The 56,481-nt window shown below is 64.4% G+C and carries 57 protein-coding genes and 1 pseudogene (2 of these 58 only partly in view); 14 read left to right on the top strand and 44 right to left on the bottom strand.

Translation table 11 applies throughout. The annotated features are described in order from the left end of the window. Both GA0061099_RS30470 and GA0061099_RS30475 read left to right on the top strand, forming a co-directional pair. A protein-coding gene (locus GA0061099_RS30470) for an ABC transporter substrate-binding protein (RefSeq protein ID WP_036023477.1) crosses the window boundary here: on the top strand, positions 1-97 show its 3' portion. Its footprint begins 938 nt before the window's first position; only the last 97 of its 1,035 coding nucleotides appear in the window; its start codon lies off the left edge, out of view; its stop codon occupies positions 95-97. After that, the gene (locus tag GA0061099_RS30475) at positions 94-2,787 is read left to right on the top strand and encodes a hybrid sensor histidine kinase/response regulator (RefSeq protein WP_036023475.1); all 2,694 of its coding nucleotides are present in this window, start codon (positions 94-96) and stop codon (positions 2,785-2,787) included. The genes GA0061099_RS30470 and GA0061099_RS30475 overlap by 4 nt, the downstream gene beginning before the upstream one ends. Before the next feature lie 188 nt (positions 2,788-2,975). Here the strand turns inward: GA0061099_RS30475 and GA0061099_RS30480 are convergent, their stop codons facing one another. Both GA0061099_RS30480 and GA0061099_RS30485 read right to left on the bottom strand, forming a co-directional pair. Then, entirely contained in the window at positions 2,976-3,452 is a 477-nt protein-coding gene (locus GA0061099_RS30480) for a hypothetical protein (protein WP_036005431.1), read from the bottom strand. Between the two features lie 409 nt (positions 3,453-3,861). Next, entirely contained in the window at positions 3,862-4,791 is a 930-nt protein-coding gene (locus tag GA0061099_RS30485) for a LysR family transcriptional regulator (RefSeq protein ID WP_036023472.1), read from the bottom strand. Between the two features lie 128 nt (positions 4,792-4,919). Between GA0061099_RS30485 and GA0061099_RS30490 the strand changes: the two genes are divergently transcribed. Together GA0061099_RS30490 and GA0061099_RS30495 are read left to right on the top strand one after the other, a co-directional pair. Then, complete coding sequence (locus GA0061099_RS30490; protein ID WP_036023469.1) at positions 4,920-5,858, top strand: ring-cleaving dioxygenase; 939 nt, start codon at positions 4,920-4,922, stop codon at positions 5,856-5,858. Next, complete coding sequence (locus GA0061099_RS30495; RefSeq protein ID WP_036023466.1) at positions 5,855-6,481, top strand: alpha/beta hydrolase; 627 nt, start codon at positions 5,855-5,857, stop codon at positions 6,479-6,481. The genes GA0061099_RS30490 and GA0061099_RS30495 overlap by 4 nt, the downstream gene beginning before the upstream one ends. 40 nt (positions 6,482-6,521) lie before the next feature. Here GA0061099_RS30495 and GA0061099_RS30500 read toward each other — a convergent pair whose 3' ends face one another. Next, on the bottom strand, positions 6,522-7,496 hold the full coding sequence (locus GA0061099_RS30500; protein WP_036005440.1) for a magnesium transporter CorA family protein: 975 nt from the start codon (positions 7,494-7,496) through the stop codon (positions 6,522-6,524). Positions 7,497-7,677: 181 nt separating this feature from the next. On the opposite strand from GA0061099_RS30500, the gene GA0061099_RS30505 reads away from it, so the two are divergent. Next, a complete protein-coding gene (locus tag GA0061099_RS30505; RefSeq protein ID WP_245311232.1) occupies positions 7,678-8,601 on the top strand; it encodes an arginase family protein in 924 nt (307 codons plus the stop codon). A gap of 27 nt (positions 8,602-8,628) precedes the next feature. Here GA0061099_RS30505 and GA0061099_RS30510 read toward each other — a convergent pair whose 3' ends face one another. The 3 genes from GA0061099_RS30510 to styA all read right to left on the bottom strand — a co-directional run bounded on the left by GA0061099_RS30510 (position 8,629) and on the right by styA (position 10,778). Continuing rightward, positions 8,629-9,156, bottom strand: coding sequence for a flavin reductase family protein (locus tag GA0061099_RS30510; protein WP_036023460.1), 528 nt, complete (start codon positions 9,154-9,156; stop codon positions 8,629-8,631). Further along, positions 9,156-9,458, bottom strand: coding sequence for an EthD family reductase (locus GA0061099_RS30515; RefSeq protein WP_036023458.1), 303 nt, complete (start codon positions 9,456-9,458; stop codon positions 9,156-9,158). The genes GA0061099_RS30510 and GA0061099_RS30515 overlap by 1 nt, the downstream gene beginning before the upstream one ends. Before the next feature lie 69 nt (positions 9,459-9,527). Continuing rightward, complete coding sequence (gene styA, locus GA0061099_RS30520; protein WP_036023456.1) at positions 9,528-10,778, bottom strand: styrene monooxygenase subunit StyA; 1,251 nt, start codon at positions 10,776-10,778, stop codon at positions 9,528-9,530. Positions 10,779-10,871: 93 nt separating this feature from the next. On the opposite strand from styA, the gene GA0061099_RS30525 reads away from it, so the two are divergent. Further along, positions 10,872-11,768 (top strand): LysR family transcriptional regulator, encoded by an 897-nt coding sequence (locus GA0061099_RS30525; RefSeq protein WP_036023453.1) that lies wholly within the window; start codon positions 10,872-10,874, stop codon positions 11,766-11,768. 462 nt (positions 11,769-12,230) lie between these two features. After that, positions 12,231-12,473 carry a hypothetical protein gene (locus GA0061099_RS30530; RefSeq protein ID WP_050995896.1) on the top strand — a complete coding sequence of 81 codons (243 nt, stop codon included), beginning with the start codon at positions 12,231-12,233 and terminating at the stop codon, positions 12,471-12,473. A gap of 136 nt (positions 12,474-12,609) precedes the next feature. On the opposite strand, the gene GA0061099_RS30535 is transcribed toward GA0061099_RS30530, so the two are convergent. The 9 genes from GA0061099_RS30535 to GA0061099_RS30570 form a co-directional block, all read right to left on the bottom strand. Beyond that, entirely contained in the window at positions 12,610-12,996 is a 387-nt protein-coding gene (locus GA0061099_RS30535) for a nuclear transport factor 2 family protein (RefSeq protein WP_036023492.1), read from the bottom strand. A 208-nt stretch (positions 12,997-13,204) separates the two neighbouring features. Then, positions 13,205-14,614 carry an amidase family protein gene (locus GA0061099_RS30540; protein ID WP_244620995.1) on the bottom strand — a complete coding sequence of 470 codons (1,410 nt, stop codon included), beginning with the start codon at positions 14,612-14,614 and terminating at the stop codon, positions 13,205-13,207. Beyond that, positions 14,611-14,859 carry a hypothetical protein gene (locus GA0061099_RS42190; protein ID WP_244429318.1) on the bottom strand — a complete coding sequence of 83 codons (249 nt, stop codon included), beginning with the start codon at positions 14,857-14,859 and terminating at the stop codon, positions 14,611-14,613. Before GA0061099_RS42190 ends, GA0061099_RS30540 begins: the two co-directional genes overlap by 4 nt. A gap of 228 nt (positions 14,860-15,087) precedes the next feature. After that, positions 15,088-16,581: an ABC transporter substrate-binding protein gene (locus GA0061099_RS30545; protein ID WP_036023429.1), complete on the bottom strand. Its 1,494-nt coding sequence runs from the start codon at positions 16,579-16,581 to the stop codon at positions 15,088-15,090. A gap of 56 nt (positions 16,582-16,637) precedes the next feature. Further along, a complete protein-coding gene (locus tag GA0061099_RS30550) occupies positions 16,638-17,642 on the bottom strand; it encodes an ABC transporter ATP-binding protein (protein ID WP_036023427.1) in 1,005 nt (334 codons plus the stop codon). Next, entirely contained in the window at positions 17,639-18,652 is a 1,014-nt protein-coding gene (locus tag GA0061099_RS30555; RefSeq protein ID WP_036023440.1) for an ABC transporter ATP-binding protein, read from the bottom strand. Before GA0061099_RS30555 ends, GA0061099_RS30550 begins: the two co-directional genes overlap by 4 nt. 2 nt (positions 18,653-18,654) lie before the next feature. After that, on the bottom strand, positions 18,655-19,542 hold the full coding sequence (locus tag GA0061099_RS30560; protein WP_036005488.1) for an ABC transporter permease: 888 nt from the start codon (positions 19,540-19,542) through the stop codon (positions 18,655-18,657). Beyond that, positions 19,539-20,489 carry an ABC transporter permease gene (locus GA0061099_RS30565; protein ID WP_036005490.1) on the bottom strand — a complete coding sequence of 317 codons (951 nt, stop codon included), beginning with the start codon at positions 20,487-20,489 and terminating at the stop codon, positions 19,539-19,541. The genes GA0061099_RS30560 and GA0061099_RS30565 overlap by 4 nt, the downstream gene beginning before the upstream one ends. Positions 20,490-20,573: 84 nt before the next feature. Next, positions 20,574-21,995, bottom strand: coding sequence for an amidase (locus GA0061099_RS30570; RefSeq protein ID WP_036023425.1), 1,422 nt, complete (start codon positions 21,993-21,995; stop codon positions 20,574-20,576). 124 nt (positions 21,996-22,119) lie between these two features. Here GA0061099_RS30570 and GA0061099_RS30575 point away from each other — a divergent pair, with 124 nt between their 5' ends. After that, positions 22,120-23,007 (top strand): LysR family transcriptional regulator, encoded by an 888-nt coding sequence (locus tag GA0061099_RS30575; RefSeq protein WP_036023423.1) that lies wholly within the window; start codon positions 22,120-22,122, stop codon positions 23,005-23,007. 6 nt (positions 23,008-23,013) lie between these two features. On the opposite strand, the gene GA0061099_RS30580 is transcribed toward GA0061099_RS30575, so the two are convergent. The 15 genes from GA0061099_RS30580 to GA0061099_RS30650 form a co-directional block, all read right to left on the bottom strand. Further along, positions 23,014-23,949, bottom strand: coding sequence for a carbohydrate kinase family protein (locus GA0061099_RS30580; protein WP_036023438.1), 936 nt, complete (start codon positions 23,947-23,949; stop codon positions 23,014-23,016). Positions 23,950-23,954: 5 nt separating this feature from the next. Then, positions 23,955-25,601, bottom strand: a complete 1,647-nt coding sequence (locus tag GA0061099_RS30585; RefSeq protein ID WP_036023421.1) for an FGGY-family carbohydrate kinase — start codon at positions 25,599-25,601, stop codon at positions 23,955-23,957. Between the two features lie 34 nt (positions 25,602-25,635). Next, on the bottom strand, positions 25,636-26,409 hold the full coding sequence (locus GA0061099_RS30590) for an SDR family NAD(P)-dependent oxidoreductase (RefSeq protein WP_036023419.1): 774 nt from the start codon (positions 26,407-26,409) through the stop codon (positions 25,636-25,638). Positions 26,410-26,440: 31 nt separating this feature from the next. After that, positions 26,441-27,448 (bottom strand): ABC transporter ATP-binding protein, encoded by a 1,008-nt coding sequence (locus GA0061099_RS30595; RefSeq protein WP_036023416.1) that lies wholly within the window; start codon positions 27,446-27,448, stop codon positions 26,441-26,443. A gap of 14 nt (positions 27,449-27,462) precedes the next feature. After that, complete coding sequence (locus GA0061099_RS30600) at positions 27,463-28,293, bottom strand: carbohydrate ABC transporter permease (RefSeq protein ID WP_036005504.1); 831 nt, start codon at positions 28,291-28,293, stop codon at positions 27,463-27,465. A 1-nt stretch (position 28,294) separates the two neighbouring features. Then, the gene (locus GA0061099_RS30605) at positions 28,295-29,167 is read right to left on the bottom strand and encodes a carbohydrate ABC transporter permease (RefSeq protein ID WP_036023413.1); all 873 of its coding nucleotides are present in this window, start codon (positions 29,165-29,167) and stop codon (positions 28,295-28,297) included. An 84-nt stretch (positions 29,168-29,251) separates the two neighbouring features. Next, positions 29,252-30,565 carry an ABC transporter substrate-binding protein gene (locus GA0061099_RS30610; protein WP_036023411.1) on the bottom strand — a complete coding sequence of 438 codons (1,314 nt, stop codon included), beginning with the start codon at positions 30,563-30,565 and terminating at the stop codon, positions 29,252-29,254. A gap of 216 nt (positions 30,566-30,781) precedes the next feature. Next, positions 30,782-31,732, bottom strand: a complete 951-nt coding sequence (locus GA0061099_RS30615; protein ID WP_036023408.1) for a sugar-binding transcriptional regulator — start codon at positions 31,730-31,732, stop codon at positions 30,782-30,784. 6 nt (positions 31,733-31,738) lie between these two features. Then, positions 31,739-32,401: an HAD family hydrolase gene (locus GA0061099_RS30620; RefSeq protein WP_036023407.1), complete on the bottom strand. Its 663-nt coding sequence runs from the start codon at positions 32,399-32,401 to the stop codon at positions 31,739-31,741. 64 nt (positions 32,402-32,465) lie between these two features. Further along, entirely contained in the window at positions 32,466-34,382 is a 1,917-nt protein-coding gene (locus GA0061099_RS30625; protein ID WP_036023404.1) for a nitric oxide reductase activation protein NorD, read from the bottom strand. 10 nt (positions 34,383-34,392) lie between these two features. Beyond that, positions 34,393-35,205, bottom strand: a complete 813-nt coding sequence (locus GA0061099_RS30630; protein ID WP_036023401.1) for a CbbQ/NirQ/NorQ/GpvN family protein — start codon at positions 35,203-35,205, stop codon at positions 34,393-34,395. Between the two features lie 63 nt (positions 35,206-35,268). Next, on the bottom strand, positions 35,269-36,615 hold the full coding sequence (locus GA0061099_RS30635) for a cbb3-type cytochrome c oxidase subunit I (protein ID WP_074448203.1): 1,347 nt from the start codon (positions 36,613-36,615) through the stop codon (positions 35,269-35,271). Between the two features lie 41 nt (positions 36,616-36,656). Beyond that, positions 36,657-37,109 carry a c-type cytochrome gene (locus tag GA0061099_RS30640; RefSeq protein ID WP_036005521.1) on the bottom strand — a complete coding sequence of 151 codons (453 nt, stop codon included), beginning with the start codon at positions 37,107-37,109 and terminating at the stop codon, positions 36,657-36,659. A gap of 95 nt (positions 37,110-37,204) precedes the next feature. After that, complete coding sequence (locus GA0061099_RS30645) at positions 37,205-37,465, bottom strand: cytochrome C oxidase subunit IV family protein (RefSeq protein ID WP_036023432.1); 261 nt, start codon at positions 37,463-37,465, stop codon at positions 37,205-37,207. A 2-nt stretch (positions 37,466-37,467) separates the two neighbouring features. Beyond that, positions 37,468-38,043 (bottom strand): cytochrome c oxidase subunit 3 family protein, encoded by a 576-nt coding sequence (locus tag GA0061099_RS30650; protein ID WP_036005523.1) that lies wholly within the window; start codon positions 38,041-38,043, stop codon positions 37,468-37,470. A 170-nt stretch (positions 38,044-38,213) separates the two neighbouring features. On the opposite strand from GA0061099_RS30650, the gene GA0061099_RS41460 reads away from it, so the two are divergent. Next, a complete protein-coding gene (locus GA0061099_RS41460; RefSeq protein WP_085974376.1) occupies positions 38,214-38,381 on the top strand; it encodes a hypothetical protein in 168 nt (55 codons plus the stop codon). Positions 38,382-38,480: 99 nt separating this feature from the next. Here GA0061099_RS41460 and mmsB read toward each other — a convergent pair whose 3' ends face one another. From mmsB to GA0061099_RS30710, 14 genes and pseudogenes are all read right to left on the bottom strand, one after another. Continuing rightward, positions 38,481-39,671: a multiple monosaccharide ABC transporter permease gene (gene mmsB, locus GA0061099_RS30655; RefSeq protein WP_036005525.1), complete on the bottom strand. Its 1,191-nt coding sequence runs from the start codon at positions 39,669-39,671 to the stop codon at positions 38,481-38,483. Then, positions 39,668-41,245: a multiple monosaccharide ABC transporter ATP-binding protein gene (gene mmsA, locus GA0061099_RS30660; protein WP_036023397.1), complete on the bottom strand. Its 1,578-nt coding sequence runs from the start codon at positions 41,243-41,245 to the stop codon at positions 39,668-39,670. The genes mmsB and mmsA overlap by 4 nt, the downstream gene beginning before the upstream one ends. Positions 41,246-41,490: 245 nt before the next feature. Beyond that, a complete protein-coding gene (gene chvE, locus GA0061099_RS30665; RefSeq protein ID WP_036005529.1) occupies positions 41,491-42,561 on the bottom strand; it encodes a multiple monosaccharide ABC transporter substrate-binding protein in 1,071 nt (356 codons plus the stop codon). 71 nt (positions 42,562-42,632) lie between these two features. Then, positions 42,633-43,511 (bottom strand): SMP-30/gluconolactonase/LRE family protein, encoded by an 879-nt coding sequence (locus tag GA0061099_RS30670; RefSeq protein ID WP_074448204.1) that lies wholly within the window; start codon positions 43,509-43,511, stop codon positions 42,633-42,635. Beyond that, a complete protein-coding gene (locus GA0061099_RS30675) occupies positions 43,511-44,587 on the bottom strand; it encodes an aldose epimerase family protein (RefSeq protein ID WP_036023374.1) in 1,077 nt (358 codons plus the stop codon). The genes GA0061099_RS30670 and GA0061099_RS30675 overlap by 1 nt, the downstream gene beginning before the upstream one ends. A 2-nt stretch (positions 44,588-44,589) precedes the next feature. Beyond that, a complete protein-coding gene (locus GA0061099_RS30680) occupies positions 44,590-45,516 on the bottom strand; it encodes a Gfo/Idh/MocA family protein (protein WP_036023372.1) in 927 nt (308 codons plus the stop codon). Beyond that, complete coding sequence (locus GA0061099_RS30685; protein ID WP_036005559.1) at positions 45,513-46,289, bottom strand: FadR/GntR family transcriptional regulator; 777 nt, start codon at positions 46,287-46,289, stop codon at positions 45,513-45,515. Before GA0061099_RS30685 ends, GA0061099_RS30680 begins: the two co-directional genes overlap by 4 nt. Continuing rightward, a complete protein-coding gene (locus GA0061099_RS41465; protein ID WP_157784002.1) occupies positions 46,286-46,432 on the bottom strand; it encodes a hypothetical protein in 147 nt (48 codons plus the stop codon). Before GA0061099_RS41465 ends, GA0061099_RS30685 begins: the two co-directional genes overlap by 4 nt. 2 nt (positions 46,433-46,434) lie before the next feature. Then, positions 46,435-46,539, bottom strand: a pseudogene (locus GA0061099_RS40435) (sugar ABC transporter substrate-binding protein); the annotation flags it as partial. A 331-nt stretch (positions 46,540-46,870) separates the two neighbouring features. After that, positions 46,871-48,043: a fumarylacetoacetate hydrolase family protein gene (locus tag GA0061099_RS30690; protein ID WP_036023370.1), complete on the bottom strand. Its 1,173-nt coding sequence runs from the start codon at positions 48,041-48,043 to the stop codon at positions 46,871-46,873. Between the two features lie 112 nt (positions 48,044-48,155). Beyond that, positions 48,156-49,133 carry a HEAT repeat domain-containing protein gene (locus GA0061099_RS30695; RefSeq protein ID WP_036023369.1) on the bottom strand — a complete coding sequence of 326 codons (978 nt, stop codon included), beginning with the start codon at positions 49,131-49,133 and terminating at the stop codon, positions 48,156-48,158. 2 nt (positions 49,134-49,135) lie between these two features. Further along, positions 49,136-49,369 (bottom strand): 4Fe-4S dicluster domain-containing protein, encoded by a 234-nt coding sequence (locus tag GA0061099_RS30700; protein WP_036023367.1) that lies wholly within the window; start codon positions 49,367-49,369, stop codon positions 49,136-49,138. 32 nt (positions 49,370-49,401) lie between these two features. Then, positions 49,402-51,144: a fumarate reductase/succinate dehydrogenase flavoprotein subunit gene (locus GA0061099_RS30705; protein WP_036023365.1), complete on the bottom strand. Its 1,743-nt coding sequence runs from the start codon at positions 51,142-51,144 to the stop codon at positions 49,402-49,404. A gap of 101 nt (positions 51,145-51,245) precedes the next feature. Next, positions 51,246-52,019 (bottom strand): ferredoxin--NADP reductase, encoded by a 774-nt coding sequence (locus GA0061099_RS30710; RefSeq protein WP_036023387.1) that lies wholly within the window; start codon positions 52,017-52,019, stop codon positions 51,246-51,248. Positions 52,020-52,224: 205 nt separating this feature from the next. Between GA0061099_RS30710 and GA0061099_RS30715 the strand changes: the two genes are divergently transcribed. From GA0061099_RS30715 to GA0061099_RS30735, 5 genes are all read left to right on the top strand, one after another. Beyond that, positions 52,225-52,521, top strand: coding sequence for a gamma-butyrobetaine hydroxylase-like domain-containing protein (locus GA0061099_RS30715; protein ID WP_036023361.1), 297 nt, complete (start codon positions 52,225-52,227; stop codon positions 52,519-52,521). A gap of 99 nt (positions 52,522-52,620) precedes the next feature. Further along, the gene (locus GA0061099_RS30720) at positions 52,621-53,394 is read left to right on the top strand and encodes a Crp/Fnr family transcriptional regulator (RefSeq protein WP_036023359.1); all 774 of its coding nucleotides are present in this window, start codon (positions 52,621-52,623) and stop codon (positions 53,392-53,394) included. 182 nt (positions 53,395-53,576) lie between these two features. Further along, positions 53,577-54,998 (top strand): ABC transporter substrate-binding protein, encoded by a 1,422-nt coding sequence (locus GA0061099_RS30725; RefSeq protein WP_036023356.1) that lies wholly within the window; start codon positions 53,577-53,579, stop codon positions 54,996-54,998. Then, positions 54,995-55,906, top strand: a complete 912-nt coding sequence (locus GA0061099_RS30730; RefSeq protein ID WP_036005583.1) for an ABC transporter permease — start codon at positions 54,995-54,997, stop codon at positions 55,904-55,906. The genes GA0061099_RS30725 and GA0061099_RS30730 overlap by 4 nt, the downstream gene beginning before the upstream one ends. Next, positions 55,903-56,481 carry the 5' portion of an ABC transporter ATP-binding protein gene (locus GA0061099_RS30735; protein WP_036005639.1) on the top strand. The gene runs 294 nt beyond the window's last position, so the window shows 579 of its 873 coding nt (coding positions 1-579); the start codon lies at positions 55,903-55,905; its stop codon lies off the right edge, out of view. The genes GA0061099_RS30730 and GA0061099_RS30735 overlap by 4 nt, the downstream gene beginning before the upstream one ends.

Genomic DNA, 56,481 nt, shown 5'->3' on the forward strand with positions numbered 1-56,481 from the left:
CAAATACGAGCTGTTGATCAACCGCACGGTCGCCCGCTCGTTCGGCTTGACGATCCCGTTCACGCTGCTCGCGCGCGCCGACGAGATCCGCGAGTGAACGATCCCGGCGACCAGGAACCTTCGCGCACGCCTTCCGGCCGGCTGTTCAGGAAATATCTCTACTCGATCGTCGCCCTCGCCTTCGCCGCGCTCGCCATCAACACCAGCTTCGACGTCTGGTTCTCCTATCGCGAGCAGAAGCAGCTGCTGGCGGCGACCCAGCGCGAACAGGCCGCCTCCGCAGCGATTCAGATCGGCCAGTTCATCGGCCAGATCGAGAACCAGATCAGGTGGCTCGCGCGCCTGCCGCCGGAGCTGTCGACCCACGAGGACGAGCGGCTGAACGCCATCCGCCTCCTGCGCCTCTCGCCTGCGATCGCGGAGATCGCCCAGCTCAATTCGGAAGGCCGCGAGCAGCTGCGCGTATCGCGCCGGATCGCCGACAAGGTCGGCAGCAACGCCGATCTCTCCGCTTCAGCCGCCTTCCGCGGTGCCAATGACAGCCGGGCCTATTACGGTCCCGTCTATTTCTTCGGCGACACCGAGCCCTTCATGACGCTCGCCACGCGCGGCACCGGGCGCGCTCCCGATGTGATCGTCGCCGAGGTCAATCTGCGCTTCATCTGGGACCTCGTCACGGGAATCAGGGTCGGCAACACCGGCAAGGCCTATGTCGTCGACCGCATGGGCGTGTTGATCGCGCATCCCGATTTATGGCGGGCGCTCCAGCGCAGCGATCTCTCCGGCCATGCCGACGTCCGCGCCGCGCTCGACGGCATCGGGCCGCCTTCGGGCGGCCTCGTCAAGGAGGATCTGTCCGGCCAGCGCGTGCTGTCGACCTATGCGACGGTGCCCTCGCTCGGCTGGCTGGTGTTCGTCGAGCTGCCGCTTACCGAAGCCTACGCGCCGATCTATGCCTCGATCGGCCGCTCGACCTTGCTGCTCGTGATCCTGCTCGCCTGCGCGGTGCTGGTCTCGCTGGTTCTCAGCCGGCGCATGACCGTGCCGATCCAGCTGCTGACCCAAGGAGCCAGGCGGATCGGCAGCGGCGACCTCAACTCGCGGCTCGCGATCAAGACCGGCGACGAGCTGGAGGCGCTCGGCGAGCAGTTCAACCGCATGGCGGCGCATTTGCGCGAATCCTACGCCACGCTCGAGCGCAAGGTGATCGAGCGCACCTCCGAGCTGGAGAAGGCCCGCGACCACGCGCTCGCCGAGCACGACGCCGCCGAGCGCGCGCGCCGCGCGGCGGTCGCGGCCAATGAGACCAAGTCGCGCTTCCTCGCCGTCGTCAGCCATGAGTTGCGCACGCCGCTCAACGGCGTCATAGGCGTGCTGCAACTCTTGGACGACGGCAGCCTCAGCGAGGCCCAGCGCCGCCATCTTGCCACCGCGGCGGCGTCGGGCGAAACGCTGATCGCGCTGGTCGATGCGGTGCTGGAATATGCGCGTCTCGAGGCCAGCACGGAAATGCTGGAGACGTGCGACTTCCGTCTCGACCAGTTGATCGAAGCCGCCGGCGACCTGATGCGTCCGCAAGCCCTCGACAAGGGCCTGAGCTTCGATCTCGCCTGCGATGACACGGTCGACACCGCCGCGCATGGCGATCCCGTCAGGCTCAACCGCATCCTGCTCAACCTGATCGGCAACGCGATCAAGTTCACCCCGAGCGGCGGCATCGGCGTGAGCGCGGCAACCGAGCGGCGCGGCGATCACCTCCTGCTGTGCATCATCGTGCGCGACACCGGCATCGGCATCGCGCCCGGGCTGCACGAGCGGATTTTCGAGGATTTCGTCCAGGCCGACGACAGCATCGCGCGTCGCTTCGGCGGCACCGGCCTCGGCCTTGCGATCGCGCGCCGTCTCACCCGCCTGATGCGCGGCGAGCTCAAGGTCGAGAGCGCGCCCGGCGCGGGCAGCACGTTCACGCTCGAAGTGCCGCTCGGGCTTGCCGGAAGCAGCGTGGCGCAAGGCGCGCTTGCGCCGCCGTCGCGGCAGCTCCGCGTGCTTCTGGTCGACGATGACCCCGTCAATTGCGAGGTCGGCGCAGCGATCCTGCACCGGCTCGGCCACCACACGACGATCGCCAGGAACGGCGCCGCAGCCGTCGAGCTCGCCCGCGATCAGGCCTTCGACGTCATCCTGATGGATCTGCACATGCCCGACATGGACGGCGTGGAGGCGGCCTTCCGGATCGGCGAGCTCGGACTTGCCAAGATGCCGCGCCTCATCGCCGTGACCGCCGACGTCTCCGGCCGCGCCCGCGATCGGCTTGCCGGCGCCGGCATCGCCAAGGTCGTCAGCAAGCCGATCCTGGTCAACGCGCTGCGCGAGGCGATCGAGGATGATCTGGTGGCCGAGCCGGCAGCCGCGCAACGCCCGGCGACCGAACTGATCGATCGGCCTTTCCTCGACGACCAGCGGGAGCTGCTGGGCGCCGCGCAAATCGACAAGCTCCACCATCTGCTCCAGCAGACGGGAGAACGATTGATCCACGACATCGCCGACGCCGCGGCGGCGGGCGATCACAAGCACCTCGCACGATCCGCGCATCAACTTGGCAGCGCGGCAAGTGCGCTCGGCCTCGTCCGCCTGTTCGAGCGCAGCCGCGACGTCGAGCTGGCGGCACCCGCGATGTCACCTGCCGAACTCGACAGTGCCGCACGCGAACTCGCCGAGATTCGACAGGCGTCGATGCAAGCGCTGAATGATCTGCTTGAACCTGCCGGACAGCAATCTGTCAGCTAGATTTGCGCAGGTCGGAGCTCCCAAGCGTTCTCTCCTGCGGCACCAGCGGCTGGCCAAGCGGAAAGGTCAATCCCACGACTCCAGCCGGTTCTTCAGCAGGTCGCCCGGCCGGCGCTGTGTTTCCGGCCGGGGCAGCGCGCCCCCCAAGAGATCAACTACCTTCGTGCGGGACCTGTTAGCATTTGCTATCACGAGCCCGAAGTTTTAACGACCAGCTTTATGTTGAGCAGGTTGACACCCTTGAATGGGTTCGGCGCGCTTTCGATGGTTCCCGTACCCGTTGCATTCGCGTAGGCACCAGTGCCCGACAGAATCGTGTATTCGCCCGTCGATTTGCCGTCTTTGGCCGATCCGGTGTAGCGCGCCGTAATCGAGCCTTCCTCGAACGTGTAAGTGCTATAGCCGAAGAAGGGGCCAGACCCTTTGAGCTGGTCCGAACTATTGACGAACTCTTTCACGCCGATACGGCCATCGCTGAAGACGGCCACTCCGAAGAATTTCCCGGACACGACCGTCTGTCCTTCAACGTTTGCGGCCTCTATGACCTTGAGGTCGAGCGGCTTGGTGACGAGCTTGAACTCGAGCACCCGCTCACCGGCTACGGCGGTTGACGCCGCGACGGCCAATGCCACACCAGAAAGGAAAAAGGTGAGAGACTTCCGCATAGCTTCCTCCTGCGCTTGTTGAAACCAAGTCGAGAAGTGCGGGCGACTCATCGAGCCAGGCTCTTCGCGGTGGCACGGAAGAGAGCCCTCGGCAACGCCCGATAGCGGCTGAACTCTCTCTGTCCTGAGGCGAAGTCGGGACGCGAATATGAGTCCCAAGCCACGGGAAGAAAGTTCAAGTCTCCGTTGCGATATAATCTTATCCAGCCACTGCGCGGGACTCTCAGCAGAGGCACAATCATCATGGCCTCTGCTGGTTGCCGGACTTCATCTTATCATTCGCGCAAGAGTAATTCCGAGGAATCACTGTCAACAACGCTGACAATGGGAGAACCCATGCCACTCACAATTTCAGCGGCAGAGTCCCTAGACTGGCGCTGCGAGCCGTTGCCCCGGCAGATTCGTGGCTTCACGACCCAGCCTCCGCACGTCTGCGCCCGCCAACTTCCTCATCCTCCCGCCCGAACCGCTCGACCAGAAAATCGATGAACAGCCGCACCTTCACCGACAGATGCCGCGTCGGCGGATACACCGCATAGAGCGCAAGCGGCGGCGCAGAATAATCATCCAGCACTGTTCGCAGCTCGCCCTTCCGCAACGCATCGGCCGCAATGAACTCCGGCAGCAGCGCGAGCCCCCTGCCCTTGACTGCGACGTCGCGCAACACCTCGGCATTGTTGACGCAGAGCGACCATGCCGGCTGGATCCAGTGATCGCCGTCGCGGCCTGTGAGCTTCCATTGATTGCCCGTCAGCAGGAAGCCGTAGGTCAGCGAAGCATGCTCGCGCAGATCCTGCGGATGTTTTGGCGTGCCGTGCCGGGCGAGATAATCCGGCGACGCACAGATCATGCGCGCCACCGGCATGATCTTGCGCGCGATCAGGCTGGACGATTCCAGCTCCGCGATCCGCAAGGTCACGTCAAAGCCGTCCTGCACGGGATCGAGCAGATCGTCGCTGAGCACGATCTGGAGCTGCAGCTCCGGGAAGCGCGCCATGAAATCGGCCAGCACCGGCCCGAGCCGCATCGTGCCGAACGACATCGGCGCGTTGACGCGCAGCAGCCCCCGCGGTGCCGATTGCGCCTGCGTCACCGCCTGGTCGGCAGCCTCCACCTCCGAGAGGATCACGATCGCGCGCTCGAAATAGCGCTGGCCGTTCTCGGTCGGGCTGGCGTGCCTTGTGGTGCGGTTCAATAACTGGACCCCGAGGCTCTCCTCGAGGTCGGCGATGTACTTGCTGATCGCCGAGCGCGACAGCCGCAGCTGCCGACCGGCCTCGGCAAAGCTGCCGCTTTCCACCACCTTCACGAAGGCCCGGAGGCTGCCGAGCTTATCCAAGGGATCGCCCCGTCGACTGTTTCCAAATCGTAGACATAGTCGTCATATTTGCATGGATTGTCTCCAATCCAAAGCGGAACGATATTTCCGGCCAGAGCAAGACCGCTCCCCGAATTTGGAGGACGACAATGTCTGGACTGCACCATGTCACCGCGATTGCTGGCGATCCCATCCGCAATTTCGGCTTCTACACGCGGGATCTTGGCCTGCGCTTCGTCAAGAAGACGGTCAATTTCGACGATCCCGGCACCTACCACTTCTATTATGGCGACGAGACCGGCCGCCCCGGCACCATCTTGACCTTCTTTCCGTGGGCCGGCGTCTCGGCCGGCCGCCGCGGCGTCGGCGAGACCCATCAGACCGCCTTCCGCGTGCCGCAGCGCTCGCTCGGCTATTGGACGCAGCGCTTCACTGAGAAGGGCATCGCGTATGAGGCGCTGGAGAAGCGCTTCGGCGAGTCCGTGCTGCCGTTCACCGATCCCGATGGCATGGCGCTCGCGCTGGTCGGCATTCCCGGCGCCGAAAATGAGCCCGGCTGGAGCAATGGCGACGTGCCGGCCGAGCATGCGATCCGCGGCTTCCACGGCGTGACCCTGCTGCTCGACAGCGCGGCGAAGACGGCTTCCATCCTCACCGACGTGTTCGGCTTCAAGGAGACCGGGCGCGAGGGCTCGGTGATCCGTTTCAAGGCGCCAGGCGATGTCGAAGGCAGCGTCGTCGACGTCTACGAGGCGAAGGGCTTTCTGCGCGGGCATCAGGGCGGCGGGTCGGTGCACCACATCGCCTTCCGCGCGGCTGACGATGCCGAGCAGGGCCAGATGGCCGAGAGGCTCGTGAGCAATCACGGCCTGCACCCGACCGAGCAGCGCGACCGCAACTACTTCCGCTCGATCTACTTCCGCGAGCCCGACGGCGTGCTGTTCGAGATCGCGACCGACATCCCCGGCTTTGCCGTGGACGAGCCCGTGGCGAGCCTCGGGCGCGAGCTGAAGCTGCCTGCTTTCCTCGAACCGCACCGCAAGCAGATCGAGGGCGTTCTGCCGAATCTGGAAGAGACCGCGTCATGACGGAGACTGCATTCATCCATCGTTTCGAGCCCGCAGGCGACGCGGGCTCTCCACCTCTGCTGCTGCTGCACGGCACCGGCGGCGACGAGAACGACCTGCTCGGCCTCGGCCAGATGATCTCGCCCGGCTCTGCCCTGCTTTCGCCGCGCGGCCGCGTGCTCGAGCACGGCATGCCGCGCTTCTTCCGCCGTCTCGCCGAAGGCGTGTTCGACGAGGAGGACGTACGCCGCCGCGCGAACGAGCTCGGCGACTTCGTCGCGGAGGCGCGGCAACGCTACGGTATCGCCGCGCCGATCGCGGTCGGGTTCTCCAACGGCGCCAACATCGCCGCGGCGCTATTGCTGCTGCAGCCTGACGTGCTGGCCGGCGCGATCCTGCTGCGCGCGATGGTGCCGTTGTCGGATCCGCCAAAGGCTGCGCTCGACGGCAAGCCGGTGATGCTGTTGTCCAGCCAGGCCGACCCGATCGTGCCGGCGGGCAATTCGGCACGGCTCGCGGCGTTGTTGTCGGACGCCGGCGCGCGCGTCGATCACAAGGTGCTGCCAGCCGGCCACCAATTGTCGCAGGCCGATGTGACGCTGTCCCGCGACTGGATCAGCAAGGCGGACGCCAAGGCCGCATGATCGAGCAGCGGCGCATCGTTTGAACGATGCGCCGCTGCCATCACTCGAACCAGCCGCGCCGCTTGAACCAGATCAGCGGCAACAGGCCACTGGCGATGATTGCGAGCCAGGCCAGCGGATAGCCGAAGCTCCAGTCCAATTCGGGCATGTGCTTGAAGTTCATGCCCCAGACGCCGACCATGATGGTTGGCGGCACGCCGACGACTGAGACGATCGTCAGGATCTTGAACAGCTCGTTCTGCTGGATGTTGATGAAGCCGAGCACGGCATCGAGCAGCAGCTGGATCTTGTCCGACAATCGCGTCTCGTAATCGCTGAGCGAGACGACGTCCTTGGACACGGCTTCCAGACGCTTCTTCGAGGATGCCGTGATCCACTCGCTGCCGACGTCGCCGGCAAACGCGGCAACGCGGCCCACCCCGAGCAGGACATCGCGCGCCTTGGCGAGCCGGTCGGCCAGCTCGCCGACAGTCTCCAGGGCCTCCCGCATCCTGCGGCTGGAGCGCACCGGGCGCTGGGTGCGCACCAGGCCGCCCCTAAAGACACCCCGCGAAAGCTGATCGACCTTGCCGCCGAGATGCTCCAGGACATCGGCGCCGCGATCGATCATGGCCTCGAGCAGGCTGACGAACACGCACATGCCGTTCTCCAGGCTGTCATCGGAGCCGATGCGCTTGCCGATGTCGTCGAAGATCGGCAGCTCTGCGAAGCGCACCGTCACCAGCACATGCGGACCGATGACGAAGCCCACCGGCGTGATCTCGGCCTCGTCGGCCTCGGTGACCCGGACCGCGGGCGAACTGAGATAGAGCGTGCCGTGGTCGAAGATCAGGCGGCTCGACGCCTCGATCTCGCTGAGCGAGTCTTCCGAGGGAATGCGGATGCCGAGCAGCCGCTCGACGAACTGCTTTTCCTCGTCGGTACCGTTTAGAAGATCGGCCCAGATGACCTCCGTGGGCATTTCCGCGCCGATGCCGTGCCAGTCGTCGGACGGCCACCTGTAAAGTCTGAGCAAGAACCGAACTCCGTGGCCGCATCGTCATGCCGGATGGCGCCGCCGACTAACGCATGAGAGTTCCAGACGTTCAAGACCCTCCAAGTGACAGCGGCATTCCAGGGGACATCGAGATACCGACCCGGAACACGGTCGAGCGATGCACGTTGACGGACGCGCGGGTGATCCATGGATACGCGTAGTGCATCCCGACATGACGACATTCCTAGGTGTTGAGGCCTGCGACCTGACCGCCCCACCGCCGGCGGCTGACGCGATCCTGTTCGGCGCGTCGGATGCCACCCCGTACCTCGCAGGTCAGACCAGCCATGCCGCAAGAGCGCCCGACGTCATCCGTCGCGCGCTGCGTCACTATGAGAGCGATCTCACCCGCTGGGATTTCGATCAGGACGCCGAGCTGCTCGATCCGAGCAAAATGAGGGTCTTGGACGGTGGAAACGTCCCGACCGACCCAATGACGCCGGAGAGCAACCGTGATGCCATCAGAGCAGCCACGCAGGCCGTCCTTTCGGTCGGCGCCGTTCCGATCCTCCTGGGCGGTGATGATTCCGTCCCCATTCCTTTCTTCGAGGCGTTCCAGGACTGCAAGGGACTGACAGTCGTGCAGATCGACGCCCACCTTGATTGGCGGGATCAGCGAAACGGATCGGGCTATACCTTCTCCAGCACGATGCGGCGCGCCAGCGAATTGCCCTGGGTCAAGCGCATCGTGCAGGTCGGCTTGCGCGGCATCGGCGGCTCCGGTCGCGCCGAATTCGACGATGCAAAGGCGTGGGGCGCGAAGATCTTCACGGCAAGACATGTCCAGCATCACGGGATCGCAAGCGTGCTCGACGCGATCGAGGATGACGGCGAGTGCCTGATGACCATCGATTGCGACGGTCTCGATCCATCGGTCATCCCCGGCGTGCTCGTCCCACAGCCCGGCGGCCTGTCTTATTTCGACGTTATCGACCTCATACGGGGTGTCGCGGCAAAGTCCAGAATAGTCGGCCTGGACATCGTCGAATTCGTTCCCGAGCGCGATGTGCAGAATCTTGGAGCGATTGCGATCGCGCGGATCATATGCAATGCGCTGGGTTGCATTGGGAGACGGAAGGTATAGTGGTTCACCCTTCCGAGCACAGTCGTCTCAGGTCCACCATCCGTCACCGGGATAGGAAACACGATCCGCGGAAGAGATTTCCATCCCGACGCCCGTTCGAAGACGGCTGGCGTAGAATGCGAGAGGCGTTCCCTCATTGTGCCGGCACCAGCGCACCTCGCCGATGAAGAGCGTGTGGTCGGCGATATCGATCGATTGGACCACCTCGCAGGCGAACTGCGCCATCGCCTGCGGGAGCACGAAAAATCCTTGGCGAGCGACGAGCGGCGGAGCGTCGCGCAACAAGGGCCTTCCGGCAAAGTGCGCGCAGATCGCGGCGTCTTCCGCATGCAGCACATTGACCGAATAGACGCCGGACCTGGCCACAGCCTGCCACGTCCGCCCGTGCATGAGAGAGACAAGCACCGTCGGCGGGTTTGCCGAAACGGTCGTGAAGCTGTTGGCGGTCATGCCGAGCGGCGCGCCATCCTCATCGACGGTCGCGACGACGGTAATGCCCGTCGCGAACCGCGATGCGGCTGCCCGAAAACCGGCCGGTTCGGCATGATGGCCCATTACGCGCCTTCGATCTTGAAATGGCAGAGTGTCGCCCCCTTGGGCGAATAGTTTGGCACGTCGGCTGCGACCTTCCGGCCGATCTCCGAACCGAGCGCCGCGTCCATCGCAGCCGCATCGGAGAAGAATGCCTGGAAGATGCAGAACGGCGCCTCCCCCGGTCCGAGTCGTTGGGGGAAAGCGTAATGATGACGCACCAGACCAGGGAGCGTCGCTGCCAGGGGGGCATGCTTGTCGACGTAGTAGGCCCTGAAGGCCGATGGATCCTCGGGCGTCGGGTAAAGAACGGTCAGGCAATGCATTGGTGTTCCTCTCAGACATGGTTCAGCATCCGCCCAGGAGCGGAACTGAGTCCGTACGGCGGTTCGTCGTCAGGCGGCGATCCTGCCGCTTCTATCGATCCAGGCGTGGATGCGTTTGTCGCTCGCCAGACGATCCCACTGGCGCTCCGGATAATTGAAGTTCTCGGTGAACTCGTCGCAAAGCTCCCGGTCCTGCGACATGGCGAAGATCAGCCGGCCCATGGCGTCCGATGGCGGCTGCAGCATCATGTTGGTCCAGCGGGCAGCGGCAAGCACGCGGTTCTCGCGCGCACGGTCGACGTCCTCGACGAAGCGCGCATCGAATGCCACCGCATCGACGATCGCCTTGCCGAGCTCGAAGGCCGCATATGAGGCCATGTTGGCGCCCTGGCCCATCAAGGGATCGACGACGGAGTGAACGTCGCCCAAGGCAATGGCGAGCTTGTCGCCGTCGAAAGCCACCCAGGACTGCCGCACCGTTGGCACCACCGCGCCTTGCAGCAGGTCGAGAGGCTGGGCCAGCCCGAAGCGGTGCGTGTCGATGCGGTTGTAGGTGTGCGGATGATGCTTTTCCAGCTTGTCCAGAAGGGTCTGGCGGAATGCTGCCGGGTTGGCATCGTAGCTGAGCGAGACCAGGTCGGCCATGTCGCCGCCGGGAATGTTTTCCATCAACAGCGCCGTTTTCATGCCGCCGAAGCTCAGCGTGGGGATGACGATCATCTCGCCATGGCCGGGCGAGACGGAGAGGGTGACACCGCGTGGATCGTCACCATCGGGGCTGCCGTGATCGACGCCATCGTACAGGCCGACGCAAAGCAGGCGCTGCGGCCGCGTGTACGGAGAGAGTTCGGGCCGGTGAGCGAACATGCGCCCGAGGGCGCCCTTGCCGGTGGAGACGACGAGAAGGTCGAAGCGCGAGACCAGCGCGGGGATGTCGTCATCCTGAATGCTGGCATACTCGATCAGGCCGCCACGATCCTCGAAGTCCTTCATCAGGGCCGGCAGGTAGATTCGATAATCCACCGCGCGGCTCGGCCGCTGAAATGCACCGCGGAACAGGAGCCCGCCATCCGGGAAATTAAAGAAATGATCGTGGTGGTGATAGACCACTCGAGGATCGTCCCAGTGGTTCACTCCGAGCTCGTTCTCGCGCGCGATGGTGACGCTGTGATGCGCGACGGTATTCATCAGCCGTGTCGCCGCATACTGCTCCGGGGCGCGGTCCGTCAGCACGGTTGCCGCAATGCCCTGCTTCTGCAGGTAGAGCGCCAGATGCAGGCCGCCGATGCCGGCCCCGAGAATGCCGATCGATTTGCTCATTCGCGTTCCTCCCCTGAACGCAGGAAGGCTAGACCGGACCAGCCATGCCGTATATGGAATGGTCAGAATAATATAAATTCCGGCGAGGAATGAATGGACCGGATCGAGGCGCTGCAGACCTTCATCCGGGTGATGGAGGCAGGGAGTTTCACCCAGGCCGCCGACGACCTCGGTTTGGGGCAACCGGCGATCAGCAAGCGCATCGCGCTGCTGGAAGCCGAGTTTCGCTGCCGGCTGTTCGTGCGCACCACGCGCAAGCTGCGGCCGACCCCGGAAGCCGACCGCGTCTTGAAATACGCCAAGGACATCGTCGCGCTGCTCGAGAGCGCGGGCGCGCCGACGCAGAGCCGGATCGGCAATCCGTCAGGGACGTTGCGCATGACGGTGCCGACCTCGTTCGGCCGCTTCTTCTTCCGTGAGATCTTCGCCGAATACACCCGCCGCTATCCCGATGTCCGGCTGGACGTCAGCTTTACGGAACAGTTCGTCGACCTCATCGAAACCGGGACCGAGCTTGCGATCCGGATCGGCAGTCTCAATTCGAGTTCGTTGGTGGCGCGGCGGGTGGGCACCATCAAACGCCTGCTGGTGGCGGCGCCCGCGCTGCTTGCGCGTCATCAGGTGCCTTCGCTGCCGGACCATCTGCGCCGCATGCCCTGCGTCACCTACTCACGCCTGTCGCAGAAGAATCAGTGGACGTTCGAATCCGAAACCGGCCGTTACGTCGTGGACATCGCGCCGGCGATGACCTGTGACGATGCGGACGTGATGACGCTGGCTGCATTGGAGGGGATAGGCGTCGCCGTGCTGCCGAACTGGTGCACCGTCGAGCACATCGCGGCCGGCCGTCTCGTCCATGTGCTGCCCGACTTCGTCGTGCCGCCGCTGCCCATGCACATCGTCTATCCCGACCCGCAATGGATGTCACACCGGGCGCGACTGTTCCGCGATCTGATCATCGAACGTGCGGACGTCTTTGCGCTCGCGTGATCGCTTTCGAAACGTCGATCTCGCCCCTTCGGCAACCACGGAAACTGGCTCGTTCCGTTGAGTGTTCGGCGTCTGTAAAGGGTCACAACGCGAAGAACTCAGGTTGAGCAAACGCGGAAGTCGCGCTCATTCGATCAGCTCGTTGTGCAGATAAGTCCTTGGCTCAGATGTCATTTCGGCAGCCCGGGGGAATGTGCCAGCACGCCGGTTGATGGAAACGCGGTTCGGGGATGAGAAAAAAGGAGCTTCCGATTTCGGCGCAGCGGAGTTGATACCGCATGGGATCACCACAGTGGTGCTCTGACCTTCCGCCGCCACTGTGGGGCCAAGTCGCTCGGGCGGGGGTCGCATGGTGGTCGGCACGAGACGGAAAGTTCCACTCCGGCGGCCTGCCTGTGACTGCGTCCGTATAGGCAAATCGCGGAGCGACGCTCCGACATCGGCTTTCGGGGAGCACGCGTCATGGATGAAGTCCTGCGTTGGGTGGCGACAGTCGGCACGATTGGGGCCGGGCTGATCCTAGCTGCCCGGGCGCGGCCACTCATTACCGGCTGGGCCTTCGTCGTGCTGAGCGGTGCATCGGTGATCTGGATCGTCGTCGGCTATCTAACAGCGGAATATGCGCTGATGGTGCAAAACGTGGTGGTGACACTTATCAACGTGTTCGGCGTCTACCGATGGCTGATCTGGAAAGGAAATGTATGAAAGCGTTCTGCCTGCGCGCTCTGCCGCCCGCGCGCCAATTGTCGGCACGCAGGTTACTTCCGATTTCCGCGATGAGCCGAGAACAGAGACGCTGCCTGGACCTGCACCTCTGGGCCACATTCGGACATGCGCGTCGTTAGGCTGACGAAGATCCTTCAACAATCTTCCAATACGAGTCCTTGCGGATCACCTCGTCCGCGCGAAAAGTGTAAAAGTCACATCCTCGGACCTCGATCTTTTTTCCTTCACCTGTAGTGCCCGTTAGCGTCCATTTTGAAATGCCCGTGTTTGCCATCGTATCCACAAAATGCTCGGCGTCGCCGTAGTGAACATCCGGTAAGCCTTCAAAGCGCGTCGCGAGCCCGTCTCGTACGTTGCGTTTGCCCTCGAAGCGAGATCCCCAAGGCTTGCTTCCCCTCGGCATCTCCAAGACACAATCGTCAGCAAAGAACTCCATGATGGAATCCAAGTCGTGCGCGTTGAACGCTTCACACAGCGCCGTCAATTTCGATCGAATGTCCATCCTTCCCTCCATCGAGTTCCCGGAAGGGATACAATAACACAAGGGCACACAGGTGAGTTGAAGGGCCGATTAGACGTCTGGTCGATGGCGCCTTCGGGTCACAAAGCGCCCTCCCCAGGGCAGGACGGTGCGTCCGCCAGTTCGGTGAGAACAGACAGCAGATTTATCAGCATGCCACCGCCTCCAACCGGCACATGCACAGTGCACTCTAAAGCGCCGGCAAGCCGGGTGGCGGCTTGCGCTTGGCGGAGGCCTGCTCATACGCGTAGGCCAGGCGCAGCAGCTTGTGTTCGCTCCAGGCGCGGCCTGCGAAGGTAACGCCGAACGGATAATCGGGCGTGTCCTTGCCGTCGACGCCGGCGACGAAGCCGCACGGCACGAGGACACTGGGATAGCCCGCCCTGGCGGCGATTGCGGCGCCTTCGCTGCCCGGGAACAGCACGGCGTCGAGCTTGTGCTGGTTCATGTAGGCATCCATGCCGCGGGTCCTGGCGCTGAGCAGGTCCATGGCGAGTGCCGCCTTGTACTCGCGTTCGCTTAGGTCGCCCCGGGTGAGGTCGGCTGCGAGGAAGTTGTCCTGGCCGAAGCGGAGCGCCTTGCCCGCATTGGCCTCGTTGAAGGTCACGATGTCGGTCATGGTCTTGATGGTGGTGTTGGTCGCCCAATCCCTCAGGTAGAGGTTGAGATCTCGTTTCAGCTCGTAGATGAAGACGATCCGCTGCGGGACCGCATTGCCCCTGTTGGCGCTCAGCGGATTGCGGTTGAGCACGGCCATGATCGTACCCGGTCCGCTCATCCAGCCGGCTGTCGGAATGCTGGCGCGCACGATCACGGCGCCGAGATCCTCCAGCACCTTGATCGCTTCCCCTACCACCTTCGCTCCTTTGAGGGGCAGCTTGCGGAAGAAGGGATCATTCAGCGGATCGGCGGGATCGCTCGGCACGCCGATGCGCGCACCTTTCATCGCATCGCGCGTCAGACCGGCGGTGTAATCGGCCGGCCGCCGCTGCTTTTGCGTCGCCGGATCGAGCGGGTCCTTGGCCGCGAGCACATTGAGCAGCAGCGCCGCGTCGCGCACGGTCCGCGTCATCGGCCCCGCGGTGTCCTGACTATGCGAGATCGGCACGATGCCGGCACGGCTGATGAGCCCGACCGTCGGCTTCACGGTGACGAGGCCATTCTGGCTGGCGGGAAAGAGCAGCGAGCCCGAGGTCTCCGTGCCGATCGAGGCCGCACACAAGCCCGCCGCCACCGCGACCGCCGAACCCGCGCTCGAGCCGCCCGGGGACACGACGGGGATGCCGTGATCGTCGGCCAGCGCCGGCGCATAGGGATTCTTGACCTGACCGCCCAGCGACGAATAGCCGGAAGGCATGTCGACCGCGAGCATGTTGGAGAACTCGGTCAGATTCGCCTTGCCGAGGATCACCGCGCCGGCCTCGCGCAGCAGCTTGACGAGCGTTGCATCGTCCCGGGCGCGGGCGCCTTCCAGCGCCAGCGAGCCCGCCGTGGTCGGCTGAGCGTCGCCGGTCGCGATGTTGTCCCTCACAAGGATCGGGATGCCGGCCAGCGGCCGCTTGGCCGACGGCTTGACGCCGTCGAGCCTGTCCGCAATCACGAGCGCGTCGGGATTGAGCGCGCGGACCGCATTGAGCTTGGCCCGTCGCGGTCGTAGGCTTCAATGCGCGCGCGATAGGCTTTGAGCAGCGCCGTGGCAGTGACATGCCCATCGGCCAAAGCATGAGCGATATCGCTCATCGACGCATGATCGAGCCTTGCATGATCAAGCTTTGGGGAGATCGGCGCCTCGGCGCTGACGGCCGCCGCGGCAATGCCGGCATTGCGGCGGGATGATTTCTGCACGGCTGCCTCGACCGACGGCGCGCGTCTCCACCACGAGACTCGAGCATGCCATCATGCCAGTGTTTTGCCCGACGGGTCAACTTTCGGGCGCATCGCGTCGATCACACAGGCGCAACGTGCAAGCCATTGAAATGACTGACCCCGGCTACTGTGCATGGGGTTGTTTTTCGGGTTTTGTTTGGAGCTGCCCTCTCCAACGCGTGGAGAGGGCACAGCAATGGACGCCGCCTATTCCCAATACCAAGCGGAGAAGTCGTTCTCGAACTGCGGGACTTCCTTCCAGACGCCCTTCAGCTTCTTGTTGATGACGGTGGGCCATTGCGGCTGGAACAGGTAAGCCGAGACTGCATCGGTCGCCAGCATGCGCTGGGCATCGCCAAGCAGCTTGGCGCGGCCGGCTTCGTCCGGCGTCGAGACGATCTGCTTGTAGAGCGCGTTGAACTTCTCGTTGTTGTAACCGAGGTAGTAGTCCGGCTCCGTGATCTTGACGAGGTCGAACGGCTCGACATGGCTGACGATGGTGAGATCGAAATTGTGCGGGCCATTGCCGGCGAACACCTGCGACAGCCATTGCGCCCATTCGACGTTCTCGATCTTGGCGATGATGCCGACCTTGGCGAGCTGGGCGGCGACGATCTCGCCGCCTTGCCGCGCATAGGGTGGCGGCGGCAGCTTCAATGACAGTTCGAGCGGCGTGATGACGCCGGCTTCAGTCAGCAGCTTCTTGGCCTTCTCGGGATCGTACGGGTTGATGCCGGTGGTGTCGACATAGCCGAGCGATCCCGGCGTGTAGAAGCTGCCGATCGGCGTGCCGTAACCCTCGACCGCGCCGTCGATCAAGGCCTTGCGGTCGATCGCGGCGAGGATGGCGCGGCGAACGCGGACGTCGTCGAGCGGCTTCTTGCGGTGGTTGATGGCCACGATGGTCTTGGCCCTGGAGCCGCCGATCAGCACCGTGAAGCGCGGATCAGACTTGAACTGAGCAACCACGCGGGTCGCGATGCGCGGGAATGCGTCGACGTCGTTCGAGAGCAACGCCGCGGCCTGCGCCGCCGGATCGGAGATGAAGCGGATCGTCACCTTCGACAGCTTGATCGCAGAGGCGTTGCGGTAGTCGGCCCATTTGTTCAGCGTGATCGAAGAGCCCTTGGCCCAGGCGCCAAGCTGGTATGGTCCGGTGCCGACCGGCTGCGTGACATTGGTGCCAGCGCTCTTCGGCTCGACGATCGAGCCGCCCGCCTGGCCGAGCAGGAACGGCAGGTTCGGCTCGGAATATTTCACCGTGATCACGACGGTGTCGGCGTCGGGCGTCTCGACCTTCTCGAAGGCCTGGTACAGGCTCTTGTCCTTGTTGGTGCTGGTGGGCGCCGCGTTGCGCTCGAACGAGAACTTCACCGCCGCGGAATCGAACGCTTCGCCATTGTGGAATTTGACGCCCTTGCGCAGTTTGAACGTATAGGTCTTCAGATCGGGCGACGCGGTCCAGCTCTCGGCGAGCAGCGGTGAGGTGGAGCCGTCCTCGTTGATCTTGGTCAGCGTCTCATAGATATTGTAGAGCGTGACCTCGGCGATCGCGGCCGCGGCGGCGTTGGTGGGGTCGAGCCCCGGCGGCTCAAGGGTCATCCCCATGACGACGCTGTCCTTCTTGCTCTGCGCCAGCACCGGCAAAGGCGCCGCGACGAGCGCAGCGGCAAAGGCGACGATCGACAGTTTCCTGAACATGCGCGAACTCCCCGACCAATCCTGTTTCCAGCTTAACGCCAATCCTGCCCCGGACACTAACCTTCCATGGCCGCCTGCGGCAACGCCATCACAGCCTCGGCCTTGTGGCAGGCGGCAAGGTGCCCCTCGCCCACCTTGCGTAACTCAGGCGGAACCTCGCGGCAATGCTGGTCGCCAAGCGGGCAGCGCGATGCATAGGGGCATCCGGTCGTCACCGCCGAGTGCGAGGCGATCGCCTGGGCCCCGCGGCGGCGCCGGCCACCTCCGGCGCGAGCCCGCGGCACCGCCTCCAGCAGCGCCCGCGTATAGGGATGGGCGCAGCGCTCGAACAAATCCTCTGGCCGCCCCTGCTCGACGATGCGGCCGAGATACATCACCGCGACCTCGTCGCAGAGATAGTCGACCACGGCGAGGTCATGGCTGATCAGGATGTAGCTCAGGCCGAACTGCTCCTGGAGGTCCTGCATCAGGTTCAGCACCTGGGCCTGCACGGAGACGTCGAGCGCCGAGACCGGCTCGTCGGCAACGATCAGCTTCGGCTGGGTGATCAGCGCACGCGCAATCGCGATGCGCTGGCGCTGGCCGCCGGAGAATTCGTGCGGATATTTTTCCATGTCCGCATCGCGCAAGCCGACCTGGCGCAGCACCGCGGCGACGCGGTCGCGGAACGTGGTGCGGTCGGCACCTTCCAGCACGGTCAGCGGCTCGGCGACGATCCGCGCGATGGTCTGCCGCGGATCGAGCGATCCATAGGGATCCTGGAACACCATCTGGAAATCGCGCCGGGCGCGGCGCAGCTCGTCGGCCGGCAAGCGGTTGAGATCGCGCCCGAGCAGCGCGACCTGTCCTGCGGTCGGCCGCTCCAGCGCCATCACGACGCGCGCGAAGGTGGACTTGCCGGAGCCGGACTCGCCGACGATGCCGAGGCTCTTGCCGGCCCGGACCTGCACGCTGACGCCGTTGAGCGCGCGCACCTGTCCCGGCGGACGGAACACGCTCTCGCGCGGCAGCGTGTAGCGCTGTTCGAGATCCCTGACGTCGAGAAGCGGCGCGGTGCTCATGCGGTCAGCGCTCCGACGCGTTCGGCCATCGACACGTCCGTTCGGATGCAGCGCGCAAAATGGCCGGGGCCGACGTCCACCATCGGCGGCAGCGCCGCGCGGCACTGGTCGATCACGAGTGGACAGCGATCGGAGAAGGTGCACCCGGACGGCAGATCGGCGAGCTCCGGCACCGTGCCGGAGATCGTCCTCAGCCGCGTCCCCTTGCGCGCGCCGAGCTTGGGCCGGGCACGGAACAGGCCCTGCGTGTAGGGATGGCCCATGCGACGGAACACCTCGTCGGTCGGGCCGCTCTCGACGACGGTGCCGCCATACATCACCATCATGCGCTGGACGTTCTCTGCAATGACGCCGAGATCGTGCGAGATCAGGATCATGGACATGCCGCGCTCCTCGACGAGATCGGCGATGAGGTCGAGGATCTGGCCCTGGATGGTGACGTCGAGCGCGGTGGTCGGCTCGTCCGCGATCAACAGGTCCGGCTCGCACGCGAGCGCCATCGCGATGGTGACGCGCTGGCGCTGGCCGCCGGAGAACTGATGCGGATACGCATCGACACGACGTGCGGGGTCGGGCAGCCCGACGCGGTCGAGCAAAGCGATTGCTTCCCGACGTGCCTGCGCCGCCGAATAACTCTTGTGACGGCGCAGCGGCTCGGCGACCTGGTTGCCGATCGTATGCATCGGATTGAGCGCTGTCATCGGCTCCTGGAAGATCATGCTGATGCGGTTGCCGCGCAGGCGGCAATAGTCGGAATCCGCAAGTCCGACGAGTTCGTCGCCGTCCAGCTTGACGCTGCCGGTCACGACGGCACTGTCCGGCAGCAACCCCATCAACGACAACGCCGTGACCGACTTGCCGCAGCCGGACTCGCCGACGAGCCCGAGCGTCTCGCCGCGCGTCAGCGCAAAGCTAACACCGCGCACGGCCTGCGCTGGCCCGCGGCTGGTGTTGAGGCGAACGCCGAGATTGTCGACCACGATTAGCGGCATGTTGGAGCACTCGGCCATCGTCATCGCTCCCGCGCCAGCCGGGGATCGAGCAGGTCGCGCAATCCGTCACCGAGCAGGTTGAGGCCGAGCACCGAGATTGCGATCGCAACGCCCGGATAGACCGCGAGCATCGGCGACTGGAACAGCAACGTCTGCGCATCGTTCAGCATCCGTCCCCAGGATGGCTGCGGCGGCTGCGTGCCGAGGCCGAGATAGGACAGCGCGGCCTCGGCGAGAATGGCGAGCGCGAACTGGATGGTGACCTGCACGATCAGGATCGACAGGATGTTCGGCAGCACATGCTCGATGGTGATGCGGAAGCGCCCCTTGCCCGCCGCCCGTGCCGCCAGCACGAATTCACGCGCCCAGATCGCATTGGCCGAGCCGCGCGTCAGCCGGGTCAAGGTCGGGATCTGGAAGATGCCGATCGCGACGATCGAGGTCACCATGCCCGGCCCCACGACGGCGGCGAGCATGATCGCGGACAGCACGGCCGGAAAGGCGAAGGTGAAATCGGAAAAGCGCATGATGATCTCCTCCGTCCAGCCGCGCCGGGCCGAGGCGATCAGACCCAGAGTGACGCCGAAGGTGAGACCGATGCTGACGGCGATGACACCGACCATGATGGTGGATCGGGCGCCCGCAAGCAGCAGCGAGACGATGTCGCGGCCGAAGGAATCGGTGCCGAGCCAATGCGCCGCCGAGGGCGGGCGGAGCTTTGCGGCGATGTCGATTTCGTAAGGCGACCACGGCGTCCATACCAGCGACAACAGTGCCGAAGCCAGCACCAGAAGGCTCAGCGTGCCACCGAGGACGAAGCTGCGGTGGCGCAGCGCGCGGCGCCAGAACGTGCGCGCCGGCAGCGGACGCGTTGCGACGGGCGCGTCGATGGTGATGGGCGCGCTCACAGGTCGTGCACCTTGATGCGGGGATCGATGAAGGCATAGAGCACATCGACCACGAAATTGACGATCACCACCATCGCGGCGAGCAACATCACGCAATTGCGCACCACGATCAGGTCGCGGTTGGCGATCGACTGGAAGATCAGGCGGCCGAGGCCCGGCAGGTAGAACACGTTCTCGATCACGATGGTGCCGGCGAGCAGATTGGCGAATTGCAGGCCCATCACGGTCATCACGGGGATCATGGCATTCCGCAGCACGTGGCTCCACAGCACCTCGCGCTTGCCGAGGCCCTTTGCGCGGGCGGTGCGGACGAAATCCTCGCGCAGCACTTCGAGCACGGCCGAACGCGTGACGCGCGCGAGGATCGCGGCCTGCACCACCGCGAGCGAGATCGCGGGCAACAGCAGCGACCTGATCCCCGGCCAGATGCCGTCCTCCCAGCCGGCAAAGCCACCGGCCGAAAGCCATTGCAGCCGCACCGAGAACAGCAGCACCAGGAGAATCGCGAACCAGAAATTCGGCAGCGCGATGCCCACTTGGGTCAACGACATCACGCCGACATCGCCGAGCTTGTTGTGGTTGGCGGCGGTGTAGATACCGGCCGAGAGCGCCAGCGTCACCGTGATCGTCATGGCCATGATCGCGAGCGGAATGGTCAGCACCAGCCGCTCGGCGATCAGGCTGCCGACCGGGGTGCCGTAGACGTAGGAATTGCCGAGATCGCCGACGAGGAGGCCCTTGATCCACTGCAAATAGCGAACCGCCAGCGGCTGGTCGAGCCCGAGCTTGACGGTGAGCGCGCGCACCGCGTCGGGCGAAGCATCGGCGCCCATTAGCATCTGCGCTGCGTTGCCGGGCAGCGCGTCCAGCACCAGGAAGATGATCAGCGATGCGCCGACCAGCGTCGCCAGCAGAGTCAACAGACGTCGGAGGACAAAGACGCTCATGCGCGCTCGGCTTCAGGGCTCACCCAGGCCACGATCAACATGTCCGGACGCCTTAAGCAAGCTCTTTGCTGCATCTCCATCTCCTCAAGACGGCCAGCGGGACAGAAGGTCGCTTGACGCCTCGAACAGAGCGCTCACGCGCAGCAATTCCGCATCGGCCCGGAAACGGCCGACCAGTTGGAGCCCGATCGGCAGCCCGTCGCGGGCAAAGCCCGAGGGAAGGCTGATCGCGGGGTGACCGGTCATGTTGAACGGCATTGTCCAGGGGAACCAATGCGGCCGGACGCTGTCGTAATGCCTGCCGTCGATCTCGATATTGCCGAACAGGTCCTGCTTGATCGGCAGCGCGGTGCGCGTCAGCGTCGGCATCGCCAGCAGGTGACCGCGCGCAAGCAGCGATTGCACGCGGCGGAACAACGCGGTGCGCGCGAACATCGCCTCCTGATAGTCGATGCCGCTGACTTCGCTGGCGAGCGCGAGCTGCTTGAGGAAGGCCTCGCTCAGTTCGTCCCGATGCTCGGCCGCAAGCTTGGCAAAGCGCGTGCGCCAGACGGTGTGGTTGATGGCGCGCCAGATCGGCTCGATGTCGAACCCCTCACCGGAGAATTCCTCGAGCTCGGCCCCTAACCCGGCCAGCCGGTCGAGGCTCACCTTGAAATTGGCGGCGACTTCGGCCGATACCGGACGGCCCGGCGGCGTCAGGCAGTACAGGATCCTCAGCCCGCGCAAATCACCATGCGGGGCGGCGGTGCCGATGAAGTCGGGCACGGGCACGCCGATCGACCAGGGATCGATAGGATCTTCGCCCGCCATCGCCTGCATCATCAGCGCAGTATCGGCGACGGTCCGGGTGGTCGGCGTGACATAGGTTTGGTTGCCGAACACGTCGAGCGCCTGGCTGTGCGGGATCACGCCGTTGCTCTGCTTCAGGCCCACCACGCCGTTGCAGGCGGCCGGAATTCGTGTCGAGCCGCCGCCGTCGGTCGCAATAGCGAGCGGCGCGATGCCGCTCGCCACAGCGACCGCCGCGCCGCCGCTGGAGCCGCCGGAGGAACGGCAGGCGTCCCACGCATTGCGGGTCCGACCGAACAAAGGTGAATCGGTGAGGCACTTGCTGCCGAACTCCGGCGTCGTGGTCTTGCCGATCAGGATCGCGCCTTCGCTGCGCAACCGCGCGACGGCGACGGCATCCTCGGCCGGCACATTATCCTTGTAGGGAACGGCGCCGAAGGTGGTCTTGACCCCCTTGGTATTGACGATGTCCTTGACGGTTACGGGGATGCCGTGCAGCAGGCCGAGCGGTTCGCCCGCCATCACCTTGCGCTCGGCTTCGCGCGCCGCTGCGATCGCCTCGTCGCCGCACAACGTGACGAAACAGTTCAATTCGGGCTGGAGGGCCTCGGCGCGGGCAAGCACAGCGCGGGTGAGCTCGACTGGCGAAATCCGCTTTGCCGCGACGAGACCGCGCAGCTCGGTCGCGGACAACAGACAGGGATCGCCGTTCATCGTCACATCACGCTCCGAAGCGGGCCGCCATTGGCCCGAAGACATTGACAGCGAGAATGACAGTTTTGTTAACTCGCCGTCCAATACGATTTTTATCGCCAACCCATACGCTCTCGGTATGCCAATGGATCTTCGCCGGCTCCGCTATTTTGTCGCCGTTGCCGAGGCGCGCAGCATCGGCAAGGCGGCCGAGCAGCTCCGGATGGCGCAGCCGCCCCTCTCGGTCCAGATCCGCAAGCTCGAGGCCGAGATCGGCGCGCCGCTGTTCCGCCGCGGCACCCGTGGCATGGATCTGACCGAGGCCGGCCAGGCATTGCTGGCGCGCGCCAGCGAAGCGCTGGCGTTGGCAGCCGACGGCGCCGAAGCCGCACGCGCGGTTGCTTCGGGACGGCGCGGCCGGCTGTCAGTCGGTTACATGTTCGTGCTGGCGAATGCGATGTTGCCGCGACTCATCCCCGAACTGCGCCGCGCAGTTCCCGGCGTCGATCTCAGCTTCGTTGAGCTGAGCGCCTCGACGCGCGAGGCCCGCGTGCTCGACCGCAGCGTCACAGTCGCGCTGTGTATGCCCGCAATCAATCATCCCGAGATACAGGTGGCAAAGATCGGTGCACAGCCTTTCATGCTGGCCATGCCGATCCGCTCGCCACTCGCCCGCTTGAGCTCGGTGCCGATGGCCCGGCTGCAGGGCCGCCCGCTGATCGCACTCCCGCATCCGGACCATGGGCCCTCCTCCTCCGCGGTCGTCCCTTTATTGCGTCGGCACCAGGTGGTGATGCCGATCGCCAGCCGCGTCGAGACGGTGCATTCGGCGATGAGCCTGGTCCTGGCCGGCGAAGGTCTCGCCATCCTGCCGGCCTGCGCACAGCTCGGCGCGCCACGCGGAGTCGTGTTCAGACCCCTGCGTGACGTCGCCGATTCCCTCGACATCGCAGTCTGTTGGCGGCGGGACTCCCACAGTCCGTTGATCGGAACCTTCCTCAAATGTGCCGAGAAGGCCGTCGCGCGGATGTGACGTGGACTACCAGTCCCAATTGATCTCGTGGCTCCAAGGCGGATCGGCGCCCGGACGGGTGCAGGTCAGGCCGGCACAATTGGCGGCGAAGGACAGCGCACGGCGGAGCTCGTCCGCGCCGATGTCCTTCAATCTCGGCCGGGCGATGCGACCCTGCTTGTAAAGTGCGAACAGCAGCGCCGCCTGAAAGCTGTCGCCGGCGCCAATAGTGTCGGCCACCTCGACCTTTGGTGCTTGCACTTCGATCTGCCCTGCTTGCGCATGCCAGGCTATGGCACCGTTATTGCCGCGGGTGATGACGACGAGGCTCGTCCCCTGCCCCAGCAATGTGCTCGCGCGCTGCTGATACGGCTCCTCGCCGAAGAGATAGGCGAAATCGACGTCCGACATCTTGATGAGATCGGCGCTTCCGGCGAACTCGGCCATTCGGCCGAGATAGGTTGGCCTGTCCTTGACGAGGTTCGGTCGGCAGTTCGGATCGAAGGAGATCGTGGACGACGCCCGCGCGTCTGCGATCAGCGCCTTGGTCTCGGCCGCACCCTGGTCGTTGACCAGCGTGGTCGAGCCGACATGGACGGCCTCGACAGTATCGAACGGAATGGACCCATGCCGGTAAGTCCAGTTCCGCGTCGCGGTCTCGGCATCGTAGAAGGCGTAGTGCGACTCGCCCTCGACAATGCGGACAAAGGCGAGCGTGGTCTGGTGGTCGCTGCGGGTGGCGAGATCGAGTGCAACCTTCGATGCGGAGGCATGATCGGCGATCATGCGCCCGAACAGGTCGGTCGAGATGCCGCCGACGAAACCAGTCGGCGCGCCCAGCCGCGCCATGCCGATCGCGACGTTGAGGCAGGAGCCGCCGACCGCGGGCATCACCGCTTCGCGCCCTTCGACGTTTCGCGTCGGCACGAAATCGATCAGCGCGTCGCCGCAGGCAATCAGCATGTCCTTCAACCTCTCGCGACGCTGCGCATCGCGGCACGGCTGCCGCGATCGAGCTCGCGCAGCAGCTTGTAGACCTCGCGCTTGCGGGCGTGAAACGCGGCCATATCAGGCGCGGCCGGCTCGCTCTTGCGCCCCAGCGCCGACATCTTGGCCATGGTCTCACCGATCGAGGCATAGGCGCCACCGGCGACCGCCCCTAACATCGCGGCGCCCAGCAGCACCGGCTCCTTCGTCTGCGGCAACGCGACCGTGAGACCGGTGGTATCCGCCATGATCTGCCGCACCAAAGGACTGCGGCTGGCACCGCCACCCATGACCATGATGCTGGAGCGGACCCCATGCGCGGCAAAAGCCTCGATGACCTCCGCAAGCCCGTAGGCAAGACCGCAGAGGCCGGCGACGAACAGCCGTTCCATCGCGGCGATGTCGGTGTCGAGATCAAGGCCCGCGATCACCGCGCGCGTGTCGGGATCGGCATAGGGCGAGCGGTTGCCAATGAATTCCGGCAGCACGTGGACGTCGCGCGCCAGCAGCGCGGCACGGCTGGCACCGCCGGAGCGCGCGATGATGCGGCGCTCGAGGAAATCGATGAGATCGAGGCCTTCGCTGCGTGCCGCCGCGCTCGCCTCGCCATGGCCGGGATGCGACTTGAGGAGATGATCGATCGCAGCGCCCGCGGCGGACTGCCCGCCTTCATTGAGCCAGAACTCCGGCACCATGCCGGAATAATAGGGACCCCACACGCCCGGCACGAAGCACGGCTCCTTCGTCGTCGCCATGATGCAGGCCGACGTTCCCATGATGTAGGCGAGACGATCGCCGACATCGCTCGGGCCGGCTGCCCCGTCACGGCCGCCAATCGCACCGATACCGCCGGCATGGGCGTCGATCAGGGAGGCGCCGACCGGGGTGCCGGGAGGAAGGCCGAGCTCGACTGCTGCTGCCGGCGTGAGCCCGACGCCGAGGCGCGTACCGGGCGCAACGATTTCGGTGCCGATGCGCGCATATTTTTCGGCGACGAAGTCGGACAGGCCGATGCGCTTGAAGAACGGCGCGCTCCAGCCGCCGCCGTCATGGGCGAGATAGTTCCACTTGCAGGTGACGGTGCAGGTCGAGCGCTGCAGCGCGCCGGTCGCCCGCCAGGTCAGATAATCGGCCAGATCGAAGAAATGACCGGCGGCATCGAAACTCGCACGCAGATGCCGCTTCAGCCAGAGCAGCTTCGGCATCTCCATCTCCGGCGAGATCGAGCCGCCGACATAGCGCAGCACGGCGTCCTCGGTCTCGTTGATCAGCCGCGCTTCGGCCGTGGCGCGATGGTCCATCCAGACGATGACGTTGCGCTGCGCCTCGCCGGAGGTGCTGACGGTGAGCGGCTCGCCTTGCGGATCGAGCACCACGAGGGAACAGGTGGCGTCGAAACCGATGCCGCCGATGCTGCCCGGCGCAATCGCTGCTTCCGCCATCGCCGCGCGCACCGATTTGGCGCAGGCCTGCCAGATGTCCTCCGACGACTGCTCGACGATGTCGCCGGCCTCGTGCCAGATCCTGATCGGATGCCGGGCCGTCGCGAGCAGCGTGCCGGCCTCGTCAAACACCCCTGCCCGCGTGCTCGTGGTCCCCACGTCGACGCCGATATACGCTCGCGGCATGGTCTCTCCCGGTCCGTCCGTTTTGACGGTGAGCCTACCAGCAAGTGTAGCCGCCATCCACCAGCACGATGCTGCCAGTCATCAGGCTCGCGGCCTCGGACGAGAGGAACAGCACGACGGAGGCGATCTCCTCGACCTGCCCCATGCGCGCCATCGGAGTTCCACCGATCCAGGCGTCATACATTTTCGGATTGCTCTTCACGAAGGCGTTGAGCGGCGTCTCGATATAGGTCGGCGCCACCGCGTTGACGCGGATGCCGCGCGCGCCCCATTCGGCGGCCAGCGACTTGGTCAGATGGTGCACGGCGGCCTTGGAGGCGTTATAGAAGCACTGCTCCTGCGGCTTGTTGACGATGAAGCCGCTCATCGAGCCGACATTGACGATGGCGCCGCTTCCGGCCTTCAACATGTGCTTGCCGAACTCGCGGCAGCACCAGAAGGTGCCGTTGAGATTGACGTCGATGACGTTGAGCCAGTGCTCGTCGGTAACGGTCTCGGCCGGCGTCTCGCTCCGCGCGATGCCGGCATTGTTGACGAGGATGTCGACCTTGCCATGGCGGGCGACGAGATCATTTGCCACCTCCGCCACGCGTGTGGTGTTGGTGACGTCCATGATTGCGGTCTCGATGTCGTAGCCCTTCGCCCTCAGGCTGGCTTTGGCGCCGTCGGCGACCTTGCCGTCGCGGTCGCCGATGATGACCTTCGCGCCGGCCTCGGCCAGCGCCTCCGCGCAGGCGAGGCCGATGCCCTGGCCGCCGCCGGTGATGAACGCGGTCTTGCCGCTCAGCCTGAATTTTTCCAGATACATGGTCGTCTTTCCATCTTCTTGCCGTTTCTTGTCAGCCCCGAAGAGCGTTGCCGCTCTCGTCGAAGCGGTGAATGCGCGCAGGGTCGGGCATCAGCGACACCCGGTCGCCGCCATGCAGGCTCAATTCGCCGATGTAGCGCGCCGTCAGCATGCCGAGCGCGCCGGCGTCGACGTAGAGGAAGGTGTCACTGCCGAGATGCTCGGCCACCGCAATGGTTCCCTGCCAGCCGCCACCGCCGTCGCGCTCGATCTTCAGATGCTCCGGCCGAACGCCGATCGTCGCCGCCCCCTTCTGCAAAGCAGGCTCTCCGGTGACGAAATTCATCTTGGGCGAGCCGATGAAGCCGGCGACGAAGAGATTGGCGGGTCGCTCGTAAAGCTCCAGCGGCGAGCCATATTGCTCGATCTTGCCGCCGTTGAGCACGACGATCTTGTCGGCCATGGTCATGGCCTCGACCTGGTCGTGGGTGACGTAGATCGCGGTGGTGCCGAGCTGCTTCTGAAGTCGCGTCACCTCGATGCGCATCTGCACGCGCAGCGCGGCGTCGAGGTTGGAGAGCGGCTCGTCGAACAGGAATGCCTTGGGCTCGCGAACGATGGCGCGGCCGATCGCGACGCGCTGGCGCTGGCCGCCGGAGAGCTCGCGCGGCTTGCGGTCGAGGTAGGGCGTGAGATTCAGCGTCGCGGCGGCCGCCTCGACCTTGCGGTTGATCTCGTCCTTCGGCAAGCCCGCCATCTTGAGGCCGAAGCCGATATTGCCGCGCACGCTCATATGCGGATAGAGCGCGTAGGACTGGAACACCATCGACAGCCCGCGCTTGGCGGGCGGCGTATCGACGACGTTCTTGCCGTCGATCAGGATCTTGCCGCCGCTGACGTCCTCGAGCCCCGCGATCAGCCGCAGCAGCGTGGTCTTGCCGCAGCCGGAGGGACCGACGAACACCACGAAGGAGCCATCGGCGATCTCGAGGTCGGCGCCCTTGATGATGTGCACGGGGCCGAAGGATTTCTGCACGCCCTGAAGTGTGATCTGACCCATGATCCGGCAGCCCCCTATTTCACCGCGCCAAAGGTGAGCCCGCGCACGAGCTGCTTCTGGCTGAACCAACCCAGGACGAGAATCGGCGCGATCGCCAGCGTGGACGCCGCCGACAGTTTTGCCCAGAACAGCCCTTCGGGGCTCGAATAGGAGGCGATGAACGTGGTGAGCGGCGCAGCGCTCGAGGTGGACAGGTTCAGCGTCCAGAACGCCTCGTTCCAGGCCAGGATCAGATTGAGCAACAGCGTGGACGCCAGTCCCGGGATCGCCATCGGCGTCAGCACATAGACCAGCTCGCGGCCGATCGTGGCGCCGTCCATGCGCGCGGCCTCTAAGATGTCGCGCGGGATCTCCTTGAAATATGTGAAGAGCATCCAGATGACGATCGGCAGATTCCCGAGGCAGAGGATGAAGACGAGGCCGATGCGGGAATCGAGCAGCCCGAGGCTCTTGTAGATCAGGTAGATCGGCACCAACACGCCGACCGGCGGCATCATCTTGGTCGAGAGCATCCAGAGCAGGATGTCCTTGGTGCGCTTGGTTGGCGAGAACGCCATCGACCAGGCCGCCGGAATGGCGATCAGCAGCGCAATGAGCGTCGAGCCGCCGGCGATGATAATCGAGTTCATCGCGTGGTGCAGATAATCGCTGCGTTCCTGCACGGTCGCGTAGTTTTCGGTGGTCCAGTGGAAGAACAGGAAGGATGGCGGGATCGCGAAGGCCTCGAGCTCGGTCTTGAAGCTCGCCAGCCCCATCCACAGGATCGGAAAGAAGATCAGGAAGCCGAACAGCCAGGCCGCCGCCGTCGATATCATCACCCGCCGCGTCGTCGCCATCCGTGCCATGTCAGGCCTCCAGGTTGCGGCCGACGATGCGGACCAGGAAGAAGGCGACGATGTTGGCGATGACCACCGCGACGAGCCCGCCCGCCGAGGCGCTGCCGACGTCGAACTGGATCAGCGCCTGCGAATAGATCAGGAAGGCGATGTTGGTGGTTTGCAGGCCCGGCCCGCCGCCGGTGGTGACGAAGATCTCGGCGAACACCGTAAGCAGGAAGATGGTCTCGATCAGGATCACCACCGTGATGGGACGCGCCAGGTGCGGCAGCGTGATGTAGATGAAGGTCGAAACGGCGCTGGCGCCGTCCATCTCGGCGGCTTCCTTCTGCTCTTCGTCGAGCGATTGCAGCGCGGTGAGCAGGATCAGAGTCGCGAACGGCAGCCATTGCCAGGTCACGATCAAAATCACCGCAAACAGCGGCACGTCGTTGAACCAATCGATCGGCGTCAGGCCGAACAGCGAGGCGAGCCAGGCGAACAATCCCGACACCGGATGCATCAACAGGTTCTTCCAGACCAGCGCGCTCACCGTCGGCATCACGAAGAACGGGGCGATCACCATCAGGCGAACGAAATTGCGCCCGATCACCGGCTGGTCCATCAGCAGCGCCAGGGGAATGCCGAGCAGGATGGTCAACGCCAGCACCGAGCCGACCAGCACGAGCGTGTTCTGGAGCGAGGCAAGGAAGGCAGGATCGGTGAGGAAATAGCGGAAATTTTCCAGGCCAACGAACGATTCCGAGCCGGGATCGAGCAGGCTGTAATGCAGCGTCGAAAAATAGATCGTCAGCCCCAGCGGGACGATCATCCAGATGAACAGCAGCCCGACCGCCGGCGTCAGAAGCGAGCGCGCAAGGAACTGCGTCTGCCGGGTTGCCATTCTTGGCGCTCCGCTCGGAGGATGAAGGGCGGCCATCCCGCAAGGATGGATGGCCGCAAGTTTGAGCTCAGGGAGAGCCCGGGTTTACTTGATGTAGCCGGCGCGCTTCATTTCGCGTTCGGTAGCGGACTGCGCAGCCGTGAGTGCTGCATCGACCGTCATCGATCCCGCAAGCGCCGCCGAGAACTGCTGGCCCACCTGGGTGCCGATGCCCTGGAATTCAGGGATGGCGGCGTATTGCACGCCGACGTAGGGAACGGGCTTCACCGTCGGCTTGTTGGGATCGGCGGCGTCGATCGAGGCCAGCGTCAGTTTCGCGAACGGCGCGACCTTCAGGTACTCATCGTTCTGGTAGAGCGAGGTGCGCGTGCCCGGCGGCACGTTGGCCCAGCCCTCCTTCGACGCCACCAGCTTGGTGTAGTCCTTGCTAGTTGCCCAAGCGATGAACTTCTCGGCGGCTTCCGTCTTCTTGGAGCCGGCAGGGATTGCGAGATTCCAGGCCCACAGCCAGTTGGCGTTCTTGCCGAGCCCAGTGTTGGGCGCGAGCGCGAAGCCGACCTTGTCGGCGACCTTGGACTCCTTGGGGTTGGTGACGAAGGACGCCGCGACCGTGGCGTCGATCCACATCGCGCATTTGCCGGCGTTGAACAGCGCCAGATTCTCGTTGAAGCCGTTGGAGCTGGCGCCGGGAGGCCCGGCTTCCTTCATCAGGTTGACGTAGGTCGTGAGTGTCGTCTTCCATTCCGGCGTGTTGAACTGCGGCTGCCACTTTTCGTCGAACCAGCGCGCGCCATAGGAATTGGCCATCGCCGAGAGGAACGCCATGTTCTCGCCCCAGCCTGCCTTGCCGCGCAGACAGATGCCATAGGTGCCGGCGCTCTTGTCGGTGAGCTTCTTGGCCGCGTCGATCACGAAATCCCAGCTCGGCTTTTCCGGCATTTTCAGGCCGGCCTTCTCGAACAGATCAGTGCGGTACATCACCATCGAGCTCTCGCCGTAGAACGGGGCGGCGTAGAGCTTGCCGTCGGCGGAGACCGCGTCCTTGATCTTGGGCAGGAGGTCGGCGACGTCGTAATCGGCGCCGAGGTTGGCGAGCGGTACCAGCCAGCCCTTCTTGGCCCAGATCGGCACCTCGTACGTGCCGATGGTGAGGACGTCGAACTGGCCACCCTTGGTGGCGATATCGGTGGTGACGCGCTGGCGCAGCACGTTCTCCTCCAGCGTCACCCATTTCACGGTGATGTCAGGGTTCTTCTTGGTGAACTCACCCGTCAGCCCCTGCATGCGGATCATGTCGCCATTGTTGACGGTGGCGATCGTCAGGGTCGTTTCGGCCGTCGCCGGGACGGCCAGCAGCAGGCAAGACGCGCCGCAGACGGCGCCCAGGACATGTTTCACGGTGACCTCCCCTCAATTCGCGTTTTGGGCATATGCCCACGCGTTGGGCGTATGTTCAGCGCAAGGGCGGCACGTTGTCAAGCAGGCGCGTGGGCATTCCAGCAACTTGTGAGTGCTGCGGTGCGGGAAGGATGGGGAGGTTTTGCTTCACCCACGGCTGCCGTCCTCCGCGAACGCGAAGCATCCAGTGTGGTAGGCACGCGAAGCGTGAGCGCTTTACCGCTCCAGAATCGCCCTTGCCGTCGCTTCGTCGGTGATCAGGCCGTTGATCAGGCCCCCGCTCAAGGCCGCAGAGATCGCCGCCACCTTGGCCGCGCCCACCGCCGCACCGATCGTGGTGGTCTTCGCCGGCACTTCCGGCGGAATGCTGGTGAGGCGCTTGTTGGTGCCGGCCTTGAGCAGGCGGCCCTTGGCGTCATAGGCCCAGCCGGTGATCTCGCCGATGGCGCCCAGCCGCATCATCTCGAACAATTCGTCGCGGGTGACGAAGCCGTCGATGTGCACCTGCGCCTTCTGGTCCATCTGGCCGATGCCGACAAGGCGCAAATCCGCTTTGGCTGCGACCGCTTTCACCTTCGCAATCGGCTCGATGCGCACCATCCTGTTGCGCTCGTCCTCCGACGACATCAGGAACGGCAGCGGCATCGGATAGTGTCGCGCGCCGGTGCGATCGGCGAGCCGGCCAACGGTGTCGTAGAAGCTCGCCGAGCCGTCGGCGGAGATGTTGCCGACCAGCGAGACGATCTGGTGATTGGGCCGCTCGATCGGCGTGACGCGCTCGACGGCGGCACGCACCGCCCGGCCCGTGCCGAGCGCGACGATCACGGGCGTCTCCGAACGCAGCGTGGAATCGAGCAAATTGGCGCAGCGCTCGGCGATTCCAGCCACCGCCTGCGGCGCGGCCGGATCGGCCGGCACCACCTCGCAATGAACGAGGTCGAACCGTTGCTTCAAGCGCGCCGCCAGCTCCATGCAGGCTGCGATGGGGTGCTCGAGCCGGAAGGTGATGAGCCGCTCGGCGAGGCACAACGAGACCAGCCGCTGCGCCGAGGCCCGCGACACCTGAAGCATCTTTGCGATCTCGTCCTGTGTGTGACCGGCAATGAAATAGAGCCAGCCGGCGCGCGCGGCGTCGTCGAGTCTCGACTTGTCGTTCTCGGCGGCCATGCGCGCTCACACCTCCCAGAGATCGCTCATATGTGTAAAGACCCGATCGGCCCCGGCGGCCGATAATATAGCCCGGCCATCGCGGCTGCGATAATGGCCGCCGCCGACAAATCCCCAGACGGTCATGCCGGCCGCCTTACCCGCCTGCACGCCGCTGACGCTATCCTCGATCACCAGCGTGCGCGATGGCGGCGTGCGCATGCTCTCGGCCGCATGAAGAAAGAGATCAGGCGCCGGCTTGCCGTGCCTGACCATCTGCGCGGTGTAGATCCGATCGCCGAAATATGCCCGAAGACTGGTGACGTCGAGCGAGAGCGAGACGCGGTCGAGATCGCTCGACGAGGCCACGCAGAACGGCACGGTCAGTCCGGAGATCGCCGCCTCCACCCCGGGAATCGGCGCGAGCGAGGCGGCAAAATTCTCCAGCACACGCGACTTCAGTCGGGGCGGGAAGGCGTCCGTCAGCGAGTGCCCGAGATCGCGATAATGCTGCTCGACGGCCTTGGTGCTGCGTCCGAGAAACAGCTCGAGCGCCTGCTCCTCGCTGAGCACGAGACCGAATTCCGCCAGGACCTCGGACAGGCAGCGGCAGCTCAAGAGCTCGCTGTCGACGAGCACGCCGTCGCAGTCGAAGATGATCAGATCGGGATTTGGCCGGCTCTGGTCCATCCGGACATTCGATCATATACCCAAGCCGTGAGCAATAGCCCAACGTCGAGTTGCATGAACCGCCTCAGTGGGCCACCTGCCGGTAGATCGCCGGCAGTGCCGCGGGCAGTCGCTTGATGTTGCCGACGATCGCATAGCCGCTGCGCCCGAACAGGGCCGGAAAATAGGATTGCGCCGCCGCGTCGATCGTTACGCCGAACACCGCGATCCCGAGCCGGCGCGCTTCCTGCACGGACTTTCTGGTGTCTTCGACCGCAAAGCGCCCTTCATAGTGGTCGACGTCGTTCGGTTTGCCGTCGGTGAGGACGAGCAGCAGCTTCTTGCGCTGCGGCTGGCGTGCAAGCTCGGCGACGGCATGCCGTACCGCCGCACCGATCCGCGTGTAATAGCCGGGCTTGAGCGCGCCAATGCAGCGCTCGACCACGTCACTCATCGGCTCGCCGAACGCCTTAACCGTCTCGAGCCGCACCCAGGAGCGCCGGCGCGAGGTGAAGGTCAGGATGCTGTGGTGATCGCCGCAGGCGGATAGGCCGTGGGCAAGCACGAGCAGCGCCTCCTTCTCGACGTCGAGCACGCGGTAGCCATTGGCCCAGGCGTCCGTGGAGAGCGAGACGTCGACCAGCAGCGTGACAGCGAGATCGTGACCTTGCGGGCGCATCGCCACGTGGACGCGATCAAGACCGCTGCTGCTGCCGGCGCGGAGATCGCACCGCGCACGCACCAGCGCGTCTAGATCCAGATCATGCCCGTCGGCCTGAGCCCGCATCAACTCATGGCGCGGCCGCAGGACCTCGAAGCGGCGGCGCACCTGGCGGATGTGCCGGCGCATGGTCTCGTCGGGCGTCCAGCTTTCCCCATTCTCGGGGGCGGCAGATGCGAGTACGCGGCAATGATCCGGCAAATAGGAGCCGCTGCGATAATCCCATTCTGGATAGGTCAGGTCCGCAGTCAAGCGCGAGGCATCGAGGGCCTCCGGCGGGAGGTCGAGATCAAACTTGAACCGGCCCGCCGGCTTGCCGCTGCGGCGGCTGAGCGTTATCTCCTCGAGATCGTCCGCCGCCTTCTGCGCATCCTCCTCCTCACTGTCATCGGTGGGGCGGTCGACATTGACCATCTCGGCCATCGCGAGAATTTTCTCGAAGCGGTTGAGTACGAAGGGATCGCGGCGATTGGCGCCGTCCTCGCGCTCGCGCACGGCAAAGTGCTTGCGATTGTCCTCGCTCGCGGCCTCCGCACCATCGGCGCATTCATCCACGCCCGCATGCGCAGGCGACAGCTCGCGGGTCCAGCAATCGCCCCACAGCGGGCACGGAAGCATCGAGCGATAGCCAGGCGACGCCTTGACCGGTAGCGGCTCCGTTCCCATCATCGCCGGCCACAGCTTGCCCACGGGAGCCTTTCCGGTTCCAAGTAGCGCCAGCACGATCTGCTCGACCTCCTGCTCGATGCGCGGCAAGGGGCGACGCGGCCTGGCTTCGGCAGTTGCTGCGGCGAGTTGCGCATAGTCGTCGACGAGGCCGGGAAATTGCGTGAGCACGAAGACCGCCGTCTCGCTGGCCCGGCGCAACACCAGAAGATCCCGCCGCAGCGGATCGGATTCGGTGATGGTTTCGATCGGCGCGGCTGCGAACCATGCCGCGAGCCAGCGATAGAGCGCTGCATTCAGCGCGTTGTCGGGAAAGATCGCGATGCTTTCAGGAAGGAAGATGGAGGTGGCATCGCGGCCCGGCTGCTCCAGGCGCTCGTCACCGAGACCGATGCGTTGCCGCCAGCCGAGCCGATGCCCGGACTTGCGCGCGCCGGCACCGGCGATCTGCACACCCGCCTCACCGCCCAGCGCGCGGAACATCACCGCGAGCCTGTTTCTCATTTCCGCAAGCGAGACCGCATGCTCGGCATGAACCGGATAGCTGGCGGTGCCACCGACCATGCGGTGCCAGGCGCGGCCGACGGTCTCTTCCAGTTCGAGGAAATCGAGCATCGGAGCCGCCTCAGCCGATCACGGCACGCGCGACGTCCAGCAGCGCCGCCTTGACATCGGCATCGTCGGTCAGCGGCTCGATCATGCCAGCGAGCACGGCATCGGCCGTCGGCATGCCGGCCGCAATCAGGGTCGCGCAATAGACGACGAGCCGGGTCGAGACACCCTCCTCCAGGTCGTGGCCCTTCAGCGCGCGCAGCCGGCCAGCCAGCCCGACCAGCGGCCGCACGCGCTCCGGCGATAGTCCGCTCTCGGCGGCGACCACCGCAATCTCCTGCTCCGGCGGCAGGAAGCCGAACTCGATCGCGACAAAGCGCTGCCGCGTCGACGGCTTGAGCGCCTTGAGCAGCGTCTGATAGCCTGGATTGTAGGAGACGACGAGCATGAAGCTGTTCGGCGCGGCAAGCTGCTCGCCGGTACGCTCCAGAGGCAGGATGCGGCGATCGTCGGTCAGGGGATGCAGCACCACCGTTACGTCCTTGCGCGCCTCCACGACCTCGTCGAGATAGCAGATGCCGCCCTCGCGCACCGCCCGCGTCAACGGGCCGTCGCTCCACACGGTATCGCCGCCCCTGAGCAGATAGCGGCCGGTGAGATCGGCCGCGGTGAGATCGTCGTGGCAGGCGACGGTGTGCAGCGGCAATCCCAGCCGCGCCGCCATATGCGTGACGAAGCGCGTCTTGCCGCAGCCGGTCGGCCCCTTCAGCAGCACCGGCAGCTGATTGCGCCAAGCGTGCTCGAACAGCGCGCATTCGTTGCCACTGGCAATATAGGCGGGCGGCTGAGGTTCGGGCTTCGCCACGGCGAGAATTGCTGCATTCATGGTCTTTCTCCGGAATTCACATAGTGACGGCGGCCGCAGCGAGCCACGGCCGCCTTTGCGCGCTCACTCGGCCGGCTGCAACGCGCCGGGGATGACCGGCTGACGGGCGCGACCGGGCACAAGCACGGCCCACACGAACATCAGCGCGGAGATCGCGACGAACACGCCGGACCCCAGCCGGACCCAGTAAAACATCGCGAGCTGGTCCTGCACGTCCATGTAGCCCTGGCCGAGCACGCGCTGGAGATGGACCTGGACCACGCCGGCGAAGGTCAGCGCGAAGGTCATCACCATCATGGTGGTGCACATGATCCAGAAGCTCGCCATGGAGAGCCATTGATTGTAGGGCGCACGCCCTCTGATCTGTGGGATTGCATAGGCCATCACGGACAGGTTCAGCATCACATAGGCGCCGAAGAAGGCGAGATGGCCGTGCGCGGCGGTAACCTGGGTGCCGTGGGTGTAGTAGTTGACCGAGGACAGGGTGTGCAGGAAACCCCAGACACCGGCGCCGAGGAACGCCATGACCGAGCAGCCGACCGACCACAACAATGCAGCGCGGTTCGGGTGCTTGCGGCCGGCCTTCCAGGTCATCTGCACCGTGAAGATCACCATGGTGAAGAACGGCGCGACCTCGAGCGTGGAGAACAGCGAGCCGATCCACTGCCAGTAACCGGGCGCGCCGATCCAGTAGAAATGATGGCCGGTGCCGAGGATGCCGGAGAACAGCGCCAGCCCGATGATGACGTAGAGCCACTTCTCGACCACTTCGCGGTCGATGCCGTTGAGCTTGATCATGAGATAAGCGAGCACGGAGGCCATGATCAGCTCCCAGACGCCCTCGACCCAGAGATGAACAACATACCACCAGTACATCTTGTCGACCGCGAGATTTACCGGGTTGTAAAAGGCGAACAGGAAGAAGATCGCAACGCCCCACAGCCCGAATAGCAGGATGTTGGTGATCGTGGTCTTACGGCCCTTCAGCGCCGTCATGGTGACGTTGAACAGGAACATCAGGCAGACGACGACGATGCCGACCTTGATGATGAAGGGCTGTTCGAGGAATTCGCGGCCCTCGTGGTATTGGAAGAGATAACCGACCACAGCCACACCCGCAGCACCGAAAAACATCCAGAACTGGATCTTGGCCAGCAGCGGGCTGTAGAGCTCTGTCTCGGTTTCCTCGGGCAGCAGGAAGTAGGTCGCGCCCATGAAGCCGATCAACGACCACACGATCAGCGCGTTGGTGTGGATCATCCTGACGACGTTGAACGGCAGCAGGGTCGACAGCGTGTTGGGCAGGACGTAGATCGTTCCAGCGACGAGGCCGAATAGGACCTGCGCCACGAACAGGGTCAGCGCGCCGTAGAAATACAGCATCGCGACTTTCTGGGTCTGATATTTCATCTCAGGCTCTCTGTCTTGAGGGATTTCAGGAAGCGATGCGCTCAGCCCGCCTTGTTCGGCGGCCACTCTTGGCGCTTGATCTTGCTGGTCCATTGCAGGAAGTCGGCGAGATCATCGAGCTCCTGGTCGGTGAGGTTGAATTGAGGCATCTGCCGGCGGCCCGGTGCGCCCGAAGGCTGCGACTGCATCCAGGCCTTCAATGTCTCGCGCGCGGCGGCCGGATCCTCGTTGCCACCCCAGCGATCCCAGACATTGCCGACTTCAGGCGCAAAGTAGGCGCCCTCGCCCAGCAGGGTATGACAGTTGATGCAAGAATTCTTCTCCCAGACGTGCTTGCCGCGGGCAACCGAAGACGTCAGCGTGGCTGCGTCGGTCGATGTCGTGGCCATGTAGTAATGGCTGTGCGCCGTTAGCCCTATGAAGATGGCGAAGAAAAAGGCCGAGCCGCCGTAGAAGACGTTTCGAGCGGCCGACTTGGTCAGGCGTTCAGCCATTGCCAATCCTTTCCGGTTGATTCCTGCGAAATTGCGATGGTGTGATTTATTGCCGCTTTGCCCGGCCCGTTCTTTGTCAGGGCGCAATGAGCGCGTCAGATCAGGGCGACGAGCGCCGAGGCGAGCCAGGCAAGCAGCAGCACGATGAGGATCCAGCTCGCGACGAGACCGCGCCAGAGTGCGGGGACGGCGCGAATATCCATGAAGTCGAGCGCGATGCGATGCCCCTTGAGCGCGGCGAAGGCAAGCAGCAGAGCGTTGCCGAGCAGCGCCCGTGGTATTAGCGGCGGCAGCAGGACGGTCGCAAGCGCAAGGCCGATCAAGGCGATCCAGGTGACGTCGACACTATCTGGCATGGTCATTTCACCAGATACAGGATCGGGAACATCACGATCCAGACCAGATCGACCATGTGCCAGAAGGCCGTTCCCGTCTCGACGCCTGATATCCCGGCACGGCGGCAGACCACGGCGAGAATGATGATGCCGAGGCCAACGTGCAGGAGATGAAAGCCGGTCAGCAGGAAGTAGAGCGTGAAGAAGGGATTGGTCTCAAGCCCGACCCCGCGCCCGGTTTCTTCGGCGTACTCTGCGAGCTTGATCGCGATGAAAAGGCAGCCGAGCGCCATGGCGCCGAGAAGCCAGTATCGTGTCGTTGCCCGTTGTCCATTCCGCACGGCCTTGGTCGCCCGGGCCGCCGCCCAGCCGCTGGTCACCAGCACGACGGTGTTGAGGCCGGCGAGATGCGAATCGAGCGTGGCCTGCCCGGCCGCGAACACCGCGGGGTGAATCGCGCGGGCGACAGAGAAGGCGCCGAGGAGCAGGCCGAAGGCGACGAGTTCGCTGAAGATCAGCACCCAGATCATGGGATCGCCGGGGAGATCCTGCAGGATTCCCCAGCCTGTTTCCTGCTGTTCGCACTCGGCCGTCGACATCGTCTTTCTGGATCAGGACGCCGGTCAGACTTAGCTCGGCCACCCGGTTCCGAATTTGTTGCCGGACAAACTGGAGGACTGCAGGGCTCCTGTTTGCGCCGACACAACGTTCAGCCAGCCGTTTCGCGGTACGAACCGGCTCAGAGCTTCACGGAGCGCCGGACGATCCCATGAGCGATGCACAGATCGGGCTGATGACCGCAACACCCATCATCATTGCCTTCGCCATCGCGCTCAGGCGCATGGGCGTGCTGTCGACGGTGGGAACCGTATCGGCGGTGGGGCTCTCGATCGGGATCGCGACCGTGCTGTTCACGACGCAATCACCGCTGCCGTAGTGCTTAGGACCGTAGCCCGATGCAGCGCAGCGCAATCCGGGAAATCTCACCAAGCGCAGAGACCCGGATTACGCTGCGCTGCATCCGGGCTACGAAGCGCTACCGCCGCTGATTGTACACGTCGATGCACACCGCGCCCAGCAGCACCAGGCCCTTGATGACCTGCTGATAGTCGATGCCGATGCCAAGGATGGACATGCCGTTGTTCATCACGCCCATGATCATGGCGCCGACCACGGCACCGCCGACCCGTCCAACGCCGCCATAGGCCGAGGCGCCGCCGATGAAGCAGGCGGCGATGACGTCGAGCTCGAAGCCGAGGCCGGCCTTCGGGGTCGCCGTGTTGAGCCGCGCGGCGAAGACGAGGCCGGCGAGCGCGGCGAGCACGCCCATGTTGACGAAGGTGAGGAAGGTCAGCCGCTCGGTCTTGATGCCAGACAGGCTCGCCGCCTTGGCGTTGCCGCCGACGGCGTAGATCTGCCGGCCGATCACGGTGCGGCGGGTGACGAAGCCGTAGAGCGCGATCAGCGCAGTCATGATCACCAGCACGTTGGGCAGGCCGCGATGCGAGGCGATCAGATAGGTGAAATAGAGCACGGCGCAGGCGAGCAAGATGCTCTTGCCGAGGAAGAACGCATAGGGTTCGACCTCGATGCCGTGCGACTGCTCGCGCGACCTTCCCTTGGCGCTGGCATAGACGAGCCCGAGCGCGAGAACGGCGCCGATCAGCATCGAGGTCGGATGCAGCGTGCCGGCCTCCGGCAGCAGTTCCGGAATGAAACCCGAGGACAGCTTCTGGAAGGTCGCCGGGAACGGCCCGAGCGACTGGCCCTGCAACACCGCGAGCGCCAGGCCCTTGAACACCAGCATGCCCGCCAACGTCACGATGAAGGAGGGGATCTTGAAATAGGCCACCCAATAGCCCTGCGCCGCACCGATCGCGCCACCGAGCGCGAGGCAAGCGATGAAGGCGAGCGTATAATCGACCTTGTAGGTCACCATCAGCAAGGCCGCCACGGCGCCGATGAAGCCCGCGACCGAGCCGACCGAAAGGTCGATATGGCCGGTGACGATGACCAGCAGCATGCCCAGCGCCATGATGACGATGTAGCTGTTCTGCAGCACCAGGTTGGTGAGGTTGAGCGGCTGCAGCAGCGTGCCGCCGGTCACGACCTGGAAGAACAGCATGATTGCAACCAGCGACATCAACATGCCGTAATTGCGCAAATTGTTCTTGATGAAGCTGCCGTGCCGGCGCTCCTCGGGCAGCGAAACCGTCTTGTCGGTCATAGCTGCGATCCTCCCATCTCCGCGGCCGCGGGCGCGGCGTTCCCAATGCTTCGTTCGTTGCGCATGATGGCGCGCATGATCTTTTCCTGTGTCGCCTCTGAGCCCTTGAACTCGCCGACGAAGGCGCCGTCGTTCATGACGCAGATGCGGTCGCAGATGCCGAGCAGCTCGGGCATCTCCGAGGAGATCACCACGACGCCGCGGCCGGCTTCCGCAAGCTCGTTGATGATACAGTAAATCTCATATTTGGCACCGACGTCGATACCCCTGGTCGGCTCGTCCAGAATCAGGACCTTCGGGTCGGTCATCAGCCATTTCGACAGCACGACCTTTTGCTGGTTGCCGCCGGAGAGCTGGCCGGTCTCCTGGTAGACGTCGGAGCAGCGGATGCGCATGCGGTTGCGGTAGTCGCTGGCGACCTTGAGCTCGGCGATGTCGTCGATCACCCTGCCAGGTGCGACCTGGTCGAGGCTCGCCAGCGTAATGTTCTTGCGGACGTCGTCGGCGAGGATCAGGCCGAGCTGCTTGCGGTCCTCGGTGACGTAGGCAAGGCCGGCGTCGATCGCGGCGGCGACGCTCGGCAGCGCGATCTCACGGCCTTCGAGCCGGATAGTGCCGCTGATATTGGTGCCCCAAGAGCGGCCGAACAGGCTCATGGCGAACTCGGTGCGCCCTGCCCCCATAAGCCCGGCAATGCCCACGACCTCGCCGCGCTTGACACCGAAACTGACGTTCTTGATCACCTGCCGCTCGGGATGGATGGGGTGATAGACCGACCAGTTCTCGACGTCGAGCACGGGCTCGCCGATCTTCACGTTGCGCTCCGGGAAGCGGTGCGCCATGTCGCGGTTGACCATGCTGCGGATGATGCGATCTTCCTGGATCTGCTCGGCGTGGCAGTCGATGCTGTCCACCGTGCGGCCGTCGCGCAGCACGGTGATGTGGTCGGCGACCTTGGCAACCTCGTTCAGCTTGTGCGAGATCAGGATCGAGCCGATGCCCTGCTCGCGGAACGTCATCAGCCGTTCGAGCAGCGCGGCGCTGTCGGCCTCGTTGAGACTCGCGGTCGGCTCGTCCAGGATCAGCATCCGCACCCGCTTGGACAGCGCCTTCGCGATCTCGACAAGCTGCTGCTTGCCGACGCCGAGATCGGTGATCAGCGTATCCGGCGATTCCTTCAGGCCGACCTGCGCCAGCAGCTCGCGCGTGCGCCGGTAGACCTCGTCGCGGTCGATCACCCCCAACTTCGACGGCGGATGCGACAGGAAGATGTTCTCCGCGATCGACATCAGCGGGATCAGCGCCAGCTCCTGATGGATGATGATGATGCCCAGCGCCTCGGAATCATTGATGTCGCGGAAGCGGCGCTCCTCGCCCTCGAAGACGATGGTGCCCTCGTAGCTGCCGTGCGGATAGACCCCGCTCAGCACCTTCATCAGCGTCGACTTGCCGGCGCCGTTCTCGCCGACGAGCGCATGGATCTGCCCGGCGCGAACCGAGAAGTTGACGTCGCGCAATGCCTGCACGCCGGCAAAGCTCTTGCTGACGTTGCGCATCTCCAGCATGGCGGTCATGGCTTTGGTGTCCCTTGCGTTACTTCGTCTCTCCCCGCGTGCGGGGAGAGGTTGACTGATATCGCTGCATCCACATCGTCATTGCGAGCGCAGCGAAGCAATCCAGACAATTTCCGCGGTGGCAGACTGGATTGCTTCGCTGCGCTCGCAATGACGGAGTGCATTCCAACCACTGCCCGTATGGAAAGAGGCCCCTCACCCTAACCCTCTCCCCGCAGGCGGGGAGAGGGGAAAAAGAGAGAGTCTTACTGGAACTGCGACTTCTTGTAGTAGCCGCTGTCGACCAGGGTCTTCTCCCAATTGTCCTTGTAGACCACAACCGGCTTCAGCAGATAGGACGGCACGGTCTTGACACCATTCTCGTAGGTCTTGGTGTCGTTGACGGTGACCTGCTTGCCGGCGAGCGCGGCGTCGACCATGTCGGCGGTCACCTTGGCGAGGTCGCGGGTGTCCTTGAAGATGGTCGAGTACTGGTCGCCGCGCAGCATCGCCTTGATCGAGGGCACCTCGGCATCCTGGCCCGAGATGATGGGCATCGGCTGGCCGGCACTGCCGTAGCCGACGCCCTTCAGCGAGGAGATGATGCCGATCGAGAGGCCGTCATAGGGCGACAGCACGGCGTTGACCTTCTTGTTGCCGTAGTAGGCGCTGAGCAGGTTGTCCATGCGGGCCTGCGCAGTGGCGCCGTCCCAGCGCAGGGTCGCGACCTTATCCATGCCCATCTGGCCGGACACGACGACGAGCTTGCCGCTGTCGATATACGGCTTCAGCACGCTCATGGCGCCGTTGTAGAAGAAGTAGGCATTGTTGTCGTCGGGCGAGCCGCCGAACAGCTCGATGTTGAAGGGGCCCTTGCCGTCCTTCAGACCGAGACCTTGCACGATCGATTCCGCCTGGAGCACGCCGACCTGGAAGTTGTCGAAGGTCGCGTAATAGTCGACGTTCGGCGTGCCGCGGATCAGGCGGTCATAGGCGATCACGGTGATGCCTTTTGCTTTCGCCTGCTTGAGCACGTCGGACAAGGTGGTACCGTCGATCGCGGCGATCACCAGCGCCTTGGCGCCCTTGGTCACCATGTTCTCGACCTGGGAGAGCTGGTTCGGGATGTCGTCCTCGGCATATTGCAGGTCGGTGTTGTAGCCGCGCTCCTTCAGCACCTTGACCATGTTGTTGCCGTCGTCGATCCAGCGCGCCGAGGACTTCGTCGGCATGGCGATGCCGACCGTCGCCTTCTGGGCGAAGGCAGCGACGCCTGTGGCCATCGTGGCGGCACTGGCCAACGCCAGCGCGAGAAATGTTGTCTTCAGTTTCAGCATGTTTCACTCCCTTTGGGTGTCAGACTTTCTTCGTGGTGTCGAGAACGACGGTCGTGTACGGCTTGGGCCTCCTATGCGAGCTTGACGTCGGGTTCCGCGCGTCCGCGCGCGGCTGCTTCGAGCAGAAAGGTGCAGCCGGCTTGCGGATCGGCAGCGCGTGCCGCCGTGTCCATATCCTGCCAGGCCGACGTGACGAGCAGGCGCGACAGGTCGGGGCCGACGAAGGCGGGGCAGCTCGCCTGCTTCGCCGGCACGCTAAGCGAACGCAGGCGCTCGCCTTGCGGCGAGTAGACGTCGATCCGGCTCGCGCCCCAGCACGCATTCCAGATCTGCCCGTCGGCGTCGCATACTGAACCGTCGAGACCGCCGATGCCGCTGTGGCGCAACAGCACCTCCGGCTCGCCGCGCGGCAGGCCGGTCGCGGGGTTGAGCGGCACGGCATAGAGCACCGCACGCGGCGTGTCGGTGAAGTAGCCGGTGGCGCCGTCGGGCGAGAAGCAGATCGAATTGGGAATGCTGATGCCGGGAAACAGCGTCGAGATCTTGCCGCGATGAAGCGCGTAGATCGCGCCCGCCTTCGGCTCGGCTTTCTTGCCCATAGTGCCGATCCAGAACGTACCCGATTGATGCACGCGGCAATCGTTCGAGCGCGTCATCGGATTGTCCGCTTCGAGCGGACAGAACAGCGTCATCGAACCATCAGCGAGCTTGCGAATGTAGAGGCCATCTTCGGCGACGATCAGCTGCCGCTCGGCGTCGATACGCCCCAGCGCGCTCGCCATCCGCCCGAGCGCGTGGCTGCGGACAGTGCCGGTGCCGAGTTGCGCCTCGAACAGCTTGCCTTCGCGAATGTCGAACCACCACGCCATATCCGTGGTCACGTCATAGGTCGGACCTTCGCCGAGATGGCAAGGATGATCCGAGAGGACAGTCGTCGGCACCTGCTCCATCATGGCGACCTCACTGAAAAGCGATAGACCGTGTGATGGCGATAGACCGCGCCGGGATCGAGGCGCGGGCTCGGGAAATCCGGCCGGTTCGGCGCGTCGGGCCAGATGTGCGGCTCCAGGCACATGGCGTCCGATTGCCGGATCAGCTTGCCGCCCTTGCCGGACATCGTACCGTCGAGATAATTGCCCGAATAGGCCTGAAGTCCGGGCTGATCGGTGAACAGCTCCATGATGCGCCCGGAGCGCGGCGCCTCCAGCCGCGCCGCGAGCGCAAGCTTGCCGTCGCGCCCGAGGCAGTAGGTGTGGTCGTAGCCCCTGCCGTTGCGTAATTGCGGGTCACCTTCGCGGATGCGCTCACCCACCGGCCACGGTTTGCGGAAATCGAACGGCGTGCCGGCCACGCTGCGCGGCGGCTCCGGCAGCGGAATGGCGGTGGGATCGATGGCGAGGAACTGCTCGGCGGCGACCATCAGGCGGTGGTCGAGAATGGACGTCTCTGACGTCGCACCCTCGAGATTGAAGAAGCTGTGGTTGGTCAAATTGACGACGGTCGGCCGGTCGGTCCGCGCTTCCATCAGCAGCGACAGCTCGGTCGGCCCGGTGATGCGATAGGTCACGCGAACGTCGAGCCTACCGGGATAACTCTCCTCGCCATGCGGGCTGACATAGGTGAGCGTCACCGCGGGCTCGGCGCCTTCGTCGATCTCCGCGATCTCCCAGAGCTTGCGATCAAAACCCTCGAGCCCGCCGTGCAACGCATTCGGACCGTTGTTGACCGCTAGCTGCACCGTCTCGCCTTGAAGCGAAAACTGTCCCTTGGCGATGCGGTTGGCATAGCGGCCGACGGTGGCGCCCAGAAACTTCCGTTCGGCGAGATAGCCGGCGAAGGCATCATGGCCAAGCACGACGTCGTCATATCCGCCGTTGGCATCCGGCGCGATCAACGCCTGCAGCACCGCGCCGTAGCTGATGATGCGCGCCTCGAAGCCGCCCTCCCCGCGCAGCACGACGCGCTCGACCTCGCGGCCGTCGGGCAGCGTCCCGAACACGTCTCTTGTGATTGTTGATGCGGCCATGCTCAATCCACAAACGGTTCGACGATCGTGCGCTTGCCGAGCAGGAAGGCGTCGGCGACGAGACGGAGCGGCGTCAGATCGACGTCACTTGCGCCGGTCACTGCGAGCGCGACGAAGCGTCGGTAGAGCCCGCGATATTCCTCATCTGGCCCTTCGGCAAGCACCTTGCCGTCGACGGCCATGCGCGCGCCACCGCTGGACAGCGTCAGCCGGCCCTGATCGGTGTCGACGAGGATATCCCAGCTCTGCGGCCCGGTCTGGCGGAAGTCGAACTCGGCGGTCACGGGCAGGCCGCTGATATCCGTCAGGTTCAGGTTCGCCGCGATCGGCGCCTGGCAATTGGCCGGAAAGGCCAGCTCGGCCGCGGTGACGAACACGGGCTTCGGCAGAATCCTGGTCAGGATCGACAGCGCATTGATGCCCGGATCGAACACGCCGAGGCCGCCGGGCTCCCAGATCCAGCCCTGCCCGGGATGCCAGACACGCACGTCCTCCTTCCAACTGATGTGAACGGATTTGATGTGCCGATCAGTGAGCCATTGCCGGGCCGGCTCCACCGCCGGCGCATGGCGCGAATGCCAGGTCGCAAACAATGTCCGCTTCGCACCCGCCGCCATCGCGATCAACGGATCAAGCTCGGCAACGCCGGTGCCCGGCGGCTTCTCCAGCATGACGTGCTTGCCGGCGGCGAGCGCCGCCGCGGCCTGGGCCCGCCGCACCTGCGGCGGCGTGCAGAGCGAGACCGCGTCGATCGGCGGCCCCTTCTGAAGCAATTCCTCGATGGTCGCAAAATGCGGCACCCCCTGCAGCGAGGCGTTGCGGCTCGCCACGGCGGCAAGCGTTGCGCCCGGTGTGGCGGCGATCGCCGCCACATGCTGGTCCCGCGCGATCTTGCCGAAGCCGACGATGGCGATGCGAAGGTCTGTCACGCTTGTTCTCCAGTGTCGGCCGACGGTGGCGGCTCGGCCGGGGCGGTCTCGATCGCCGTACTGTCATGGCGGCGCATGCCGTTGTGAATGACATAGACCATGGCCTCGGATGCGGCATGGGCATCGCCCGCGACGATGGCATCGACGATCTTCTGATGCCAGAGCAGCACGGTATCGCGATCCTCCGGCTCGACCGGAGCGCTGAGCAGGAAAGAGGCGCGCAGCGCTGCTTCAATGACATGCCCAATCGAGCGCATGAACAGATTGCCCGAGGCACGCGCCACGGCAACATGAAGCGCGAGATCTGCATCTGCAAAACCGACCGAGTCGGACGCTTCATGCCGCATCCGATCCATGCTGCGGCGCAGCTCGCTGATGTCTTGCTCGGATCGCTGTGTCGCCGCCAGCATCGCCGCGCGCGGCTCCACGGCGAGACGGATCTCGGCGAGGTCGTCAAGGAAGCGCTTGTCGATGCCGGCATCGAGGTGCCAGGCCAGCACGTCTGCGTCGAACATGTTCCAGGCACCTCGCTCGCGCACGACGGTGCCGACCCGCGCCTTGGTGGTGAGCAGGCCCTTGGCGACCAGCGTCTTGACGCTCTCGCGCAGCACCGGCCGCGACACGCCGAACATTGCGATCATCTCGGCATCCCCCGGCAGGCGCGTGCCTTCCGCATAGCGGCCGGCGATGATGTCGACGCCGATCGAACGCGCCACCTCCGCATGGTTGGAATGGGCCCGCCGCGTCGGGATGACGACGATCCGCGAGGTCATGACGCCGCTCCCGCATGCTTCGCCGCCGGCCGGCGCGCAAGCGCGACCAGCCCCTGCAGCAGGGCGATGAAGGCGAATAGAAGCACGCCCGAGGTGCGGGGGATCAGCAAGAGCTTTGGCGCGGTGCAGGAGGTCGACTTCATGCTGAGACGGACGTTTCGGCCGCGCGCCAGCCGGATTCCGATCCAATCTGCGAGAAGCCGATCGTGAGCTGGGCGCTGGCCGGCGTCGCGAGCAACAAGGCGGCCATGGCGCTGGTCGCACAGAGAGCTTTAGGGGGCATCAGGCGCGTCTCCCAAGGTGTTTTATCCGGGGGCGCCGATTGGTAGCATGGCACCCACAGGCCGGCCTTCGCGCCAGCGGCGGGCACTATTTCACGGAAGTTGAGTTCCGACTAGTCATATTATTTGACTATTTGGAGCAAACGCAGCGAGGTGGGGCGAGCGAGTTATGACACGTTCAGCGCGATTTTGCTCCCTTCATGCAACGGAGGGATGAAGAAATTAGGCGGCGCGATGGAGCCTCAGCTGTCAGCGGGGCGAAGGTGCGCCCCCGCTTGCGGGAGGCGAAGGGCAGCAGCGCTAGATCAGCTTCCGCTGCGCCAGGTTCTTCATTAGTGCGCCGATGCCGAACGTCCAGGGCTCGCACTCGTCGCTGGTGCGCATGCGGTTGACGAGCTTGCCGAGCTGAGGCGCTGCGATAGTGACAATGTCGTCGCGCTTGTGGGTGAATCCCTGCCCCGGCGCATCGCGATCCTTCACGGGTGCGAACATGGTGCCGAGGAACAGCACGAAGCCGTCAGGATATTGATGCACCTTGCCGATGGTCTGCGCGACGAGATCGGTCGGATCGCGGCTGATCTTGCTGATCGAGGAATGGCCGTCGAGAACGAAGCCGTCCGTCCCCATGACGTTCAGGCTGATGTCCAGCCTGCGCGCGTCGTCGAGCGTGAAGGTGTCGTCGAACAGGCGCAGCAGCGGACCAATCGAACAGGACGCGTTGTTGTCCTTGGCCTTCGACAACAGCAGCGCCGAGCGGCCCTCGAAGTCGCGCAGGTTCACGTCGTTGCCAAGCGCGCCCCCGACGATCTTGCCGCGGCTCGACACGAACAGCACGAGCTCGGGCTCGGGATTGTTCCAGGTCGATTTCGGGTGCAGGCCGGCATCCATGCCGGTGCCGACCGACGACAAGGTGGGCGCCTTGGTGAAAACCTCGGCATCCGGACCGATGCCGACCTCAAGATATTGGCTCCAGGCATTCTGATCGATCAGCACTTGCTTCAGGTGCATCGCCTGATCCGAGCCCGGCTTGAGCTTTGACAGATCGTCGCCGATCAGGCGCGTCACTTCTTTCCGGATCGCTTCGGCCGAGGCCGGATTGCCCTTGGCGCGCTCTTCGATAACGCGTTCCAGCATCGAGATCGCGAACGTGACGCCGGCGGCCTTCAGCGTCTGGAGATCGACGGGCGCGAGCAGCCAGGGCTTTTGGGGATCGCGCCCGTCCGGCGGGGTGTTGGCGACGATCGCCTCGAGATCACCGATGCGCTCGCCCTTGGTGGCGGCAAGCGCCTTGGCGGGATCGTCCGTCTCGCAGAGCGCGCTGATGGTCGGAAATTTTGCTGTGACGTCATACACGCCGTCACCGCGCACGGCGACGATGGCCGGACCGTTGACCTGCGGCAGCCAGACGCGGCCGACCAGCGTTCCCTTCGTGCCGTCCTCGGGGAGAAGGTCCTTTACAGTCAATGTCGTCATGGCCGCGTCCTCGCTGTTCTAAGGAATGGCCGCATTCGCAGCGGCCGTTCCCGTTAGCGAAGACCAATAAACGTCTGGCGCTGGAAGTCCAGAGCGGCGACGCGTCGTGCAATTAAGCCCCTGCCCGCGCCTTTCGCGCTGCAATCTGGTGCAGTGCCCAGCGCGCATTCTTGCGGACATCAGGATCAGGATCGTCGGCGATCACGGCCAGGAATGCCTCGCCGTCAGGGTGGCCGATCTCACCTAGCGCGGCGGCGGCCTCTTTGCGCAAATTCGCCTGGTCGTGATTGACGCAATTGCCGATCGGCCGCACCGCGCGTTCGATCTTCATCTTGCCAAGGCTGCGGATCGCCTTCAGCCGCACCTGCCAGAACTCGTCCGCGAGGCAGCCGACGAGCTGATCAGCCGCGATTGCACCATTCACGTTGAGACCCAGCGTCTCCGCTGCCATCTCGCGGACCATCCAGTCGGCATCCTTCAGCGCGCGGGTGATGGTCTCCGCCGCCGGCTTCATCTGCGAAAAGGCCAATGCGCTCACGGCGGCGCGGCGCACATGGGCATCGGGATCGTTGATCAGCGCGGTCAGCGCCGGAATGGATTCCTCCAGCTTGAGGAAGCCGATCACGCCGATCGCCTGCACGCGCACGGCGGCGTCAGGGTCCTGGAGCGCTTCCAGCGCGGGCTTGAGTGTATCCCTGCGCCGCAGTTCCTTCAGCGCGCGCAGAGCGCCCATGCGGACGAAAGCGTGGGTATGCCTGACCAGCGGCAGAATCGCGTCGGCGCAGGCGGGATCCTTGAATTCAGCCATGCTGTCGGCCGCAGCCGCCGCGACGATCCTCTCGGGATCGACGAGCAGCTTCACCAGCGCGCTTGCTGCCTCCGGTCCGTCGAACTCGCCGAGCGCCATCGCGACCTGCTGGCGCACACCGGCATCGGGATCGGTGACCATTTTGGCGAGATGTGCGACCGCGGCGGGATCGCCGGAATGACCGAGTGCAATGATGGCGACGCGGCGTTCGGCGGGATCGGCCGCCTGCAGCCGCTCGTCGGCGTCTTCGAGATCGTCATAGGATTCGAACGGGCTCGACATGATCACCTCAACAGATAGGGAATGTTGACGGTGACGGCGCCGGTCGGACAATCCGCTTCGCAGGGCATGCAATACCAGCACTCGTCATAGGCCATGTAGGCCTTGTTGGTCATGTCGCTGATGCGCAGCACGTCGAGCGGGCAGACATCGACGCACACCGTGCAGCCCTTGTCCGCGATGCATTTGGTGTCGTCGACCACCACCGGAACCGATGTCTGATAGGACGCGAGAGGCATGTGATGTCTCCTGTTGGCTATGTTCTGGTGGATCAGGCCGAGGCGCGAATGCGCTGCTTGTCGTAGAGGTCCTTCTCGTCGTCCGCGATCGGCACGACATAGGGCTCGACTGCGCGCTTCTCGCTGGTCATCCTGCCGTCCTGCTTGGACAGCAGCGTGTGGCAGAACCAGTTCTCGTTGTCCTTCTCCGGGAAGTCCGTCCGCCAGTGATAGAGACCCCAGCGGCTCTCTTCGCGGTAGAGCGAAGCGTGTGCGGCCATGTCGGCACAGTCCATGATCGACTGCACTTCGAGCGCGCGCAGCAATTCGTGCGCGTTGCGCGCGATCATGCGCTCCTGCATATCCTCACGCGCCTCGGCGAGCCGCCGCATGCCGAGCTCATATTTGCGCGTGACCTTCGGCGGCTGGAGATAGTCGTTGACCAGACGGCGGGTCTTGTACTCGATCTGGTTCGGCGGAATGCCGTCCTCGCGCTTGGTCGGCGCCATCACGCGCTCGCGTTCCATGGCGACGTCGGCCGCGTCGAATTCCGCGAAATCATGGTTGTCGGCGAACTCCATCGCGTCGATGCCTGCGACCGAGCCGTTGGTGAAGGCGCCGAGCATGTAATTGTGCGGGACGCTCGCCATGTCGCCGGCGGCATAGAGGCCGGGTACGGTGGTGCGGGCATTGTCGTCGACGAACACGCCTGACGCGCTGTGGCCGGAGCAGAAGCCGATCTCGGAGATATGCATCTCGATGGACTCACTGCGGTAGTCGACCCCGCGCCCCTGCTGGAACAGGCCGCGCGTCGGACGCTCGACCTTGTGCAGCGTGGATTCGATCTCGGAAATGGTGTCGGGGTGGAGATGCTTGAGCTGGAGGAACACCGGACCCTTGCCGGAGAGGAGCTCGTTGTAGAACTCCAGCATCATCTGGCCGGACCAGTAGTCGCATTCGATGAAGCGCGAGCCTTCGTTGTTTGCCGTATATGCGCCGAACGGGCCGGCGACATAGGCGCAGGCCGGGCCGTTATAGTCCTTGATCAGCGGGTTGATCTGGAAGCATTCGAGGTTCGCGAGCGCTGCGCCGGCGTGATAGGCCATGGCGTAGCCGTCGCCGGAATTGGCGGCGTTCTCGTAGGTGCCGAACATGTAGCCGGACGTCGGCAGACCGAGGCGACCGGCGGCGCCCATGCAGAGGATCACGGCCTTGGCCTTGATCACCAGCATCTCGGCGGTACGCGTATTGACGCTGATGGCGCCGGCAATGCGGCCGTCGCCCGATTTGACCAGGCGCGTCGCCATGTAGCGGTTGGAAATGAGGATGCGGGCGCGGCGGAGCTGGCGATACAGCGCCTTCTTCACGGTCTCGCCGTTCGGCATGGGCAGAACGTAAGTGCCGATGTGGTGCACCTTCTTGACGGCATAGTCGCCGTTCTCGTTCTTCAGGAAGCGGATGCCGAAACTGTCGAGCTCCTCGATGATGCTGTAGCAGTTCTGCGCGTATTTATAGACCGCCTTCTGGTCGACGATGCCGTCATTGGCGATGGTGATTTCCTTGGTGTACTGCTCGGGCGTCGCGTAACCGGGGATGACGGCGTTGTTGAGCCCATCCATACCCATCGAGATCGCGCCGGAGCGCTTGACGTTCGCCTTCTCGAGCAGGACGACATTGGCCTTCGGGTTCTTCAGCTTCGCCTTCAGTGCCGCCATCGGGCCGGCTGTGCCGCCGCCGATCACCAGCACATCGCAGGAAACTTCCGAAAGTCCGTCGACGATCTGATCTAGTGCCATCGCTTGCTCCTGGTTCGCCGATCCCGGCGCCTTTGCGTCAGATTTGTTCAGGGGGCGTCGCCGCGATAGCAATTAGTTGTCGCTGGGACGCGATTTGTAGCTCAGCGCTCGACGAAGGCTTTTTCGATGACGAAATGGCCGGGCTGGCTATGGTTGCCCTCGACAAAGCCGCGCGCCGCGAACATCGCGTGGAGTTCCTCGAGCATCGCCGGGCTGCCGCACAGCATGATGCGGTCAGTTTCGATGTCGAGGCTCGCTTGTCCGATATCCTCGAAGAGCTGGTTCGAGGCGATCAGGTCGGTGATGCGGCCGCGATTCCGGAACGGCTCGCGGGTGACGGTCGGGTAGTAGACGAGCTTGTCGCGGATCAAGGGGCCGAAGAATTCGTGATTGCGCAGGTCCTCGACGAGGTGCTCGCCATAGGCGAGTTCCGAGACCTGGCGGCAGCCATGGGCGAGCACGATGGTCTCGCAATTCTCATAGACGTCGGGGTCCTTGATCAGGCTGGCGAAGGGCGCCAGGCCCGTTCCGGTTGAAAGCAGCAGCAGGCGTCTTCCCGGAATGAGGTTGCCGGTGATCAGCGTGCCCGTCGCCTTGCGACCGACCAGGATGATGTCGCCTTCCCTTATCTTCTGAAGGCGAGAGGTGAGCGGGCCGTCCTGCACCTTGATCGAGAAGAATTCGAGCGCCTCCTCGTGATTGGCGCTGGCCATGCTGTAGGCCCGCATCAACGGCTTGCCCCCGACCTCCAGACCAATCATTGCGAACTGGCCGTTCTGGAAGCGGAAGCCGGGATCGCGCGTCGCGGTGAAGCTGAACAGGGAATCGGTCCAGTGCCTGACCGACAGAACCGTTTCCTTCTGAAATGCACTCATCGTCTCTCCTTGGTCATCGATGACGCGCAAGGTTTCGGAGAGAGGAGAGTCCGGCAATTCTGAAGTGAAATTCCCGGTGGATTAGTTTCACATTTCGCGTGGGTTGCTCGAAGAACAGGCTCGCGATCCCGCCCGCACCGGCAATTAGTTGCTATTCGTGCGTTCCCGTCTCGACGTAGAATGAAGTCAGAGGTTCGTCATGATAATGACATTGGTGGCACCGACCGTAGCCGGCTACGAAGCCAGCGCCGATCTCGCTTCGCTCCTGGTCCGCACGGCGCAGGACGACGCGCTCAGCGTTTCTGCCGAAACACTCCGCCTCTCCTGCAAATGCGCCCATTGCACCCGCGCCCGCTTCGACGGCCGCTTCCCCAAAGCGTTTCCGGGAATTGCGATCACCGACATCGGCGATCTCGGCTATGGGCTGAACATCTCGTTCTCGGATGGGCACAACCGGGGAATATATCCGAAGTCGTATCTGCTGAACTTGGCGGGGCGGTGACCCGGTCTTCGGTGTCGTTTCCCCGCGCGAGGCGTCTGCCCCCATCTGGCACGGACATTGCTCCTCTTTAGAACGATTTGAACGTTCGGGAGGCAGGCGATGTTGCAGGCGGCGAATGCGGTGCGCGGGGCTGTTCCCGCAGCGATACGGCCTGCCGGCAGCTCCTCGCTACTGCTCACCGAGAACCAGCAATGGATCGGCGGTCCACCACCGTTGATGGACAAGCTCTCACCGCGCGAGCGGGAGTTGGTGCTGAAGCAGGGCCGCCGCAAGGTGCTGAACCGCGGCCAGACGCTGTTCAGCCAGGGCGGCAAGCATGACGGCATCTGGCTGATCGAGAGCGGCCGCATCCGCGTGTTCTACACCTCGCCACTTGGACGCGAAATCACGCTGGCCTATTGGCATGTTGGCAATTTCGTCGGCGGTCCCGAAGTGTTCGAAGGCACCGTGCATCAATGGTCCGGCGTTGCCTCCAGTAATTGCAGCGTCGTGCACCTGCCCGGAAAGGAACTGCGGTCCCTTGCTACAGAGATCCCGAACCTCGCGATTGGCCTGATCGAAGGCCTGACGTTCAAGGGCAAATGCTATTCGGCGCTGGCCCAGATGCTGGGGACGCGCTCGATCACGCAGCGTCTCGCCCATCTCTTGCTGCATCTCGTCGAGCTCTACGGCGTCGAGGATGCCGACGGCACGGTGATCGCCGCGGCCTTCACCCACGCCGACATCGCCCACATGGTCGGCGCCACCAGGCAATGGGTCACGATCAGCCTGAAGCGGATGCAGGAGAAGGGAATCGTGCTGACCAAACGGTCGCAGATCGTGGTCTGCCGGACCGACATTCTCGAGGAGATGCGCGGCCAGGCGACGGATTGAGGGGGGCCCGCGACCATGGCCGATGCACAGGCAAGCGGCTTTATAGTGCAGGACTGCCCAAGGAGTATGCAATCAGCTTTTCCCGGCAACTAATCGACTGCGGCGGCCACTCCGGATTTGCCCTGCTTGCGCCCTCCCCCAATCATGGCACCCACAGCACATCCAACCGAATGAGGATGAGAATGGTCCGCCATCTTCCCACGCTCTCGATCGCGATGTCGGTGACGTCGCTGGCGCTGCTCGTCGCGCAGCCGGCTTCTGCGGAAACCGTCAAGCTCGGCATCGGAACGCAGGATACCACGACCAACACGGTCACCGCAGGCGTCGTCATCCGCCAATTGCAACTGCTCGAGAAGTACCTGCCGAAGGACGGCAAATACGCCAACATCAAGTTCGAGCTCGAATGGCAGAACTTCACCTCCGGTCCGCCCGTCACCAACGCGATGATGGCGAACAAGCTGCAGATCGGGATGATGGGCGACTATCCGCTCATCGTGAACGGATTCACCTTCGAGAGCAATCCGGAGAGCAAGAGCCGCCTCGTCGGCATCGCCGCCTACAGCCTGTCCGGCTCGGGCAACGGCCTCGTCGTCCACAAGGACTCACCCTATTACGACCTCGCCGATCTCAAGGGTAAGCTCGTCAGCGTGCCTTTCGGCTCCGCCGCGCACGGCATGGTGCTGAAAGCGATGCAGGATCGCGGCTATGCGTCCGATTTCTTCCAGCTCGTCAGCCAGAGCCCGGAGGTCGGCTCGACCAATCTGCAGGAGAAGAAGATCGACGGGCACGCCGATTTCGTCCCCTTCGCCGAGCTGTTGCCGTTCCGCGGCTTCGCGCGGAAGATCTTCGACGGCGTCGAAACGAACTTGCCGACCTTCCACGGCATCGTGGTTCGCACCGACTTCGCCGAAAAATATCCCGAGGTCGTCGTCGCCTATTTCAAGGCGCTAATCGCCGCCAATCAGTGGCTGCGTGCGGATCCCAAGCTGGCCGCCGAGAAGATCCAGGAATGGACCGGCATCAACAAGGAGGTCGTCTACATCTTCTTAGGGCCCAGCGGCAATATGACGACCGATCCGACGATCAAGCCAGCGCTGATCGATGCGGCCACGACCGACGTCAAGGTGCTACAGAATCTCGGCCGCATGAAGGAGTTCGATCCGAAGAAATGGGTCGACGACAAATACATCCGCAAGGCCTATGCCGAAATGAAGCTCGACTACGACGCCCAGCTCGCGAGCACCAACAACTATGAGATCTCGGGCGAGGACAGCTTCTGCAAGAAGCCCATCACCGATCCGCGCAAGGCGGGCGAAGTTTGGGTCGACGGTGCCGGCATCATGCCCTTCTCGTCCGCCAGCTGCACGCTCGGCGCCTATGCCGACTACAAGGCCAAGGGCAAGAAGATCAACGTCGCCTACGTCTTCGACACCACGCGCGGCATCAAGCTGTTCGCCGATCAGGCCTTCTTCGCCGTCGGCAATAGCGAGGTCGCCCCGTTCCTGCTGAAGAAGGACGCCGAAGCCTACGCTGCCAAGATCAGCGGCAAGGTGCTCGGCTTCGATGAAGCGATGAAGGCCGCCGTCGGCGGAGGCAAGACGTGAGCAGCCCCGCCCTCGTCAGACAGCCCGAGGACAGCATGCCGGCAACAGCACTTGCTGAGGCGGGCTCCGCGCCCGCCGCCATCATCCGGCCTTCGACGCCGCCTTCCTTCGCCACACTGGGGTTGCGCTGGTACCGGCTCAATCGGGCAGGTCTGCGCGCGGCGGCAATCGGCGTGATTTCGCTGCTCGCCTTTCTGCTGGTCTGGCATCTGCTCACGACCTATCGGGTCGTGTTCTTCGTGCGCTTCACCAACGTGCCCTCGCCGCTCGCGGTCTATGACAGCTTCATAAAGGCGATTCACGATCCCAAATTCCTGATGCACATCCTGCTCAGTTGCCGGCGCATCTTCATCGGATTCTCGCTCGCGGCGATCGTCGGCGTGCCGCTCGGCCTGATCATGGGGCGCTTCAAGCTGGTGCATGAGGTGATTTTCCCGGTCGCCGAAGTGCTGCGGCCGATCCCGGCAATCGCCTGGGTGCCGATGGCGATCATGCTGTGGCCGACCAACGAGCAGAGCATCGTCTACATCACCTTCCTCGGTTCGTTCTTCCCGATTCTCGTCAACACCCTGCACGGCATGTCGCTGGTCGACCCCGTGCTGGTACGCGCCGCACAATGTCTCGGCGCGCGCGAACGCTCGATCTTTCGGGAGGTCTATTTCCCAGCCTCGCTGCCGCACATCTTCACCGGCCTCACCGTCGGCATGGGCGTCGCCTGGGTGTCGCTGATCGCGGCCGAGATGATCTCCGGTCAGTACGGCATCGGTTACTTCACCTGGGAAGCTTATTCGCTGGTCCAATATGCCGACATCGCGCTCGGCATGATCGCGATCGGGGTGCTCGGCCTCGGATCGAGCCTGCTGATCCGGGGCGCGGGGCAATTGGTGATGCCGTGGAGATCGACATGAGCGAGGTGCTAGCGAACAGCCCAAAAGGCCACATCGAAGTCAAGAACTTCTCCCTCGCCTACGAGACCATCGAGGGCGCGGTGCAGGCTGTCACCGACACGCAGATCCATGTGCGGCCCGGCGAGTTCGTGTCGATCGTCGGCCCGTCCGGCTGCGGAAAGTCGACGCTGCTCAATGCGGTCGCAGGCTTCCTCAAGCCGACGACCGGTGTAGTTACCGTCGACGGCGAGCGGGTAAACGGTCCGAGCGCCGAACGCGGCATGGTGTTTCAGCAATATTCTCTTTTTCCGTGGAAAACCGTGCGCGAGAACGTCGAGTTCGGCCTGAAGATGCGCGGCATGCCGCGCTCGCAGCGCGAACGCGCCGCGCGCACGCTGTTGGGGCTTGCGGGACTCGAAGCGTTCGAAAAGCATTATCCGGAAAAGCTCTCCGGCGGCATGAAGCAGCGCGTCGGCATCGTCCGCGCGCTCGCGACGGGACCGAAAGTGCTGTTGCTGGACGAGCCCTTCGGCGCGCTCGACGCGCAGACGCGCGTCATCATGCAGCAGATCCTCACCAATATGTGGCAGCGGCTG

The sequence above is a fragment of the Bradyrhizobium yuanmingense genome, from assembly GCF_900094575.1.
Lineage (GTDB): Bacteria > Pseudomonadota > Alphaproteobacteria > Rhizobiales > Xanthobacteraceae > Bradyrhizobium > Bradyrhizobium yuanmingense.

Coding starts and splice junctions, on each gene's coding strand:
- GA0061099_RS30550 (WP_036023427.1), bottom strand. CDS start 17,642: ATGAGCACCGCGCCGCTTCTCGACGTCAGGGATCTCGAACAGCGCTAC.
- GA0061099_RS30620 (WP_036023407.1), bottom strand. CDS start 32,401: ATGGACCAGAGCCGGCCAAATCCCGATCTGATCATCTTCGACTGCGAC.
- chvE (WP_036005529.1), bottom strand. CDS start 42,561: ATGCTGAAACTGAAGACAACATTTCTCGCGCTGGCGTTGGCCAGTGCC.
- GA0061099_RS30645 (WP_036023432.1), bottom strand. CDS start 37,465: ATGCCAGATAGTGTCGACGTCACCTGGATCGCCTTGATCGGCCTTGCG.
- GA0061099_RS30695 (WP_036023369.1), bottom strand. CDS start 49,133: ATGTCGAGCCCGTTCGAATCCTATGACGATCTCGAAGACGCCGACGAG.
- styA (WP_036023456.1), bottom strand. CDS start 10,778: ATGAGCAAATCGATCGGCATTCTCGGGGCCGGCATCGGCGGCCTGCAT.
- GA0061099_RS30690 (WP_036023370.1), bottom strand. CDS start 48,043: ATGACGACATTGACTGTAAAGGACCTTCTCCCCGAGGACGGCACGAAG.
- GA0061099_RS30640 (WP_036005521.1), bottom strand. CDS start 37,109: ATGGCTGAACGCCTGACCAAGTCGGCCGCTCGAAACGTCTTCTACGGC.
- GA0061099_RS30600 (WP_036005504.1), bottom strand. CDS start 28,293: ATGGCACGGATGGCGACGACGCGGCGGGTGATGATATCGACGGCGGCG.
- GA0061099_RS30565 (WP_036005490.1), bottom strand. CDS start 20,489: ATGAGCGTCTTTGTCCTCCGACGTCTGTTGACTCTGCTGGCGACGCTG.
- GA0061099_RS30650 (WP_036005523.1), bottom strand. CDS start 38,043: ATGTCGACGGCCGAGTGCGAACAGCAGGAAACAGGCTGGGGAATCCTG.
- GA0061099_RS30605 (WP_036023413.1), bottom strand. CDS start 29,167: ATGGCAACCCGGCAGACGCAGTTCCTTGCGCGCTCGCTTCTGACGCCG.
- GA0061099_RS30535 (WP_036023492.1), bottom strand. CDS start 12,996: ATGGACATTCGATCGAAATTGACGGCGCTGTGTGAAGCGTTCAACGCG.
- GA0061099_RS30710 (WP_036023387.1), bottom strand. CDS start 52,019: ATGAGTGCATTTCAGAAGGAAACGGTTCTGTCGGTCAGGCACTGGACC.
- GA0061099_RS30670 (WP_074448204.1), bottom strand. CDS start 43,511: ATGGAGCAGGTGCCGACGACTGTCCTCTCGGATCATCCTTGCCATCTC.
- GA0061099_RS30585 (WP_036023421.1), bottom strand. CDS start 25,601: ATGCCGCGAGCGTATATCGGCGTCGACGTGGGGACCACGAGCACGCGG.
- mmsB (WP_036005525.1), bottom strand. CDS start 39,671: ATGACCGACAAGACGGTTTCGCTGCCCGAGGAGCGCCGGCACGGCAGC.
- GA0061099_RS30630 (WP_036023401.1), bottom strand. CDS start 35,205: ATGAATGCAGCAATTCTCGCCGTGGCGAAGCCCGAACCTCAGCCGCCC.
- GA0061099_RS30525 (WP_036023453.1), top strand. CDS start 10,872: ATGGACCGGATCGAGGCGCTGCAGACCTTCATCCGGGTGATGGAGGCA.
- GA0061099_RS30580 (WP_036023438.1), bottom strand. CDS start 23,949: ATGCTGATTGCCTGCGGCGACGCGCTGATCGATTTCGTGCCGACGCGA.
- GA0061099_RS30635 (WP_074448203.1), bottom strand. CDS start 36,615: ATGAAATATCAGACCCAGAAAGTCGCGATGCTGTATTTCTACGGCGCG.
- GA0061099_RS30625 (WP_036023404.1), bottom strand. CDS start 34,382: ATGCTCGATTTCCTCGAACTGGAAGAGACCGTCGGCCGCGCCTGGCAC.
- GA0061099_RS30700 (WP_036023367.1), bottom strand. CDS start 49,369: ATGCCTCTCGCGTCCTATCAGACATCGGTTCCGGTGGTGGTCGACGAC.
- GA0061099_RS30510 (WP_036023460.1), bottom strand. CDS start 9,156: ATGGGCCATCATGCCGAACCGGCCGGTTTTCGGGCAGCCGCATCGCGG.
- GA0061099_RS30595 (WP_036023416.1), bottom strand. CDS start 27,448: ATGGGTCAGATCACACTTCAGGGCGTGCAGAAATCCTTCGGCCCCGTG.
- mmsA (WP_036023397.1), bottom strand. CDS start 41,245: ATGACCGCCATGCTGGAGATGCGCAACGTCAGCAAGAGCTTTGCCGGC.
- GA0061099_RS30575 (WP_036023423.1), top strand. CDS start 22,120: ATGGATCTTCGCCGGCTCCGCTATTTTGTCGCCGTTGCCGAGGCGCGC.
- GA0061099_RS30570 (WP_036023425.1), bottom strand. CDS start 21,995: ATGAACGGCGATCCCTGTCTGTTGTCCGCGACCGAGCTGCGCGGTCTC.
- GA0061099_RS30555 (WP_036023440.1), bottom strand. CDS start 18,652: ATGGCCGAGTGCTCCAACATGCCGCTAATCGTGGTCGACAATCTCGGC.
- GA0061099_RS30590 (WP_036023419.1), bottom strand. CDS start 26,409: ATGTATCTGGAAAAATTCAGGCTGAGCGGCAAGACCGCGTTCATCACC.
- GA0061099_RS30490 (WP_036023469.1), top strand. CDS start 4,920: ATGTCTGGACTGCACCATGTCACCGCGATTGCTGGCGATCCCATCCGC.
- GA0061099_RS30715 (WP_036023361.1), top strand. CDS start 52,225: ATGACATTGGTGGCACCGACCGTAGCCGGCTACGAAGCCAGCGCCGAT.
- GA0061099_RS30480 (WP_036005431.1), bottom strand. CDS start 3,452: ATGCGGAAGTCTCTCACCTTTTTCCTTTCTGGTGTGGCATTGGCCGTC.
- GA0061099_RS30530 (WP_050995896.1), top strand. CDS start 12,231: ATGGATGAAGTCCTGCGTTGGGTGGCGACAGTCGGCACGATTGGGGCC.
- GA0061099_RS30720 (WP_036023359.1), top strand. CDS start 52,621: ATGTTGCAGGCGGCGAATGCGGTGCGCGGGGCTGTTCCCGCAGCGATA.
- GA0061099_RS30515 (WP_036023458.1), bottom strand. CDS start 9,458: ATGCATTGCCTGACCGTTCTTTACCCGACGCCCGAGGATCCATCGGCC.
- GA0061099_RS30725 (WP_036023356.1), top strand. CDS start 53,577: ATGGTCCGCCATCTTCCCACGCTCTCGATCGCGATGTCGGTGACGTCG.
- GA0061099_RS30705 (WP_036023365.1), bottom strand. CDS start 51,144: ATGGCACTAGATCAGATCGTCGACGGACTTTCGGAAGTTTCCTGCGAT.
- GA0061099_RS30675 (WP_036023374.1), bottom strand. CDS start 44,587: ATGGCCGCATCAACAATCACAAGAGACGTGTTCGGGACGCTGCCCGAC.
- GA0061099_RS30685 (WP_036005559.1), bottom strand. CDS start 46,289: ATGACCTCGCGGATCGTCGTCATCCCGACGCGGCGGGCCCATTCCAAC.
- GA0061099_RS41460 (WP_085974376.1), top strand. CDS start 38,214: ATGAGCGATGCACAGATCGGGCTGATGACCGCAACACCCATCATCATT.
- GA0061099_RS30545 (WP_036023429.1), bottom strand. CDS start 16,581: ATGTTCAGGAAACTGTCGATCGTCGCCTTTGCCGCTGCGCTCGTCGCG.
- GA0061099_RS30495 (WP_036023466.1), top strand. CDS start 5,855: ATGACGGAGACTGCATTCATCCATCGTTTCGAGCCCGCAGGCGACGCG.
- GA0061099_RS30615 (WP_036023408.1), bottom strand. CDS start 31,732: ATGGCCGCCGAGAACGACAAGTCGAGACTCGACGACGCCGCGCGCGCC.
- GA0061099_RS41465 (WP_157784002.1), bottom strand. CDS start 46,432: ATGAAGTCGACCTCCTGCACCGCGCCAAAGCTCTTGCTGATCCCCCGC.